Consider the following 56733-nt stretch of genomic DNA (forward strand, 5'->3'; position numbering starts at 1 on the left):
CAGGTCGGCGTACACGCCCGGCTCCCCCACCAGCTCGGCGTGCGGGCCGCGCTGCACCAGGCGGCCCGCGTCGAAGACCAGGACCTCGTCGGCGTTCTCCGCCGTCGACAGGCGGTGCGCGATCGAGACGGCCGTACGGCCCCGCGTCACGCCCTCCAGCGCCCGCGCCAGCCGTACCTCCGTGGCCGGGTCCACCGCCGAGGTGGCCTCGTCGAGCAGGAGCAGGTCGGGGTCGGCCAGGTACGCCCGCGCCAGGGCGACGAGCTGCCGCTCACCCGCGGAGAGGGACTCGCCGCGCTGGCCCACGGGGGTGTCCAGCCCGGCGGGCAGGCCCTCCAGCCAGTCGGCCAGGCCCAGCTCGGTCATCGCGAGCCGGATCTCCTCGGCGGTGGCCGACGGCTTGCCGTAGCGGACGTTCTCCTCCAGCGTCCCGTCGAACAGGAAGCCGTCCTGCGGCACCATGACGATCCGCTCGCGCAGCGAGGAGAAGCGGACGTCGCGCAGGTCGTGGCCGTCCACCGTGACGCGGCCCGCGGCCGGGTCCATGAGGCGGGTCAGGAGCTTGGCGAACGTGGTCTTGCCCGACCCCGTCTCCCCCACCACCGCGACCCGCGAGCGCGGCGGGATGTCCACCGTGACCTCGCGCAGCACGGGCGCGCCGCCGGGATAGGAGAAGTGCACGTTCTCGAAGGCGACCGAGATGGGGCCGCGGGGCAGCGTCACGCCCTGGTCGCCGGGGTCGGCCACGTCGGCCGGCGTGTCGAGCACGCCCAGGATGCGGCGCCAGCCGGCGACGGCGTTCTGGGCCTCGTTCAGCACCTCGGTGGCCGTCTGCAGCGGCGAGACGAACAGCGTGACCAGGAACAGGAACGCCACCAGCTGCCCCTGCGTGATGTCGCCCGACAGGCCGAGCCGCACGCCGAGCAGCACGATCGCGCCGATGGCGACGGCGGCCACGATCTCGGTCAGGGGGAAGACGAAGCCGACGATGGTCTGCGCCCTGACCTGGGCGCGGCGGTTGGCGTTCACGGCGGTGTCGATGCGCTCGGCGGTGCGGCGCTCGGAGGCGTACGCCCTGATGACGGTGGCCCCGACGACGGACTCGCTGACCGCCGCCAGCATGTCGCCGGTGCGCTCGCGCACGATCGTGTACGCCCGCGACAGCAGCCGCTGGAAGCGCGGCAGCGCGATCATCAGCGGGATGAAGCACGCCCAGACGAGCAGGGTGAGCTGCCAGGAGTAGACGAACATGAGCACGGTCGCCACGAACAGCTGCCCGAACGCCACGATGATCATCAGCCCGCCCCACTGCATGAACGCGCTGATCTGGTCGATGTCGTTGGTGACGCGCGAGACCAGGGAGCCGCGCCGCTCGGTGTTCTGGGTGAGCACCGACAGGTCGTGCACGTGGCGGAAGCCGCGCACGCGCAGGGTCGCCAGGGACGACTCGGTGGCCTTGTAGAGGCGGACGTTCATGACGTACGCGGCCAGGGCCGTGAGCAGCACCGCGGCCGCGCAGATAAGAACAGCCTTGGTGATGTACGGAATGTCCGGCGAGCCGCCCTTGAGCCCCGTGTCGATCGTCTGCTGGACCGCGATCGGCACGATGATCTTGCCGATGGTCGCGATGACGGCCAGCGCCAGCGTGCCCGCCAGCCCCTTGCGGAACTCGGGCGTGAGCGAGAGCCCATGCCGGATCGTGGCCAGCGCGGAACGTTCAGAGTTGCCCTGGATGCTCTGCGCCGTCATGCGCTGACCCCTTCTTCCTCTTCTGCCTGCAGGTCGATGGCGGCGCGCTCGGCTTCCTCGCGCTCGTAGGCGGTCACCAGGTTGCGGTAGCCCTCGCAGCGCTCCAGCAGCTCCTCGTGCGAGCCCCGGTCCACGACCCGGCCGTGGTCGAGGAAGACCACCTCGTCGGCCAGGGCGATCGTGGCCATCCGGTAGGCGACGACCACGACGGTCGAGGACTCGGCCGCGTCCCGCAGCCCGTACAGGATCCTGGCCTCGACCTGCGGGTCCACGCTGGAGGTGGCATCATCGAGGATGAGCAGGCGGGGCCGGCGCACGACCGCGCGGGCCAGCGCGAGGCGCTGGCGCTGGCCGCCGGACAGCGTCGCGCCGCGCTCGCCGACCCGCGTGTCGAGCCCGTCGGCGAGCCTGGCCACGAACCCGTCGGCCTGGGCCAGCCGCAGGGCGGCCCACACGTCCTCGTCGCCCGCCTCCAGCCCGAGCGCGATGTTGCCGCGCACGCTGTCGTCGAACAGGAACGTCTGCTGCGGCACCAGCGCCACCGACTCGGCGATGCCGCCGTAGGCCAGCTCGCGCAGGTCCACGCCGTCGAGCAGCACCTGTCCCGTGCCGGGGTCCACGAGCCGCACGAGCAGCTGCACGAGCGTGGACTTGCCCGAGCCGGTGGGCCCGACCAGCGCGACGGTGCGGCCGGCGGGCACGTCGAAGGTGACGTCGTGGAGCACCTGGGCCTCGCCGTAGGCGTACGAGACGCCGGAGATCTCCAGAGCGGCGGGGGTGGAGGCGGTCGTGGCGGCCACGCCGCCGTACTCCATGGAGCCGGTGGCCTCCAGCACGGCCTGCACCCGCTGCCAGCCGACGACGCTGCGCGGCAGCTCGGCCAGCACCCAGCCGAGCGCCCTGATCGGGAAGGACAGCAGCGTGAACAGGTACGCCACCTGCACCAGGTCGCCGGAGTCGATCGCACCGGCGGACAGCCGCGCCGCGCCGACGGCGAGCACGGCGAGCACGCCGATCGTGGGCAGCGCCTCCAGCAGCGGGTCGAACAGCCCGCGCACGCGCCCGACCGCGATGTTGGCATCGCGCAGCTCGTGGGCGCGCCGCCGGAACCGGTCGGTCTCCAGCTCCTCCCGGCCGAGCGTCTTGACGACGAGCGCGCCGTCGAAGCTCTCGTGCGCGATCTCGCTGACCTCGGCGCGCAGCTGCTGCGCGCGGGTGGCCAGCGGGCTGAGCTTGCGCTGATAAATCAGGTTAAGTACGGCGATCGCCGGAAAAATCAAGAAACCCACCAGCGCGAGCACGAGATCCGTGAACAGCATCGCGATCGCCGCGGTGAACAGCATGACGATCACGCCCACGGCCATCGGCAGCGGCGCGAGCGGCGCCCAGGCGGCCTCGGCGTCGGCGCTGGCGTTCGACAGGAGCTGCCCGGTCGGGTGCCGGTGGTGCCAGGACAGTGGCAGCCTCAGGTACTGCTTGGTGACGTCCCTGCGCGACCTGGCCTGCATGCGGTACTGCATGACCCCCGCCAGGATGCGGCGCCCGGCCACGCCGACCGCCTTGAGCAGCGCCGTCCCGACGATGAGGAGCACTCCCGTCCAGAGCGCCCCCGAAGCGATGCGGCCCGACCCGAAGGCCGGCAGCACCACGTTCTGCGTCGCCCAGCCCAGCGCCCAGGCGGACGCGACGGTCATGCCGCCGTAGACCGCGCTGGCCAGCACCGCCAGCGCGAACACCGCTTTCTCCGTCTGAATGGCCACCCCAAGGACACGCAGCCCTTGACGCATCACGGCCGAGGTGACCTTGGTCGCCACGCGGCACGTTCCCCTTCCAATCCGACATATCTGCCTAAGTCACTATCACTCCAGATATGCACGTTATTCCCACCGGTAGGGTTGACCACGTGACGTACGCTCGCGACGAACGCTCCGCGCTCTGCGACCTGTTCGACCGCCTCGGTCCCGACGCCCCCACGCTCTGCACGGGCTGGACCACCTACGACCTGGCCGCCCACCTCGCGCTGCGCGAGCGCAGGCCCGACGCGATGGGCGGCATCGCGCTCAAGCCCCTCGCCGGCTACACCACCTCGGTGCAGAACGGCCTCAAGGCCAAGCACCCCTTCCCCGAGCTGGTCGGCCTGGTGCGCGAGCCGGGCGGCGTCTACGGGCTGCTGCCCTTCCTCGACGACGCCGTCAACACGCTGGAGTTCTTCGTCCACCACGAGGACGTCCGCCGCGCCCAGCCGTCATGGGAGCCCCGCGAGCTGTCCGACGACCTCGAACGGCTCATCTGGAAGCGGGTCGCCGGCGGGGCCCGGCTGATGCTGCGCAAGGCGCCGGTGGGCGTGGTGCTGCACCGGCTCGGCGGCGGCGTGGCGCTCGGCGGCCCCCGCGGAGGCGCGCGCGTCGAGGTCACCGGCCGGGCGGCCGAGCTGCTCATGTTCTGCTTCGGACGGCAGCGGCACACCAGGGTTGAGCTGACCGGCGACCCGGAGGACGTCGAACGACTGCGCGGCGCCTCCCTCGGCGTCTGAGCGATCCGGACGGCCTATCACGGAAATCCCGGTGAACAAGGGGTTCACGCCAGACCTTCTGCGCTTACCATTGGCTCTGTAAGGAAGCCCCCCGGTTAGGATCATGTACATCTTCACAGAAGATGCCGATGATCGCCCAGATCCGGGTATATACGGCTGGGAATGGACTGCAGGAGGCCCCCATGCAGGTCAAGAAGGTGATCACCTACGTGGCTGTCGCGTTCGTGGTGTTCTACCTGTTCACCAAGCCGACCCAGGCTGCGGCGGCGGTCAACGGAGTGTTTGAAGGAATCCTTCACGGAGCAGACCAATTGGCTGTGTTCTTCACAAATGTTCTGACCTGACGCGAGGCTTCTGTCTGCGCCAGATGCTTCCCCGCGCTGCCGGATCGTGTTACGCAGGCAGGATGAGAGATCGCCCGAGCGGCACAAAGATCAATCAGCTCGATCCCAACGCGCGGCGGATCCTCGAGCGAACCGAGCTCGAGGGAATCGAGCTGATCCGTTTTCTGTACGCCGACCACGGTGGCGTGATCCGGGGCAAGGCCGCGTCCCGGTCGAGGTTGGCGGAACGGCTCAGCACGGGCATCGGGCACACGGTGGCCATGATGGCGATGAACATGCTCGACCAGCTCCAGGAGGTCGAGCACATGGGTCCGGTGGGCGAGGTACGCATTGTCCCCGACCCGGCCACCTACGTCCCGTTGCCCCATGCGCCGGGCGCGGCGGCGATGCTGTCCGACCTGCGCCTGCCGGACGGCTCGCCGTGGGGGGCCTGCGCGCGCACCTTCCTCAAGGAGGCCATCGCCGAGCTCGCCACCGAGGGCTACACGCTGGTCGCGGCGTTCGAGCCGGAGTTCACGCTCGGCCGCCGCCTGCCCGACCCGGCCGGCGGCCCCGACCGGCTGGTCCCGCTCGACGACTCGCTGTGCTACGCGAACGCCGGGTTCGACACGGCCCACGACTACACGATCAAGCTCATCCACGCCCTGGAGACGCAGGGGCTGCGGGTCGAGCACTACCATCCCGAGCTGGGGCCCGGCCAGCAGGAGCTGTCCGTGCGCCACGCGCCCGCGCTGCGCGCCGCCGACAACCACGTCCTCTACCGCGAGACCGTGCGCGGCACGGCGATGCGCATGCAAATGTGGGCCACGCTGGCCCCCAAGCCGCTGGCCGACCAGGCGGGCAACGGCGCGCACCTGCACCTGTCCCTGTGGAGCGACAACCGTAACGTCTTCGCCGAGGACGGCGAGGTGCGCGACGGGTTCATCGGCGGCCTGATGGCCCACCTGCCCGGCCTGACGGCGCTCACGTGCGGGAGCGTCAACAGCTTCCGGCGGCTGGCGCCCCGCACCTGGGCGAGCGCGTACGCCGTCCACGGACCCGACAACCGCGAGGCCGCGGTCCGCGTGTGCTCCCCCCTCGGCGAGAGCGGCGAGCCCAACCTGGAGCTCAAGCCTTCCGACTCCTCCGCCAACCCCTACCTGGCGCTCGGGGCCGTCATCCACGCCGGCCTGGACGGCATCCGGCGCAAGCTGGACCCGGGGCCCGCCGTGGACGTGGACCCGGACACCCGGCCCGGCCAGTACACCCGCCTGCCGGCGTCGCTGGACGAGGCGCTGGACGCGCTGGAGGCCGACGAGGTGCTCATGGAGGCGCTGGGGCCGCTGCGGCGCAGCGCGTACCTGGCGGTCAAGCGCTCGGAGGCGGCGGCGTTCGCCGCGAAGGACGTCGCGTACGAGCTGTTCCACCACCTGCGGGTCTTCTGACGGACGCGCGCAGGCGGGCCTCGCGACCCGCCCGCACGCGGTGACACCCGCCCCGGCGGGCTAGCGGACCGGGTGGCCCGCCATCCGGAGCGTGTCCTTGACCTCGGAGATCTTGAGCGTGCCGAAGTGGAACACCGACGCCGCGAGCACGGCGTCGGCGCCCGCCGCCACCGCCGGAGGGAAGTCCTCCAGCCGGCCGGCGCCGCCACTGGCGATCACCGGCACCCGCACCGCGGCGCGGACCGCGCGCAGCATCTCCAGGTCGTAGCCGTCGAGCGTGCCGTCACCGTCCATCGAGTTGAGCAGGATCTCCCCCACTCCGAGCTCCTCGCCGCGGGCCGCCCACTCCACCGCGTCGATCCCGGTGCCGCGGCGACCGCCGTGCGTGGTCACCTCGAACCCGCTGGGGGTGCCGGGCGCGCGGCGGGCGTCCACGGACAGCACGACGCACTGGGCGCCGAACCGCCGGGACGCCTCCGTGAGCAGCTCGGGCCTGGCGATGGCCGCCGTGTTGAGCGACACCTTGTCGGCCCCGGCCCGCAGCAGGCGGTTGACGTCCTCCACCGAACGCACGCCGCCGCCGACGGTGAGCGGGATGAACACCTGCTCGGCGGTCCTGCGCACCACGTCGAGCATGGTCTCCCGCTCGCCGGACGACGCGGTGATGTCGAGGAAGGTCAGCTCGTCGGCGCCCTCCTCGTCATAGCGCCTGGCCAGCTCGACCGGGTCGCCCGCGTCGCGGAGGTTCTCGAAGTTGACGCCCTTGACCACGCGGCCGGCGTCCACGTCGAGACAGGGGATGACTCTTACGGCTACGGTCATGCTCGGTGTGCCTCGATTTCGATCTCGACCAGCATTCTCGGGTCGACCAGCCCGGCCACCCTCACTCCGGTGCAGGCGGGGCGCACCTTGCCGAAGACCTCGCCGATGGCCTGCCCGACGAGGTCGAAGTGACGCTGCTCCACCACATAGTAACGGACCATGACCACGTCCTCGCTGGTCAGACCGCCCATCAGGACGGCCTCCAGCGCGATGTCGATCGCGGTCAGGCTCTGTCTGTAGGCGTCGCCGACATGGCGCACCTCTCCGTCGACCGTGGCGGTGCAGCCGGACACGATCACCCGGTCACCCGCCACGACGGCACGGGCATAGCCGTACCGCTCCTCCCAGATACCGCCGGAAAACACCCTGCGACCGGTGCTTTCCATACCAAAGATGCTGACGCTCATCTCGCCCCCTCCCGGCAAGAGCTACACACGTACTGCGGCTAGCGCGTTTTCCAGTGTGAACGCATGAGCGTAGAGGGCCTTGCCCACGATGGCGCCCTCCAGCCCGTCGGGGACGAGGGACGCGAGCGCGACCAGGTCGTCGATGGAGGAGACGCCGCCGCTGGCCACGACCGGCCGGCCGGTGCGGGCCAGGATCCGGCGGTAGAGGTCGAGGTTGGGGCCCTTCAGCATGCCGTCCTTGGTCACGTCGGTGACGACGTAACGGGGGCAGCCGTCGGCCTCGAGGCGGTCGAGGACCTCCCACAGGTCACCGGCGTCCTCGGTCCAGCCGCGGGCGGCCAGCGTGGTGCCGCGCACGTCGAGCCCGACCGCGATCTTGTCGCCGTGCTCGGCGATGACCTTCCGGCACCACTCGGGATTCTCCAGGGCGGCGGTGCCGATGTTGACCCGGCGGCAGCCGGTGGCCAGCGCGGCGGCCAGGGAGTCGTCGTCGCGGATGCCGCCGGACAGCTCCACGTTCACGTCGAGCCGGCCGATGACGTCGGCGAGCAGCTCCCGGTTGGTGCCCCGGCCGAACGCGGCGTCCAGGTCGACCAGATGGATCCACTCGGCGCCCGCCTCCTGCCAGGCCAGCGCGGCGGCCAGCGGCTCGCCGTAACCGGTCTCGGTCCCGGCCTCGCCCTGCACCAGGCGTACGGCCTGGCCGTCGACGACGTCCACGGCGGGCAGCAATACGAGCGACATTCAGATCCTCCGGTCGAAAGCGAGGGTCACGACAACGGGTACCAGCAGCAGGGAGAAGACCAGGACGGCGAGGCTGAGCGGGAGCGAGCCCCACACCAGCCACACGATGGCCTGGACGAACAGGAAGCCCAGCGCGACCACGATGTTCTGGGCGCGGTGGCGGCGGGCGATCAGGCCGCCCTGGCGGTAGAACCGCACCGGGCGCGGGGTCAGCCGGGCCAGGAGGGCGCGGCGGCGGGCCCGGCGCGCCTGCCGCTCCTCGTTGGCCCGGATCGCGCGCGCCCGCTCCGCCTCCCGCTCGGCCCTGCGGCGCGCGCGTTCCTTGCTCATGAGAGCCTGGATCGGGTGATCGGCGCGCTCACAGCGTGCCGAGCCAGTTCTTCAGCAGCACGGCTCCGGCGTCGCCGGACTTCTCGGGGTGGAACTGGGTGGCCTTGAGCGGGCCGTTCTCGACGGCGGCCACGAACGGGACGCCGTGCTCGGCCCAGGTGACCAGCGGCTCGGCGAACCCCTCGCCGGCGTGCAGCTCCCACTCGCGCACCCCGTACGAGTGCACGAAGTAGAAGCGGGTCGCGGCGTCGAGCCCGGCGAACAGCACGCTGTCGGCGGGCGCCTTGACCGTGTTCCACCCCATGTGGGGCAGCACGGGCGCCTCCAGCCGCTCCACCGTGCCCGGCCACTCGGCGCAGCCCTCGGTCTCCACGCCGTGCTCGACGCCCCGGGCGAACAGGATCTGCATGCCCACGCAGATGCCCAGCACCGGACGCCCGCCGGACAGGCGCCGCCCGATGATCCGCTCGCCGCGCACGCTCTTGAGCCCGGTCATGCACGCCTCGAACGCGCCGACGCCCGGCACCACCAGGCCGTCGGCGTCCATGGCGGCGTCGAAGTCGGACGTGACGGTCACGTCGGCGCCGACCCTGGCCAGCGCCCGCTCGGCCGAGCGCAGGTTGCCCGACCCGTAGTCGAGCACCACGACCTTCTTGCCTACCACCACAGCACCCCCGCCGTGATCGCCATCGCCGCGCCCAGCGCGCAGACGGCCGCACCGATCTTCAGCCCCTGCTTGGCCAGCGAGAACACGCCGCCGATCAGGAACAGCCCGATGAACACCATCGCGATGGCGATGGTGTTCTCGGTCATAGGACGCCCTTGGTGCTCGGCACGCCCGTGGCGCGCGGGTCGAGCTCGGACGCCTCGCGCAGCGCCCTGGCCAGGGCCTTGAACTGGGCCTCCACGATGTGGTGGGCGTTGCGGCCGTAGGGCACGTGGACGTGCAGGCAGATCGCGGCCTGCGCGACGAGCGACTCCAGGATGTGGCGGGTCATCGTCGTGTCGTACTCGGGGCCGATCATCGGCGCCATGCCCTCGGGCTCGGAGTGCACGAGATAGGGGCGTCCGGACAGGTCGACGGTGACCTGGGCGAGCGACTCGTCCAGCGGGCACGACGCGCTGCCGAACCTCCTGATGCCCGACTTGTCGCCCAGCGCCTCGCGGAACGCCGCGCCCAGCGCGAGCGCGGTGTCCTCGATCGTGTGGTGGGAGTCGATGTGCAGGTCGCCCTCGGTCTTGACCGTCAGGTCGAACAGCCCGTGCTTGCCCAGCTGGGCCAGCATGTGGTCGAAGAAGCCGACCCCGGTGGCCACCTCGACCCGGCCGGTGCCGTCGAGGCCGACCTCCACCAGGACCGAGGTCTCCTTCGTAACGCGCTCGACGCGGCCTACGCGACTCACAAGACTCCTTCCAGGGCGGCACGGAAGGCCGCCATCTCCTCACCGGTGCCGATCGACACCCGCAGCCATTGTGGCGGGCCCACCTCGCGGATGAGCACCCCGCGCTCCAGCAGCCCCTCCCACACCTTGCGCCGGTCGGGGAAGCGCCCGAACAGCACGAAGTTGGCGTCGGAGTCGGCCACGGCCAGGCCCTTGGAGCGCAGCCACGCGACCGTGTCGTCGCGCTCGCGCCGCAGCGCGTCGACCGTGCCCAGCAGCTCGGCGCGGTGCCGCAGCGCCACGCGCGCCGCCGTCTGGGTGAGCGTGGACAGGTGGTACGGCAGGCGCACCAGCAGCAGCGCCTCCACCACGGCCGGGTGGGCGGCGAGGTAGCCGAGCCGGGTGCCCGCCATGGCGAACGCCTTGGACATCGTCCTGGTGACGATCAGCCGGGGGTGCTCGGGCAGCAGGGTGAGCGCCGACGGCGTGCCCTCGCGGGCGAACTCGGCGTAGGCCTCGTCGACCACGACCATGCCCCGGGCGCTGGCCAGGACGGCCTCGATGGTCTCGAGCGGCTGGGCGGTGCCTGTCGGGTTGTTGGGCGAGGCCAGGAAGACGATGTCGGGCTGGTGCTCCTCGATCGCCGCCGTCGCCTTGCCGGGGTCGATCGAGAAGTCGTCCTCGCGGCTGGCCGAGATCCACTCGGTGCTGGTGCCGCTGGTGATGATCGGGTGCATCGAGTACGAGGGCTCGAACCCGACGGCCGTGCGGCCGTGGCCGCCGAAGGCCTGCAGGATCTGCTGGAGCACCTCGTTGGAGCCGTTGGCGGCCCACACCTGCTCGGTGGTCAGGCCGTGGCCGAGGTAGCCGGCCAGGTCGGCGCGCAGGGCCGTGGCGTCCCTGTCGGGGTAGCGGTTGAGCTCTCCCGCGCTCTCCCTGACCGCCTCGGCCAGGTCGGCGACCAGCTCGGGCGAGGGTGGGTAGGGGTTTTCGTTGGTGTTGAGCCTGACGGGGACGTCGATCTGGGGCGCGCCGTACGGCGACTTACCCCGGAGGTCGTCTCGGATGGGCAGGTCGTCGAGGTTCACGCGGTCTCCGTGGGAATCTGCCAGTCGAATCGGGCGCGGATCGCGGCGCCGTGGGCCGGAAGGTCCTCAGCGTCCGCCAGGACCGACACGTGGGCCGCCGCGTCGGCGAGAGCGTCGCGGGTGTAGTCGACGACGTGGATGCCGCGCAGGAACGACTGCACCGACAGGCCGCTGGAGTGGCAGGCGCAGCCGCCCGTGGGCAGCACGTGGTTGGACCCGGCGAGGTAGTCGCCGAGCGACACGGGAGCGTACGGACCCACGAAGATGGCCCCGGCGTTCCGGATTCTTCCGGCTATTTCCGCGGCGTTCGCGGTGTGGATCTCCAGGTGCTCGGCGGCGTACGCGTCCACGACCTTGATGCCGTCGTCGATGGAGCCGACCAGCACGATGCCCGACTGCCTGCCGCCCAGCGCCTCGGCGATGCGCTCGGAGTGCCTGGTCGCCGACACCTGGCCCGGCAGCTCCTTCTCGACCGCGTCGGCCAGCTCGACGCTGGTGGTGACCAGCACGGCGGCGGCGATCGGGTCGTGCTCGGCCTGGCTGATCAGGTCGGCGGCCACGTGGACCGGGTCGGCCGTCTCGTCGGCCAGGACGGCGATCTCGGTCGGGCCCGCCTCGGAGTCGATGCCGATGCGTCCCTTGAGCAGCCGCTTGGCCGCCGCCACCCAGATGTTGCCCGGACCGGTCACCATCGTGGCGGGCGGGCACTCCTCCGTGCCGTAGGCGAACATGGCCACCGCCTGCGCCCCGCCCACCGAGTAGACCTCGTCCACGCCGAGCAGCGCGCACGCGGCCAGGATCGTGGGGTGCGGCAGCCCGCCGTACTCCTTCTGCGCCGGGCTGGTCACGGCCAGCGAGCCGACGCCGGCCTCCTGCGCCGGGACGACGTTCATGACCACGCTGGAGGGGTAGACCGCGCGGCCGCCGGGGACGTAGAGGCCCACCCGGTCGACCGGCACCCACCGCTCGGTCACGGTGCCGCCGGGCACGACCTGGGTGGTGACGTCGGTGCGCCGCTGGTCGCGGTGGACCAGCCTGGCCCGCCTGATCGACTCCTCCAGCGCCGCCCTGACCTCGGGGGCGAGCTCGCGCAGGGCCCGGTCGATGGCCTCGGCGGAGACGCGGGTGGAGGCGATCTCGACGCCGTCGAACCTGGCGGTCAGCTCCCGTACGGCTGCCGCCCCGCGATGGCGCACGTCGTCGCAGATCGGCCGCACCTTCTCCAGGGCGGCCTCGACGTCGAGCTCGGCGCGGGGCAGCACGTCGCGCAGGTTCTCCGGAAGAGAACCACGCATGTCAATACGGGAAATCACCATCACAGTCTACGGAGTCCGGCCCCTTAATCAGGTTCTGTCCACCATCCGGGACGGCGTGCCGCCCCTCACCCGGCCGTGCGGAGGGCGGCCGCGGGCGACGCTCGCCGACGTCGCAGCCCGCGGCCGCCACAGCCCCGGACCGGGCCCGCCGGGGCATCGCCGTGGCCGTCGCGGGGGCATGGCCACGGCCGGGAAAGCCGAGAGCCGTCACCCCTGCCCGCCCCGAACCCCCCGATAACGCCGAACGCCCAAAAAGGCGCCAATTTCTCTTTACCCAAAGGTCGAGCACCCATGTCCCGGAAAAGCCATCACCCCGCCCGGCAAGGCCAGGCGCGTACTTTCCCATTACGTGTCCATTCTGTCCGCACCCCTACAGTTACCGGGGTGGGACAGTGGCGAGCCCCCGGCGGCATCCTGGTCGAGGCGATCATCTTGGACGATCGCCCGCTGCTGCGTGTCTCGCACCGGGTCAACGGCACGACGTACCTGCAGGGCTACTGCGCCACCGTCGCCGAGCTCACCGCCCACGGCGTGGACCTGGCCGAGCTCGTCGAGGACACCGCGCTTGACCATCTGTAGACCCCGGCCCGCCACTGTCGATCAGCCCTCCGGGGTACGGCCTGCACCATGGTGCGGCTGCCGGCCTACGCGCCCATGCTGGCGCAGCTCGGCACCCTGACCTCCGTCCAGGGTGCGGACTGGGCCGTGGAGATGAAATGGGACGGCGTGCGCGCCCTCGCCTACCTCCAGGGCGGCGCCGTCCGCCTGATGTCGCGCAACGCCAAGGACATCACCCCCGCCTACCCCGAGCTCCAGCTCATGGCCGGCGCCACCGGCGGGCACCCGGCCGTGATCGACGGGGAGATCGTGGCGTTCGACGAGACCGGGCGGCCCAGCTTCGAGGCGCTGCAGCCCCGGATGCACCAGCGCAACCCGGCGGCGGTGGCCGAACTGGCCAGGTCGGTGCCGGTGACGTTCATGGCGTTCGACATCCTGCACCTCGACGAGGACAGCACCGTCTCCCGCCCCTACAGCGCCCGCAGGGAGCTGCTCGAGACCACGTTCACGCCCGGCTACCGCTGGGAGGTGCCCGTGTGGTTCGCCGACCACGCCGGGCTCGCGTTCGACTCCTCCCGGCAGCTCGGGCTCGAAGGGGTCGTGTGCAAGCGGATGGGCTCGCCGTACCGGCCCGGCCGGCGCAGCAGTGACTGGACGAAGGTCAAGAACGTCCGCACCGCCGAGGTCGTGATCGGCGGCTGGAAGCCGGGGGGCGGGCGGCGTTCGGGGATGATCGGGTCGCTGCTGCTGGGCGCCTACGACCAGCGGGGGCGGCTGCGGTTCGTGGGGCACGTCGGGACCGGGTTCACCGAGGCCATGCTGCGCGACCTGGGCGAACGCCTGGCGTCCCTGGAACGCGCGGACCCGCCGTTCGACGAGCCGGTGCCGCGCGAGCACGCCAGGGACGCGCGCTGGGTGGAGCCGCGCCTGGTCGGGGAGGTGCAGTACGCCGAGGTCACCGGTGACAGCCGCCTGCGCCACCCGTCGTGGCGCGGGCTGCGGCCCGATCGCGAGCCCTCGGAGACCAGTACCGCCGACTTCCTGCCCCCCGGCCGCACCGGCGACGCCGCGGCCGGCTGAGCCCCGGGAAGCTATGGCGACACGGAGCGCCTAACTACGCTTCGTCTGCATTTCGTAACCTAGAGTGATCGAGACGTTGCCGATTTCACTCAAAGGGGACACCGTGCCGAAGGTCCTGGTCACCACGCTCACCACGCTGGCCGGCGTCGCGCTCGCGGTGCCCGCGACCGCCGGGCAGCAGCCCCCCTTGACGCCCGTCCAGGACCGCGCCTGGGGCGCCGCGTCGTCCCCGCTGATGCGCCCCGCCCGCGCCGTGCGCTACTGGACCGCGAGCAAGCAGGCCCAGGCCCACGCCACGGAGCTGCCCAAGAGCCTGAAAGCACGGGCCCAGGGCGTCATGGAGCTGCCGAAGAGCCTGGAGGCGCTGGGTCAGCTGCGCAGCGTGCCGGAGGGCAAACGGATCACCCCGGGCGGGGACGCCAACGGCTACGCCCCCATGCCCCGCCCCTACACCGCCGCCACCCAGAGCCGCGTCACCGGCCGGCTGTTCTACGTCAACTCCAGCGGGCTGGACGACTCCTGCAGCGCGTCCGTCGTGCGCTCGGCGGTCGGGCTGCTCATCGTCACCGCCGCCCACTGCGTGTACAGCGTGCCGCTGGGAGCGTCGGCCGGCCGGTGGCACACGAACTTCGCGTTCGTGCCCGCGTACGACGGGCAGGCCGCCGACGTGCGGGGCCGCGAGCCGTACGGGCGGTGGGGCGCCCGGCGGGCGTGGAAGCCCGACCCCTACACCGGCATGAGCGGCGGCGACTGGAACTCGCACTACGACATCGCCCTCATCGAGGTCGGCAGGAAGAGCCGCACGCTCCAGGACGCCGTCGGCGCCTTCACCCCGATCCGCAACCAGGGCGGCGCGTACACCGTCGCCACGACGGGCTACCCCGGCGTGGCCGGCAGGAAGCCGTACGACGGCCGGGAACAGCTCTGGTGCCTGGCCAAGACCGAGCCGGCCGGCGGTATCGCCGACACCGGCACCCTCTTCGCCTCCCGCATCACCGCCACGTCGGCCGGCGGACGCATGGAGACGCGCAACTGCCACCTGTTCAAGGGCCACAGCGGCGGCCCGTGGCTGCTCAGAGACACCGACGACCTGATGGGCGTGCTGTCGGCGGGCACGGAGGACGGCGGGGCTGACGGCTACTCCGTCGCGAACGCCCTCAACACCGAGAGCTACGGCGCGATCATCAAGCAGGCCGACCCGCAGGGGGTGTACGACGCGCTGTCCATCAGCACCTCCGGCCCGCGCCGCGCGGTCAGGCGCGGCGGCGGCACCGCGAACGTCAGGGCCACCGTGACCATGCGCGGGCTGATGGGCGCCGCCCAGGTGCCCGTCACGTTCAACCTCCCGGCCGGTACGAGCCTGTCCTCGGTGAACGGCGCCTCGTGCAAGCGCTCGGGCAGGCAGGCCACCTGCACCATCGCCGCCATCCACCCCGAGCGCCCGGTCCAGCTCACCGCCCGCGTCCGCGTGACCCGCCGGGCCGCCCGCTACCCGCGCGTCACCGCGCACGTGGACTCGAGCCGCCTCGACACGAACCAGGTCGACAACACCAGCACCGTCGCCCTCTCCACCTACCGCCGCTGACCGGCGCCTCCCGGGCTGCGGGAGGTCAGGCGGCGGGCTCCAGCACCGGCTCCTTCAGCGTCCTGGCCAGCAGCCAGGCCAGGGCCGGGAAGACGATCAGGCACGCCAGCGCCGTCCGCAACGTGGTGGCCTCGGCGAGCGCGCCCACCAGCGGGCTGGCCAGGCCGCCCACGCTCACCGCGAGCCCCAGGGTCACGCCGCCGGCCGTGCCCACCCGGGTGGGCAGGAAGTCCTGGCCCAGCGTCACATGCAGCGAGAACGGCGCATACAGGGCGATCGACGAGGCCGCGACGAAGACGTACGCGACAGGTCCCGGCGCCAGCACCACCCCCGCGACCGCCGGGACCGCCAGCGCGTAGGCCAGGCGCATCGTCCGCATCCGCCCCCACCGGGCCGCCAGCCTGCCACCCAGCACGGTCCCCACCGCCCCGCCCGCGAACAGCACGAACAGCGCCACCGCGCCCGCCGCCCCGCCGCCCATGTAGAGGGCCACGAAGGCGCTCAGCCCGACGTACACGACCGAGCGGAAGACGATCACCAGCGTCAGCCTGACGAACGACGGCCAGTCGTCCCGGCCCGACACCGGGGCCGCGGCCCGCGCCGCCGGCCCTCCCCCGGCCAGCGCCCGGACCGCCGGGAGCGTCGCCACCGCCCCCAGCACCGCCGGCGCGGCCAGGAACGGCGAGGCGCCCAGCCCCCACCCCGCCAGCAACGGCGTCACCAGCACGGGAGCCGACGCGAACCCCAGCGTCCCGCCCAGCGAGAACCAGCTCATCCGCACGTGACTGCCCTCGCTCGCGATCCTGGCCAGCCGCGCGGACTCCGGATGGTAGGCCGCCACGCCGAGGCCGGACAGCGCCACGGCCAGCCAGGTCAGCACGTAGGAGTCCGTCACCCCGCCGAGCGCCACCCCGGTGCCCGCGACGAGCGTGCTCACCGGGATCAGCCACGGCATCCGCCACTTGTCCGTCAGCACCCCGAACACCGGCTGCACGACCGACGACAGCAGCGTCGCGGCCAGCACGATGCCGGACACGGCGACGTACCCGTAGCCACGGCCGGCCACCAGGAAGGGCACGAGCGCGGGGACGGCGCCCTGGTAGAAGTCCACGGCCGCGTGGCCGGCGGCGAGCATGGGGGTCCTGTTCACCCCCCGATCCTTTCCCGATGGCTGCTGGCCCGCTTCCGATAAAATGCCAATTCATGACGGCAATCCGCCATCTGCCCGAAGCGCCGACGGGGCGACGGCCGTTGGCCCCCGGTGCGGGCATCGACGCGCACCGGCACGACACCCACCAGATCGTCTACGCCTGCCGCGGCGTGCTCTCGGTCACCACCGGCGCGGGCACCTGGGTCGCCCCGGCCAACCGCGCCATCTGGATCCCGGCCGGCACCGTCCACGAACACCGCGCCCACGGCGACACCGACCTGCGCCTGGTGGGCCTCGCCGACAACCCCCTCGGCCTCGGCCACCCCACCGTCCTCGTCGTCGGCCCCCTGCTCCGCGAGCTGATCATCACCTACACCTCCGACGAGCGCTCCCCACCGGACGGCGGGGAGCGCGAGAGGTTGTGGGCCGTGCTCGTCGACCAGCTCAAGCGCGCCCCCGAGCAGCGGCTGCACCTGCCCACCGCCCGCGACCCCAGGCTGGCCGCCGTCTGCGCGATCCTGCGCCGCGACCCCGCCGACAGCAGGACCCTGGCGCAGCTGGCCGTCCAGGCCGGCACCAGCGACCGTACGCTGGCCAGGCTGTGCCGGCGCGAGCTGGGCATGAGCTTCCCGCAGTGGCGCACCCAGCTCCGCCTGCACCACGCGCTGCTCCTGCTGGCCGACGGCGTCGCCGTGACCACCGTCGCCCACCGGTGCGGGTGGGCCTCCGCGAGCGCGTTCATCGACGTGTTCGGGCGGGCGTTCGGGTACACCCCGGGCAAGGCCTTTACATTGTAGATTCGCTACAATGTGATCCTGTGAGCAAATCGAAAGGCAAGGGCGGGACCCCGGCCACCATGGCGCTGACCAAGGCCAAGGCCGAGTTCACGCTCCACCCGTACGAGCACGACGCCTCGGCCCAGGCCTACGGCGAGGAGGCCGCGGACGCGCTCGGCGTCCCGTACGAGCGGATTTTCAAGACGCTGGTGGCCGAGGTGGAGAGCGGGCTGGCGGTGGCGGTCGTGCCCGTGTCGGGCAAGCTCGACCTCAAGGCCCTGGCCGGCGCTCTCAACAGCAAGCGGGCCGCCATGGCCGACGCCGCCAAGGTGGAGCGCGTCACCGGCTACGTCGTGGGCGGCATCAGCCCCCTGGGCCAGCGCAAGCAGCTCCCGACGGTGGTCGACTCCTCGGCGCTCGACTTCGAGACGATCTACTTCTCGGCCGGGAAGCGCGGCCTCCAGATCGAGACCGCGCCCGACAACCTCATCACGCTCACCAGGGCCGTCACCGCCCCCATCGGCAAGTCCTCCTGACCGCGCTCATCGCCGCCGCCCGGGCTCCGAGCTGTCCAGGGGCGACTGGCCGACGAGCCATTCGAAGAGCCGCCGGCGTCCCCAGAAGAAGGGGTGGTCGCCGCGTCTCCGGCCGCCCTCCGCCTCGCGCCTCTTCCGCTCCTCCTCGGCGAGCGCCTGCTCCAGCCCCGGCGTGTTGCCGCCGCCGAAGCGGGCCATGTCCGGTCCGGCGAAGCCCTTGGGCTCGACGTCCCGCAGCGCTGACTCCATCGACTCCACCCAGATCGGCCCGGGCAGCGACGCCCCCTGTACCGCTCCGTAGTAGTCGTCCCCGATCTGCACCCCCTGCAGCGGGAAGCGGTACGACCCGCGGATGTCCCCCACGCTGACCGCCGCCGCCAGCGCGGGCGTGTAACCGGCGAACCAGGCCGAGGTGTAGCCGTTGTTGGTGCCCGTCTTGCCGGCGGCCGGCCAGCCGATGCTCTGGCCCTGCATGGTGCCCTTGGAGAAGACTCCCTCCAGCACGTAGTTGACCGCGTCCGCGACCTCCTCCTCGATGGCGCGCTCGCAGGCGGGCGGCACGTGGGTGCGCCGCCCGTCCCTGCCGACGATCTCGACGATCGCCAGCGGCCGGCAGTAGATCCCCCTGGCCCCGAACGCCGCGAACGCCGCCGCCACCGTCACCGGATCCATCTCGTTCACGCCCAGCGTGAACGTGGGCACCTCCTTCAGCGGCTCCCCGTCCGCCCTGGCGATCCCGAGCGCCTTGGCCGTCCGCACCACGTTGCAGAGCCCGACCTTGCGCTCCAGCATCATGTAGAAGATGTTCACCGACTTCCAGGTGCCGGTCTCGATGCTGTGCGGGCCGCCGGAGCCCTCGCCGGTGGCGTTGAGTATGCGGGTGTCCGGGTCGTTCACGGCGTGGCCCGCGCAGTCGCGGTAGCCCTGCCCGGGCACGAGTTCGCCCGGGGTGTTGAAGCCGTCGCCGAACCGCCACCCCTGCTGGAGCGCCGTGGCCAGCGTGAACACCTTGAACGTCGACCCGGCCTGGAACCCCTGACCGCCTCCGTGCGCCACGTCCGCGGCCAGGTTGAAGGTGGTCTTGGGGCCGTTCTTCCGGTTGCCGGGGTTGCGGCCGAAGCGTTTGCTGGCCGCTATCGCCCTGATCCGCCCGGTTCGCGGCTCGACCATGGCCTCGGCGGCCACCTCGGTGTCCTCCGGCCAGACGTGGCGGCGGATGGCCTGCTCGGCGGCGCTCTGCGCGATCGGGTCGAGGCTGGTCCTGATCGTCAGGCCGCCCCTGGCCATCCTGGTCCGCCGCTCGGCCTCGGTGTTGCCGAAGACGGGGTTCGACAGCAGCTCGCGCTGGACGTAGAGGCAGTAGAAGGGATAGGCGCTCTGCTCGCACCCGCCGGGCTCGGGCCTGAGCTTGATGGCCAGCGGCGCGGCCTTGGCGCTCGCCGCCTCCTGCGGGCTGATCAGCTTCAGCCCGGCCATGCGGTCGAGCACGAGGTCCCGCCGCGTCTTCAGGCGCTCGCGATGGTCCCGGCCGAGCGAGGGGTCGGTCGAGTACGGCATGCGCACCGCGCCGGCCAGCGTGGCCGCCTGGCCCAGGGTCAGCCGGGAGGCCGACGTGGAGAAGAAGCGCCTGGCCGCCGCCTCCACGCCGTGGGCTCCGGCGCCGAAGTAGGCGATGTTGAGGTAGCGCTCCAGGATCTCGTCCTTGCGGTACTTCTTCTCCAGCGCCAGCGCGAGCCGCAGCTCGGTGATCTTGCGGGCCAGGTTCGGGGCGCGGGCGCGGTCGCGCTCGGCCTCGGTGCGGGCGGCCTCGATCAGGATGTTCTTGACGAGCTGCTGCGTCAGGGACGAGCCGCCCTGCTTGATGCCGCCGGCCTGCGTGTTGGTGAGCAGCGCCCGGAACGTGCCCCGGATGTCGAGGCCGCCGTGCTCGTAGAAGCGGGCGTCCTCGATCGCCACGATCGCCTTGCGCATCACCGGGGCGACGGCGCTCAGCCGCACGGCCGTCCGGTTGGCCTCGTAGAACTGGGCGAACGTCCTGCCGTCCTTGTCCAGCAGTCTGGTCACCTGGTCCAGGGGCTCTTCACGCGGGGCGGGCGGCAGGTCGACGAAGGTGCTCGCGACGTTCTTGGCGGCGATGCCGCCCCCGCTCACCACGGGCGCGGCCAGTGCCGCGGTCAGCACCCCTCCGAGCGCCCCCGCCAGCCCGAGCGCGCCGACGGATCTGAGTACGGTCACGTCACATGATCTGCGACGTCCGGATCCGCGCCAAACGCCCGCTTGTCACCTGTTTACCGTTGCCTGCGGATGTGCAGACCGAGCGAGGCGAACTGTTCGAACGGCCGGTGGTAACCGCGTTCGATGTGGTGCACGCCGCGCAGCGTGGACGGCCCGTCGGCGACGGCGGCCGCCAGCACGGCCGAGAACCCCGCCCGGATGTCGGGCAGCGTCACGTCGGCGCCCTTGAGCTTGGACACGCCGCGCACGACGGCCGAGTGCCTGGCGTTGGTGTCGTGGTACCGGCAGGCCGGCCCGCCCAGGCACTGGTCGAACACCTCGATCTCGCAGCCCATCTTCTGCAGCGCGGGCACGTACACCAGGCGGTTCTCGAAGACCGTCTCGTGCAGCACCGACATGCCCTGGCTCTGCGTGAACAGCACCATGAGCGGCGTCTGCCAGTCCGTCATGAACCCGGGGTGGGTGTCGGTCTGCACGGCCGCCGAGCGCAGCCCCTCGGGCGGCGCGGTGGCGCACAGGTACTCGTCGTTGATGTCGAACTGGGCGCCCATCCTGGCCAGCGTGGTGATCGCGGTGACCAGGCGGTCCTGCGGGCAGCCGTGCACCCGCACCTCTCCCCCGGTGACCAGGCCGGCCGCCAGGTAGGAGAACGCCTCGATGCGGTCGCCGGTCAGCCAGGTGGAGGCGCCGCGCAGCCGTTCGACGCCCTCGATGACGATCCTGCGGTCGGGGGAGAGCTCGATCCTGGCCCCCATCCGCTGCAGGAACAGCGCCAGCTCCACCACCTCGGGCTCCATCGCGGCGTTCTTCAGCACCGTCTTGCCCTCGGCCAGGACCGCCGACATCAGGACGGTCTCCGTGGCGCCGACGCTCGGGTACGGCAGCTCGATCCGGGTGCCGTGGAGCCGGCCGGCCTTGGCGAAGATCCCGGTGTCGCCCACCTCCACCTCGGCGCCCATCGCGCGCAGGGCCTCCACGTGGAAGTTGACCGGCCGCCGCCCGATCGGGTCGCCGCCCACCAGCGGGACGAACGCCTCCCCCGCCAGGTGCAGGAGCGGGCCGAGCATGAGGATGGGGATGCGGTTCAGGCCGGTGAACGCGTCGGGCACCCTCGGCTCGATGGCCTGTCCCCGCGCGATCCTGATCTCCGTGCGGGAGATCTCGACATGGATGCCCAGCGCCCGCAGCATGGCGGCGGTGATCTCCACCTCGCCCACCTCCGGGGCGTTGTGGATGCTGCTCTCCCCGCCGCCCAGCATGGCGGCGACCATGTGCTTGGAGACTCCGTTCTTGGAGCCGCGTACCTCGACGTCCCCCCGGAGCGGGCCGGAGGGTTCTATCAACCAGACCTCTTCTGCAATCACGAGGCGAGCCTAGCCGGGGGATACCATCGAGCTGATTCGGACACACATGTAAGGGGGAGTGGCGTGACGAGGGAAGTGCGCGCTTTCGCGGTAACTGTCCTCGCACTTGCCACTCTCGGAGCGGCTGCCGGGCTGGTCTGGTCAGGGATCACGCCACGGGCGCCGTACCAGGTCACCGATCAGGGGACGGTGCTGGCCGACCCGTCCACGCAGGCGCTGATCGCGGCCGACGGGTGGTTCGCGGTGATCACCGGCGGGCTGGGGCTGCTGTGCGGCGGGGTCGCGTGGTTCGCGGCGCGGCGGTGGATGCTGCCGGTGCTGCTCGGGCTCTGCGCGGGCGGCGTCCTGGGGGCGATGCTGACGCTGTGGGTCGGGTCCACGTTCACGATCGGGGCGGTCGTCATCGAGGCCGCCGCCACGCCCGGGGTGAAGGTCGTCCCGGGCGCGCTGAAGCTGACGGCCTCCGGCGTGCTGGTGTCCTGGCCGCTGCTGGCGGTGGGGCTGTTCGGGTTCCTGGAGGGCATGCACGGGTACCGCGAGTCGCCGCTGCGCCACCCGTACGGCGACCCGCCCGAACCCCTCTGACCCGCCCGAACCCGTCTGACCCGCCCGAACGGCGACCCGCCCGAGCCCTTCCGACCCACCCGCACGACGACCCGCTTGAGCCCGTCTGACCCGCCCGCACGACGACCCGCCCCGTGCGGCGGCTAGAGCGGTGGGCGGCGCTCGCCGTGCCGGGTGGCCTGCTCGAACGCGCGGGCCACGCGCAGGACCCTGGCGTCCTCGAACGGCCGACCCACGATCTGCACCCCCACCGGAAGCCCGTCCGCCGTGAACCCGGCCGGCACGGACGCGGCCGGCGCGTGCAACACGCTGATCCAGTACGCGGAGCGCATCCAGGCGAGGTAGTCGGGCATCGGCTCCCCGTTGATCTCGCTGACGTGAGGCTGCTCGACCGGGAACGGCGGCACCTGGCTGACGGGCGCGATCAGCACGTCGTAGGTGTCGAAGAAAGCGGCCATCCGCTGGTAGAGGCGGCTGCGGCCCCGCTCGGCCCGAGCCAGGTCGGCGCCGGTGACCTTGCGGCCCTGCTCGACGTTCCACGCGGTGTTGGGGCCGAGCCCGGTCAGGTCGCCGAAGGACAGCGCGTAGTTCCACGCCCGGTAGGTCCGGAACGCGTCCTCGGCCTCCGACAGGTCCAGCTCGACCTGCTCGACCAGGGCTCCCAGCCGCTCGAACACCGCCGGCGCCGTCGCGGTGACGGCCGCCGTCCTCGGGTCCACCGGCAGGCCGCCCAGGTCCGGGCTCCACGCCACGCGCAGCCCCCGCACGCCCTCCTCCGGCTCGGGGGCGAAGACCTCCTTGATCGAGTACGGGGAGCGCCGGTCGAACCCGGCGATCGCCCCGAACATCAGCGTCACGTCCTCGACCGTCCTGGCCATCGGCCCCTGCACGGACAGCGTGTACCAGGCGTTGGTGTCGGACGGGTCGGGGACGCGGCCCGGGGTCGGGCGCAGGCCGACGACGTTGCAGAAGGAGGCCGGGTTGCGCAGCGAGCCCCCCATGTCGGACCCGTCGGCCAGCGGGACCATGCCGGTGGCCAGGGCCGCGGCCGCGCCCCCACTGCTGCCTCCGGCGGACCTGGACAGGTCGTAGGGGTTTCCGGTGGCGCCGAACACCTCGTTGACGGTGTGGGAGCCGGTGCCGAACTCCGGTGTGTTGGTCTTGCCCATGGTGATGGCCCCGGCGGCACGCAGCCGCCGGACGATCAGGTCGTCCTGGGCCGGGACGTTGTCGGCGAAGAGCGGCGATCCGTACGTGGTGCGGATGCCGGCCGTGTCGACGAGGTCCTTGTGCGCGACGGGCAGGCCGTGCAGCGGACCGGCCGGCTCCCGCGCGTCGGCCGCCTTGGCCGCGTCGAGCGCCTGCTCGGCGACCAGGGTCACGATGGCGTTGACGCGCGGGTTGACCTGCTCGATGCGGTCGAGGTGGGCTTGGACGACCTCGACGGCGCTCACCTGCCTGGTCCTGATCAGGTGCGCCAGCTCGGTCGCGGTCGAGTAGTGCAGTTCGCTCACCCTTGGATCCTCCCCCACGGGCCGCGGCCCGACGACGGCGAGGGTTGCCCACCCCGGCCGCGACCGCTCGTCGGATCACCACCGCTCAGGAACTCTCCCGCACCAGCCCCCGTTCCGGTGGCGCGGTGTGGCCGTCCCTCCGTCTGGCCAGGATGAGCAGGCCGGTGACGGCGAGCGCGCAGGCCACGATGACGAGCTGCACGCCGTACTGGATGTCCTGGGTCGGGAGCACGATGTTGCCGGTGTGGAAGCCGGTGTGCACGCCGACCGCCATCCACACCGCTCCGGTGCGCGCCCGCGCCGCCGCGCAGGCGAAGCCGATGCCGATCGCCTGGAGCACGTAGAGCAGGCGCTCGGCGGGCGTGTCCGCCGGGCTCCGGGAGAGGATGTGCAGCGCGCCGAAGCACACGGACACCACGATCAGCACGGCCCTCGGGGACAGCCGGCCCGACAGCGTGTCGAACAGGTGCCCCCGCCACAGCAGCTCCTCGGGGAACGCCTGGCCGAGCAGGACTATGGCGACGTAGAGCGGCAGGTAGGGGAGCTGGTCGCGCATCACGTCCCACGGCAGCCAGGCGGCCACGCCGAGCGCCACCGACAGAGCGTTGGAGGCGATCACCGCGGCCGCGCCGGCCAGCACTCCCGCCAGCAGGTGCGGCACGGCCCGCCAGGACCTCGTGAGCCCCACGCCCCGCCACGACTGGCGGCCGAGGAAGCGGCGGATCAGGTAGACGAGCCCGAGCGAGGCCAGCGTGACTCCGATCACGCCCACCGGCTGATAGAGGGGGTCGCCCCGGTCGAAGAGCAGCATCGCGGGAAGGGAGCCGCCGTACACCTGCGCGAACATCGCGACGACGGCGATCAGCACGGCCCAGACAGGATGGGTGGCTTTCATGGACCGTCACGCTAGGCAGCCCTGCGCCGCCGCACATCGGCCCGCGGTCTGAACCCGCCATGACCTTCGTCATGGGTCCTCAAGGAGGATCACAACGCCCTCGCGGGAAACTATGGTCGAAGCCATGCAGCGTCCTCTGGCCCGGCTGCGCGTCCCCGACCGGCCCGTCCTGTTCACCGTCGTGTTCTGGGTGGTGCTCGTCGCCACCGGGGCCGTCGCGTACGCGGCCGAGCCCTCGACGCCGCCGTGGGCCGTGCCCTTCGGCGTCAACCTGGCGCTCGTGGCCGTGCTCTGGCTGCTGCTGCCCTGGCGGCGCTGCGAAGGGTGGCGGCGGCCTCTTCCGGTGGCGTTCCTGCTGGCGACGTTCGCCCTGGGACTCACGGGCTCGGCCGAGATCCACCAGTTGCTGACGCTCCTGGCGATCGCCAATGTGGCGTTCGTCCACGGCATGCGGACCGCGGCCGTCATCGTCGGCTGCCTGATGGGCGGGCTCTTCGTCACGACCGCGGTGGCCTACGGCATTCCGGAGGCCACCGTGCAGACGGTGGTCACCGTCGTCTTCGCCGCGTTCGTGCTGGGCATGACGTCGGCCGTGCTGGAGGCGCGGCACAGGCGGGAGGAGGCGCGGCGGCTGCTGGCCCGGGTCAGGGAGCTGACGGTCGCCCAGGAGCGGGCGCGGATGGGTGCCGAGATGCACGACTCCATCGGCCACCACCTGACGGTGATCAAGCTGAGCCTGGAGAACGCCGAGCGGTTCCGCTCGCGCCGCCCCGAGGCCGCCTGGGACGAGGTGCGCCAGGCGAAGGGGCTGACCGTGGAGGCGCTGGCCGACGCCCGCCGGTGGGTCCGCGCGCTGCGCCCGCTCGCGCTCGAGGGCCGCGTCGGCAGCGCGGCGCTGGAGCGGCTGGCGGCGTCGTTCGACGGCACGGGGCTGGCGGTGTCCTTCGAGGTGGTGGGCGGCGAGGTGCCCTTGGAGCCCGACGTGGAGCTGGTGCTCTACCGCGTGCTGCAGGAAGGGCTCACCAACGCGGTCCGGCACGCCGGGGCCCGCCACGTCGACGGCACGCTCACCTTCTCCGGCGAGGCCGTCGTCCTGGCGGTCGCCGACGACGGCAAGGGCCGCGACCGCGAGGGACGTAACGGGTTCGGCCTGAGCTCGCTCGCCGAGCGCGCCCGCGCCGTGGGCGGCACCCTGGTCGCGGGCGACCGGCCGGGCGGCGGCTTCGAGGTGCGGGCGGAGCTGCCCGTCCGGGCGAAGGTGGCGACGTGAGGGCGATCAGGGTGCCGCTGGAGGTGCGGGCGGAGCTGCCCGCCCCTGTGAAGGTGGCGACGTGAGGGCGATCAAGGTGCTGCTGGTCGACGACCAGGAGCTGATGCGGCAGGGCCTGCGCAAGATGCTGGAGATCGAGGACGGCATCGAGGTGGCGGGCGAGGCCGCCGACGGCGAGGAGGCACTGCTGGTGGCCGCCGAGTGCCGCCCGGACGTGGCGCTGGTGGACGCCAGGATGCCCAGGATGGACGGCGTCGAGCTCATCTCCCGCCTGTCGGCCCGGCAGCCCGGGGTGGCGTCGATCGTGCTCAGCACGTTCGACGAGGACGACTACATCTTCGGCGCGCTGCGCGGCGGCGCCGTCGGCTACCTGCTCAAGGACTGCACGCCGGAGGAGCTGATCGACTCCGTCCGCCGCGCCGGCCGCGGGGAGACGGTGCTCGCCTCACCGGTGGCCGCCCGCCTGGTCGCCGAGCTCCGGCGCACCCCGCCCGCGCCGGCCCCGCCGGCCGCGCCTCGGGACCGGTTGTCGGCCCGGGAGGCGCAGGTGGCCGCGCTGATCGCCGCGGGGGCCTCCAACCGCGAGATCGCGGCCCGGCTGCGCATCGCCGAGGGCACGGTGAAGAACCACGTCTCCAGCCTTCTCCGCAAATACGCCCTCCGCGACCGCACCCGCCTCGCCCTCCACCTCAAGGACCCCCCACCCTCCTGACCCCCGCCACCCCATCAAGCACGGGCCCGAACCGCGGACGACCACCATCCCACCCCAGGCGGATCCCGGCCCTTTCCGGAGACCGCTACGACCGCCGTCACGCCCCCAAGCGGATCGCGCCCCCGCGGGAGGCCACGACGACCGCCGTCACGCCCCCAGGCGGATCCCGGCCCCTCTCGAGTGGGGTTGTGCGCCCCGACTCCGGTGGTCCGGACCGAGATCCCGATGCCCGCGCCCGGCCCCCGCCCGGACCGGCGCGCCGGGACCCCCGTGGCCGGCAGCACCGATATCGTCGTATTCACTGTACGTAGTTGAGGAGACACTCGGTGCGCACGCAGACGGACGAGGGCTACCGGCACGCGCTCGGCAACCGCCAGGTCCAGATGATCGCGATCGGCGGGGCGATCGGGGTCGGCCTGTTCCTCGGTTCGGGCGGCCGGCTGGCCGCCGCGGGGCCCGCCCTGGTGATCTCGTACGCCACCGCCGGGGCGGCCGCGTTCTTCGTCATGCGGGCGCTCGGCGAGCTCGTGCTCTACCGCCCGGTGGCGGGGTCGTTCGTCGAGTACGCGGGCGAGTTCATCGGCCCGTGGGCGGCGTTCGCCAGCGGCTGGATGTACTGGATCAACTGGGCGTTCACCGGCATCGCCGAGCTGACCGCCATCGCCGCCTACATCCATTACTGGGCTCCGGCGTTCCCGCAGTGGCTGACGGCGCTCATCGCCCTGGGCTTCGTGCTGTCGGTCAACCTGGTGTCGGTCCGGCTGTTCGGCGAGCTGGAGTTCTGGTTCGCCATGCTGAAGGTGCTGGCGATCACGATCTTCCTGGTGGTCGGCCTGGTCCTGGTGGTCTTCGCGGTCGGCCAGGCGACCCCGCACAACCTCGTCTCCCACGGCGGCTTCTTCCCCAAGGGCTTCCCGATGGTGCTGATGAGCCTGCAGTCGGTGGTGTTCGCGTACGCGTCGATCGAGCTGGTCGGCATCACGGCGGGTGAGACGGCCAGGCCGCACCAGGTCATGCCGAAGGCGATCAACGGCGTGGTGTGGCGCATCGCGATCTTCTACGTGGGCTCGGTGGCGCTGCTGGCGATGGTCCTGCCGTGGACCGCGTACCACGCGGACACCTCGCCGTTCGTGACGGTCTTCGCGGGCCTCGGCGTCCCGTGGGCCGCCGACGCGATGAACCTCGTGGTGATCACCGCCGCGCTCTCGTCCTGCAACTCCGGCCTGTACGCCACGGGCCGCATCCTGCGCTCGATGGCCATGAAGCAGGAGGCGCCCGGGTTCACGGGCACGCTCAGCTCCAGGTTCGTCCCGATGGGCGGCATCCTGTTCACGGCGGCCATGTTCCTGGCCGGGGTGGCGCTGTTCTACTTCCTGCCCGAGCGCGCCTTCAACATCGCCACCGCCGTCGCCTCCCTGGGCGTGATCACGACCTGGGGCGTGCTCGTCTGGTGCCAGATGCGGCTGCGCCGGTCGGGCCACCTGTCGGTGTTCCCGATGCCCGGCGCGCCGTACACGAACTGGCTCACGCTGGCGTTCCTGGTGCTCGTCGTCCTGCTGATGCCCTTCGCCGACCCCGACCAGCGGGTGGCGTTCTTCCTCATCCCGGCGCTGGCCGTGGCCATCGCCCTCGGCTGGCGGGTGGTCAGCCGCCGCCGGATCGTCAACGGCGGCCGCCCCTGACTGAGTACTCTCGATGTGCCGGCACAGAGCCGCCGCACACGGGGAGGCCGCACTGGACGAGGCGACACGACAGACGCCGAGGTGGACAAAGCGGGCGATAGTCCAGACCGTGGCGGCCGCCGCCGTCGGCGCCGCGCTTGCCGTGGCATGCGCGCCCTTGGGCGTCTTACCGAGGCTGGCCTGCGCCGTGCTCGGCGCGGGCTGCCCGGCCGATCAGGAGCCGAACGGGAGGCTGCCGCAGGCGACCCGCCTGACGCCCGTGCAGGTGGCGCAGGGCGGCATGTACGTCGCGCTGGGCGACTCCTACTCCTCCGGCGAGGGCGTCTGGGACCTGGACCACGAGCCGATCAACGACGGCGCCGACCGCTGCCACCGGGCGACGGGCTCGTACGTGCCGCTGGTGGCGCAGACCTACCGCTTCGGGGGCGGCACCGCCTTCTACGCCTGCAGCGGCGCCACCACCACCCAGATCCTGTCGGGCCAGTACGGCCAGAAGCCCCAGATCACCCGGGTCGGCCCGAACGCCAGCCTGGTGACGCTGAGCATCGGCGGCAACGACGCCGGGTTCACGAAGGTGCTCACGGGCTGCATCGTCAAGCTGCCGTGGTCGTCGGCGTGCGTGGAGCAGGACGCCGCCGTCGCCCGCCGCATCGACGAGCTGCGCCCCAGCCTGACCAAGGTGCTGCGCGAGGTGCGGACGCGGGCGCCGAACGCCCGCATCATCGTCCTCGGTTACCCCAGGCCCTTCCCCGAGGACCCCGTGGCGACCGTCGACAACATGAGCGCCGAGGACCAGACCTGGCTGAACGGGATGACGCGCCGGCTCAACGACACGGTGGCCTCGGTGGTGTCCGACTTCGACCGCACGATCGCGGCGTTCGGCGTGCCGGGGAGCGTGGAGTACGTGGACGCGTACGAGGCGTTCACGGGGCACGAGGTGGGCCGGCCGCAGCCGTACCTGAACGGGCTGAGCGTGAACATGGACGAGCTCAAGGTCAACGCCCGCAGCTACCACCCGACGGGCGACGGCTACCGCCGCTTCGCCGAGCTCATCACCAAGCAGATCGCCGCCGGGCCGGGCCGCCCCATGAACAACGTCCGCCTCGACGCCCCCTGACGCCCGCTCACTCGGCCGAGCGCTCCTCGGCCAGGTGGAGGCCCGCCTCGATGACGGCGTTCATGATGGGCGCGAGCCGGGCCTCCCCCAGCGACGGGGCACGCAGCGCCATCCGCGACACGAGCGCGCGCTCCCGGGCCATGTCGCGCCCCGCGAACCCGCCGACCGGCTTGATCCGCTGCACGATGCCCGCCAGCGCCGCGCGCCGTTCGAGCAGCGTGGCCAGCGCCGCGTCCACCCGGTCGATCGCCTCGCGGCACTCCGGCAGCGTGGCGGGCGCCTCGGGCCGCACCAGAGCGCCCACGACCGTCACGGCCTCCTCCGCCGCGCGCAACACCGTCGCCGGGGAGAGCTCCTGACGGGCCTCGGCGAGGCTCCCGGGGCCCACGAACTCCAGCACCCCGCTCCTGGAGGGCTCAGCCGTCCGGGCTCCCACGTAGGTCCCGAGCTTGGCCGGCCCACCAACCGGCGGGGTGCCTCGTTCGGCCGAGTCCACGACGAGCCCGTCGGCGCCCGCCGCCACCGCCGCCGCGGACAGCGCCGCGTCCCGCGAGACGTCGGCGAGCACGGGACGCCCCGAGACCGCGCGAGCCGCCCGCATCAGCCCCAGGTCCAGCCGGCCGCCCTCGCACAGGAGCACCCGCCCGTCCCCCTCCCGCGCGCAGTAGTCGGCCAGCTCCAGCCACTCCTCCAGCGAGGCGGCGGGCCGCCGCTCCACGACCACCGGCAGCCCGAGGCCGGCCGCCGAGCGCACCAGCGGAATGTCGCGCGTCCACGACGAACCCACCACGACCGCGTCCGCCCGCTCGGCGATGGCCGGCAGATCGGCCGCCGAGTACGGCTCCACCAGCGTGGCGTGCTCGCCCAGCACCTCGTACGCGTCGGCCTCCCCGCGGTGCGCCCGCAGGTCGACCCGGCCGCCGATCACCACGGCGGGCCCTTCGCCCACGAGCGTTCCGCCCACCGCCACGGCGCGCCGTTCCAAGGTCGATGACATCCTCGACTCCCCCAATTCGGGCCGGCCCCTGCGCAGCCGGCGGGAAAACCAAAAAGGCAGAGACGGGTCGTCTCTGCCTCGTGCCGGCTCCAGGTGGTCGCTAGCTGACGACCGGCTCTCCCGGAGCCGGCTCGATAAAGGCGTAGCGACAAGTCATGTCTGAAACACTACACCCATGGCTTCACCTGCTGGACGGTGCCGCTCACATGACGGACTGTCCTTCAGGCGAGTCGCCGTTGATCCCTCTCTATGGGAGTATTTCTTGGCCTAGAGGAGGGTTTGAGGCCGTTGATGTCGGATCGCAAGCAGGAGGGACGCCGCATCGCCGGCCGCTACCAACTGCAGGAACCCATCGGCAGGGGCGGGATGGGTATCGTCTGGCGCGCGTACGACGAGCTCCTGGACCGCACGGTCGCGGTCAAGGAGGTCAGGTACGCGGCCGCCCTGGGCGAGGAAGTGCAGCTGCTGAACCGGCGCACCATGCGCGAGGCGAGGGCGGCGGCGAGGTTCGAGCATCCCAACGTGATCGTCGTTCACGACGTGATCGAGGAGGATGACCGGCCCTGGATCGTCATGCAGCTCGTCCAGTCGCGCTCGCTGGGCGCCGTGATCAAGCAGGACGGGCCGCTGGCACCCAAGCGGGTGGCCGAGATCGGCCTGGCCGTGCTGGACGCGCTGCACCGTGCCCACGAGGCCGGCGTGCTGCACCGCGACGTCAAACCCGAGAACGTGCTGCTGGCCGACGACGGTCGGGTCGTGCTCACCGACTTCGGCATCGCCACGCTGGAGACCGAGACGCAGCTGACCGTGACCGGGCTGGCCGGGACGCCGGCGTTCATCGCGCCCGAGCGGCTCAAGGGGCTGCCCGCGCGGCGCGAGTCCGACCTGTGGTCGTTAGGGGCTACGCTGTACACGGCCGTGGAGGGCCGCTCCCCGCACGAGCGGGGGATGGCCCTGGCGACCATGCACGCCGTGCTGACCGACGAGCCCGATCCGGCCGCGCACGCGGGCCCGCTCACCGACGTGATCCTGGGCCTGCTGAACAAGGAGCCGGTCCAGCGGCTCACGTACGAGGAAGCGCAGCGGATGCTGCGGCAGGTCATCGCCCAGGCGAGCCCGCCGCCGACCGCGCAGTTCCCCGCGGCGCAGACGATCCGCGTGCCGCGGCCCACCACGCCACCACCGCCGCGCAAAGCCCCCGCCCCGGCCGAGCCGCCGTCGCAGAACGAGGCCTCCGCGCAGGGCAAGGCCGCCGTCCAGAACAGGTTCCGCGCCCTGGGCAAGCTGCGCCAGGCGCCGCCCGTCGAGGACGACACCCCGACCGACCCCAACCTGATCGCCTCCGCCGCTCCGGTCCCGTCGCCCGCCGTCCCCGAGACCGGGTCGCGGATCACGCCGTCGCCGACCGCGGCACCGGCCCCCGCCCCCGCCACCGCCGAGTCCACGATGGACGCGACCAGGACGGACCCGCGCCGGGCCGGGCCGGTCATCGCGGCGGCCGTGGCCGTCGTGCTCGTGGCCGTGATCGGCGGCTACCTCGGGCTGAGCTCGGCCCCCGACGAGCGCGACACGAAGAAGGGCTCGTCCCAGGCCACGGTCCCCACGGGCACCGCCTCGCAGGCGTCGCCCAGCGCGTCCACGTCGGGCTCCGCCGAGCCCAGTGCGTCCCAGCCGCCGTCACCGACGGCCACGACTCCGGCTCCCACTCCCGAGAAGGAGAAGGAGAAGGAGAACGCGCTGCCGGCCGGCTGGAAGATGTACAAGGACAAGAAGCTCGGCTTCTCCGTCGGCCTGCCCAAGGGCTGGGACGTGCTGACCCGCGGCGGCAACCAGGTCAAGTTCCGAGGCCCCGGCGCGGCCTCCAACGCGTACCTCATGATCGAGGACGGCGGGAAGAGCAGCAGGGACCCGTACAAGGACTGGAAGAAGCAGGAGCCGAGTCTCAAGAACAACTTCGGCGGCTACAAGAAGCTCGACATCAAGCGGGTCGAGGGCTTCCAGAAGGCCGCCGCGGACTGGGACTTCACCTGGAACACCAACACCGGCAAGACGCGCGTGCGCAACCGGGGCTTCATCACCGACAACGGGCGGGGATACGCGATCTACTGGCACACGCTGAAGAGCCACTGGAAGGCCGACTACGACTTCTTTGAAGGGTTCTGCGCCACCTTCAAACCGGCCAAGTAGGCTTCACCGCGTGGAAAGGCAGGTCGGCAACCGGTATCGCCTCATCGAGCCGCTCGGCGAGGGTGGCATGGGCGTGGTCTGGCGTGCCTACGACGAGCTGCTCGACCGTACGGTGGCGATCAAGGAGGTCCGCTACACGGGCGTCGGCGACGCCAAGCGGGCCGAGCTCAACAGCCGGACCATCCGGGAGGCCAGGGCGGCGGGCCGCCTCGACCACCCGTCGGTGATCGTCATCCACGACGTCGTCGAGGAGGACGGCCGCCCGTGGATCGTGATGCAGCTCGTGCGCTCGCGTTCGCTGGCCGAGGTGGTGCGCGAGCGCGGGCCGCTCACGGTGGGGCAGGTCGCGGTGATCGGCGGGCGGGTGCTCGACGCGCTGCGCGCCGCGCACGCCACCGGGGTGCTCCACCGTGACGTGAAGCCCGAGAACGTGCTGCTGGCCGACGACGGCCGGGTGGTGCTGACCGACTTCGGCATCGCCTCGCTGGAGGCCGAGGCGGGGCTGACGGCGACCGGCGGGCTGGTGGGCACGCCCGCGTACATGCCGCCCGAGCGCCTCAACGGCGAGCCCGCGCGCCCCGAGTCGGACCTGTGGTCGCTGGGGGCGACGCTGTACGCGGCCGTCGAGGGCGAGCCGCCGTTCAAGCGCGACTCGTGGGCCGCGACGGTCGCGGCGGTGCTGCGCGACGCGCCCGAGCCGCCCGCGCGGGCCGGCGCGCTGCAGCCGGTCATCATGGGGCTGCTGCGCAGGAGCCCGGACGAGCGCCTGCCCGCCGCGGAGGCCGCGAGGCTGCTGTACGAGGCCGCCACGGGCCCCGCACCCCACCCGACGTCCCCCGGGGCATGGCGACCGACGGCCGGTGCCGCGAACACGGCCGAGGGCCCCACGCTCTCGACGCGGCCCAGGCGCGGCAGGGCGCTGTGGATCGGCCTGCCCGCCGCCGTGGCGGTGCTGGGCGCGGGCGGCTTCCTGGTCTCCAACCACTGGACGAGCACCGCCGCGACCCCGAGCCCCACACCGACGGGTCCCGCCCCCACCGCCGAGCCGACCACGTCGAGCACTCCCACGGCCATGCCCACGGCCACGCCCGAGCCCACGCGTACGCCCACCACGACGACGCAGCCGGTGCCCGCGGGGTGGCGCGCGTTCAGGAGCGCGCAGGGCCGCTTCGGGGTCGCCGTCCCGGAGGGGTGGCGGGCCGTGAAGCACTCCACCAGGGACAGCATCACCTTCAAGGGCCCCGACAGCCCCGGCGCGATGATCGTGGAGTGGACCGTCCCCGACCTCGCCTGGACGGACCCGGCGAAGCAGTGGGCCAGCCTGGAGAAGGAGATCCGGGCGAAGGGCGAGTTCGAGGGATACAGCCGGATCGGCATCGTCTCGACCACCTACCTCGGCCGCAAGGCCGCCGACTGGGAGTTCACCAGGATCCGCGGCGGGCAGCGGATCCACGTGATCAACCGAGGCTTCCGCACCGCCGACGGCCGCCCGTACGCCCTCTACTGGGAGACCACCGACGCCCGCTGGGCCTCGGACCGGCGCTACTTCGAGACGTTCGCGAAGACCTTCAGACCTCAATGAAAGAGCAGGCGCACTTCTGGCGGCATCCGGCGGTGCCGGGCACCGACCTGCTCAAGGCCCGTTACGTCACCCACCGCTTCACCCGGCACGTGCACGACGGCTACGCCATCGGCGTGATCGTCAGGGGTGTGGAGGAGTTCGACTACCGCGGCACCCTGCACCGGGCGGGCGCGGGCGAGGTGGTGCTGGTCAACCCCGAGTCGGTGCACACCGGCCAGGCGGGCACGCCGGACGGCTGGTCGTACCGCATGCTCTACCCGTCGATCGACACGCTGGCGGGGATCGCCGCCGAGCTGGGCGTGCCGTACGCGACGCCGCACTTCCCCAGGCAGGTCGTGCGTGACGAGGACATGGCGCTGCTGCTCGGCCGAGCTCACCAGGCGGCCGAGCGCGGCGACGCGCTGGCCGCCTCCACGCTGAGCCGCACGCTGTTCGCGCGGCTGGTGACCCGCCACGCCACGCCCAGGCCGGCGGCGATCCTGCCCGCCGAGGGCCGGCGGGCCGTGCGGGACGCGCTCGACCTGCTGCACGGCAGCCTCGTCGACCCGCCGACACTGGACGACCTGGCCGACGCGGTGGGCGCGCGGCCGTTCGCGCTGCTGCGGGCGTTCAAGGCCGAGACCGGCCTGCCGCCGCACGCCTACCTCACCTCGCTGCGGGTGCGCCAGGCGCGCCGCCTCCTGCAGTCCGGGGTACGCCCGGCGCAGGTGGCCGCCGAGGTGGGCTTCACGGACCAGGCCCACCTCAACCGGCATTTCAAGCGCATCGTGGGCGTGCCGCCCGCGGCGTACCAGCGTGCTGCAGGAACGTACAAGACCGGCGGTTCCCCCACCTCCTAGCCTCTTGCGGCATGGAACAGACAACTCACCGTTCCGCCGCCGTGCGGGACGGCCTCGGCGTGGGCGTGGCCGTGGGGCTGTCGGGGATCGCCTTCGGCGCCGCCGCGATCACCGCGGGCCTGAGCGTGCCGCAAGCGTGCGTGCTGAGCCTGCTGGCCTTCACCGGCGCCTCGCAGTTCGCGCTGACCGGCGCGGTGGGCGCGGGCGGCGACCTGGTGACCGCCACGCTGGGCGCGCTGCTGCTGGGCGGCCGCAACACGCTCTACGGCCTGCGCCTGGCCGACCTGCTCCGGGTACGCGGGCCCCGAAGGCTGCTGGCCGCGCAGGGAGTGATCGACGAGACGACGGCCGTCACGCTGGCCCAGCCGACCCCGGAGGCGGCCCGTACGGGCTTCGTCACCACGTTCGCCAGCCTCTACCTCACCTGGAACCTGACCACCCTGGCGGGCGCCTACGGCGCGTCGTTCCTGGGCGACCCCGGCGTGCTGGGGCTGGACGTGGTGGGCCCGGCCGCGTTCCTGGCCATCCTGTGGCCGCGCCTGACGGCCAGCGCCGAGCTGCGCCGGCTGGCCGGCGCGGCGGCGGCGATCGCCCTGTGCGCCACCCCGTTCCTGCCGCCCGGCGTGCCCGTGCTGCTGTCGGCGGCCGCCGTGCTGGTGGTGATGGCGCGATGACACTGTGGTGGGCCATCGCCGCGGTCTGCGCGGGCTGCTACGTGCTCAAGCTGGCCGGACTGGCGGCGCCGCGCCGGGTGCTGGAGCATCCGGCGATCCGCAGGTTCGCCGAACTGGTGCCGGTGGCGCTGCTGGCGGCCCTGATCGCGGTGCAGGTGTTCACGGAGGAGGGCGGGCTGAGCTTCGACCCGGCGCGCACGGCCGGGCTGGGCGCCGCGGTCGCCGGGCTGCTGCTGCGGGCGCCGTTCCTGGTCATCCTGGCCGCGGCGGCCCTCGTCACCGCGCTTGTCCGGTTCTTTCTTGGGTAGTCGCCGTGCATGTCCGATGCAACAGAGATGGTCGGTGGGCGTTACCGGCTGCTCAGGACGATCGGCCGGGGCGGGATGGGCACGGTGTGGCAGGCTCATGACGAGGTGCTGGGCCGGGACGTGGCGGTCAAGGAGATCCTGCCGCCACCCGACCTGACGGGTCCCGAGCGCGAGGTCTTCGCCGTACGCACGTTCAGGGAGGCCAGGGCCGCCGGCCGGGTGGCGCATCCAGGTGTGGCCACCGTCTACGACGTCCTGGAGGAGAACGGTCACCCGTGGATCGTCATGCAGCTCGTCAACTCCCGCACCTTGGGCGAACTGATCCGCGAGGACGGCCCCATGTCCCCGCCGGCGGCCGCGGACATCGGGCTGCAGCTCCTCGAGGCGCTGCGCGCGGCGCACGCGGCGGGCGTGCTGCACCGGGACGTCAAACCGGACAACGTGCTGCTGGCCGAGGACGGCCGGGCGGTGCTCACCGACTTCGGCATCGCCACGACGGAGGACGAGGCTCCCGTGACGAGCACGGGCGTGCTGCTCGGCACCCCCGCGTTCATGGCGCCGGAACGCGCGGCGGGCAGCCAGGCCAAGGCCTCCTCCGACCTGTGGTCGCTGGGCGTGACGCTCTACATCGCGGTCGAGGGGCACTCGCCCTTCCAGCGGGACAACCCCCTGGCCACGCTGGGCGCGGTCCTGCACGCCGAACCGGAGCCGCTGGCCCGCGCGGGTGTGCTCGGCCCCGTACTGCTCGGGCTGCTGCGCAAGAACCCGGCCGAGCGCATGTCGCTGGAGGAGGCCGAGCAGCGGCTGGCCGCGATCCTGACCGGCGGCGCCCCCGAGCGGACGGGCCCCCTCACCGAGCCGGGCCCGGCCGGGCCCGGCGCGATCAAGCCAGGTGCGACCGGGCCGGGTGCGACCGGGCCTGGCGGGGCTTCCCCGCGGCGGCGGCGCAGGCTTCCGGTGGCCGTGATCGCGGGCGGCGCGCTGGTCGTCGCGGCGGTCACGGGCGGCGCGGCCTGGTGGTCCGGCCGGACGCGGGACCTGCCCCGGAGCCCGGGCCCCACCCCCGCCGTCGTGACCGCCGGGCCCTCCACCGGCGATCCGACCACCGGCGCTCCGCAGCTCGCCCCGACGCCCTCCACACCCGATAGCTCCCCGCCGGACAGCTCCCCACCGGCCGTCGAGGACCGGCACAGGACGCCTACCGGCGAGCGCAAGGACCCCACCCGGGAGCCCACGCCGACCGGTGAGCGGAAGAACCCCGACCGGACGCCGACGCCGAGCGCGAGCGGCAAGAAGGACCGCGACAACACCACCCCTTCCCGGACCCCGGACTCGGTCGAGCCGTCGGAGCCGGAGGGCTGATCGTGCAACCCCGGTGAGGCCCGGCCCTGTCTCCGGGGCATGAGCGAGATCGACCTGTCGGTGGTGATCCCCGCCTACAACGAGGAGGCCAGGCTCGGCGCCACCCTGGCCGCCGTCCGCGCCCACCTGAGCGCGACGCCGCTGAGCTGGGAGTTGATCGTCGTGGACGACGGCTCGGCGGACCGCACGCTGGCCGTGGCCTCCGCCGCGGCCGGCGCCGAGCCGCGGATCCGCGTCATCCGCTGGCCCGCCAACCGGGGCAAGGGCCACGCGGTACGCCGCGGCGTGCTGGTCTCACGCGGTCACCAGGTGCTGTTCACGGACGCGGACCTGGCCACCCCGATCGAGGAGTTCGGCCGGCTGCGGGCGGCGCTGGGCCGGGACGCCGGCGCGGCCATCGGCTCCCGGGCCCGCCCCGGGTCCCGCATCCTGGTGCGCCAGCACCCCGCCAGGCACCTGCTGGGCACCTTGGGCAACCGGCTCATCCGGACGCTGGCCGTGCCGGGGATCGCGGACACGCAGTGCGGGTTCAAGCTGTTCGACGGGGACAAGGCACGGGTGGTGTTCGGCCGGGCGCGGCTGGACGGGTGGGCCTTCGACGTGGAGGTCCTGCGGGCGTTCGTCCGGCGGGGATGGCCGGTCAGGGAGGTCCCGGTGCGCTGGTCCCATCGCCCCGGCTCCAAATTACGCGCCCACCACTACCTGCTGACGCTCGGCGACGTGTGCCTGCTGCGGTGCGAGGGCCGATGACGCGCCGCCGGACCGGCCTGGCCGTCGCGTGCGTCTATCTCGCCCTGGCCGTCTTCGTGTACGCCCACCTGTGGGCCGACCCGTCCCACCGCTACCTGATCGACGGAGGCCAGGACCAGCACCAGTGGGAGTGGTTCTTCGCGGTCACCGCCCGCAACCTGGCCTCCTGGGACTTCCCGCTGTTCACGACCCTGCAGAACCACCCGCTCGGCGTGAACCTCATGGCCAACACCGTCATGCTCGGCGTCTCCGCGCCGCTCGCGCCCGTCACGCTGGCCTTCGGCCCCTCGGTGACGTGGGCGATCGTGCTCACCGGCGGCCTGGCGGGCAGCGCCGGCGCCTGGTATCGGCTCCTGTCCGGGCACCTGGTGGGCTCCCCGGCCGCGGCGGCGATCGGGGGCGCGTTCTGCGCGTTCGCGCCGCCGATCATCTCCCACGCCAACGCCCACCCGAACTTCGTCGTGCTGTTCGCCATCCCGCTGATCATCGGCCGGGTGCTGCTGCTGGTCCGGGACCGCCGCGTCCGGCGTGACGGGGCCGTGCTGGGGCTGCTGGTGGCGTACCAGGTCTTCCTGGGCGAGGAGGCGCTGCTGCTGGCCGCGACCGGGCTCGCCGTGCTCGCCGCCGGGTACGTCGCGGTCCGGCCCGGCGTCGCCCTGGCGGCGCTGCGGCCCCTCCTGGCGGGCACGGCGGTGGCGGCGGCGGTGAGCCTGGCGCTGAGCGGGCCCGCGCTGTGGTTCCAGTTCGACGGGCCGCAGAGCTACTCCTCGCTGATCCACGGGCCCGCGGGCAACGACGTCCAGGCGCTCGTCTCGTACGCCGGAAGGTCGCTGGCCGGGGACGCGAACGTGGCGGCGGCGCTGTCGCTCAACCCCACCGAGCAGAACGCGTTCTTCGGCTGGCCGCTGGCCGTCCTGGTCGCCGGGGTGGCCGTGTGGCTGCGGCGGTTCCCGATGGTGGCGCCGCTGACGCTGGTGGCCGTGGTGTCGGCGGTGCTGTCCCTCGGGCCTGAGATCACCTTTTACGGCGAGAAGACTGGATATTTTGGGCCGTGGTGGTGGATGTCCAAGTTACCGCTGTTCGAGTCGGTGCTGGAGTCCCGTTTCACGCTGGTGTGCGTCCCCGCCGTCGGGGCCCTCCTGGCGATCGCGGCCGACCGGGTGCTGGAGGTGTCGTGGCGGGGCGCGCCGGCGCGGGTGCTGCTGGGGCTGGCGCTGGCCGAGGCGCTGCTGCCGCTCGCGCCCAAACCCCTGGTGGCCGCCGACCGACCGGACACGCCCGCGTTCTTCACGACCGGCATGTGGCGCTCGTACGTGCGCCCCGGGCGTTCTCTCGTGCCCGCGCCGCCGCCCGACGCCGCCGACGCCAGGGCGCTGCGCTGGCAGGTCGACGCGGGACTCGGCTTCCCTCTCCCCGAGGGGTACTTCGTCGGCCCGGCCGGCCCCGGCCGGGAGGGCGCGTACGGCGCACCGCCCCGCCCCACCGCCTCGCTGCTGCGCGACGTACGCGACAAGGGCGAGGTCCCGGCCGTCGGGCCGGCGGAACGGGCCCGGGCGCGGGCCGACCTGGCGTACTGGCGGGCCGACGCGGTCGTGCTCGGCCCGTACGAGCACCAGGACGCGCTCCTGCGCACCCTCACCGCGCTCCTGGGGCCGCCCCTGTTCGCGGGCGGCGTGTGGGTGTGGGATGTGTGATGCAACCTTTGCCGCGTCCGGCGCTGTCACAGGGGAGTGAAGGATGACCGAGGAGGTGTCGGGTGCACGCGGCGGAGGAGCGGGACTACGTGGACTACGTGACCGCGCGGCTCCCGGCGCTGCGGCGGCTGGCGCACTACCTGTGCAAGGACGCCCACCGCGCCGACGACGTCGTGCAGATGGCCATCACCAGGCTCTACGTCCACTGGCGGCGCGCCCGCGCGGCCCGCGACCTGGACAGGTACGTGGACGCGATGCTCGTCCGGTGCTTCCTGAACGACCAGCGCCTCGGCTGGTGGACCCGCGTCAGGCTGGCGGGCTCCTCCCACGAGGTTCCTGAGGAGCGCGCCGGGCCGCCGCCCGACCTCGAGACCCGGTCGGTGGTGCGCGCGGCGCTGGCCAAGGTGCCGCCGCGACAGCGGGCGGTGCTCGTGCTGCGGTTCCTGTTCGATCTGCCGGTGACGGAGGTGGCGGAGATCCTGGGGTGTTCGGCGGGCAATGTGAAGAGCCAGTCGGCCCGCGGCCTGGCCACGTTGCGCGAGGTGCTCGGTGACGATCCGACGCTGGTGGTGGAGGGAGCGATGCGGCATGGACGCCCGTGACCGCGGCCCTGGTCCCGCCGTGGAAGGCGGGCGGCTGCTCGATCCGCTGCGCGGCATGGAGCCCGATCCGACGGGGCGGGTGAGCGTGGCGGCCGCCGTACGGGCCGGGCGGCGGCGGACGCGCGCCCGCGCGGCGCTCGGGGCGGTGGCGGCCGTCAGCGCCGTGGTCGCGGTGATCGCCCTGACGACCGTGCTCGGCCACCAGGCGGCCCGGCCCCGGCCGCAGCCCGCGGTCGCCCCGCAAGCCGGGTTCGACGTGCTGACCAGGGCCTTCACGGTGGGCTCCGCGGGCGGCTTCACCCCCGACACGTACGTGACGGGCCGCCTCGTCCAGCGGGTCACCCTGCGCCCCGCCGACCCGTCACGGCCGGGGGACGCGGTGATCGAGCTGTACGCCCAGGGCATCCAGCCCAGGACCACCGACGGATCCACCGCTCCCCCGGTCAACGGCCGGGACGCAATCTGGCCGCGGGAGCCCGTCCTGAGGCCCGGCACGGCCGAGGTGGCCTGGCAGTGGGGGCCTCAGGCGTGGGGCGTGGTGTCGGTCAAGAGCGGCGACCGCGAGCTCGCCCACCGGGTGGCCCAGAGCGTCCTACCCTCCGCGGGCGAACGGATCGACGTGCCATTCACCGTCCCGGGACAGCTGGGCGCGCCGGTGGGCGCGGTCATCTCGTACGGCTCCCCGGCCAGGGTGGGGCTTCGCTACGGCGACGCGGGCTCGTGGCTGGAGGTCGGGGTCGTGGAACGGACCCCGGCCCTGAAGCCCGCCACCACCGTGCGAGGCCTGCCCGCCGTGCGGGAGGACCGCCGCGTCACGGTGCTCAGGGACGGCTACGCGGCCTACGCCGAGGCCGGGCACGGCGGCTCGGGGGACCGGCTGGCCGAGCTGGCGACGGCGGTCACGCTGGACCCGGACGCCGGATGGCCCGGCGAGCCCACGCCCGCCTGCACCGGCCCGTGCGCGACCCGCTCACCCGGGTAGGCGGGACCCGGTCAGGATTCGGCGCGGACGATGTCCAGCGCCTTCTGCAGGTCCTGCGGATAGTCCGTGCTGAACGACATCCAGTCGCCCGTGGTGGGGTGCTCGAACCCGAGCGCCACCGCGTGCAGCCACTGGCGCGTGACCCCCAGCCGGGCCGCCAGCGTCGGATCCGCCCCGTAGAGCAGGTCCCCGACGCAGGGGTGCCGCAGCGCCGCCATGTGCACCCTGATCTGGTGCGTGCGCCCGGTCTCCAGCTTGATGTCCAGCAGCGAGGCCGCGCGGAACGCCTCGACGGTGTCGTAGTGGGTGACCGACGGCTTCCCCCCGGCCACCACCGCGAAGCGCCCGTCCCCGGACGGATGGCGGTCGATGGGCGCGTCCACCGTGCCCCTGAACGGGTCGGGATGCCCCTGCACCAGCGCGTGGTAGCGCTTGTCGACCGTGCGTTCCTTGAAGGCCCGCTTGAGCCGCGAGTACGCGACCTCGCTCTTGGCCACCACCATCGCCCCCGTGGTGTTGGCGTCGAGGCGGTGCACGATGCCCTGGCGCTCGGCGGCCCCGCTGGTGGCGATCGTGTGACCGGCCCCGAGCAGCCCGCCGATCACGGTCGGCCCCGTCCAGCCGACGGTCGGGTGGGCGGCCACGCCGATCGGTTTGTTGATCACGATGACATCGTCGTCCTCGTACACGACCGTCATGCCCGGCACCGGCTCGGCGACCGGCATCGGCGTGGTGACCGGCGGCGGCATCGTCACGTCGAGCCACGCGCCCGCGTGCACGCGGTCGGACTTGGCCGGCTGCCGGCCGTCCACCAGCACCTCGCCCGCGCCGATCAGCTCGGCCGCGCGGGTGCGGGAGAAGCCGAACAGCCGCGAGAGCGCGGCGTCGAGCCGCTCGCCCTCCAGCCCGTCGGGTACGGGCAGGCTCCGCTGCTCACTCACCCTTCTCGGCCCCCTTGGTCTCCGGGGTCTCCCGGGACCCGTCGATCTGCACGTTGCGCCAGGCCAGCAGCACCGCCAGGATGCCGCCGCAGACGATGGCCGAGTCGGCGATGTTGAACACGGGGAAGTAGTCGATCACGGGGAAATGCCCGGGGAGCACCTCGATGAAGTCGACGACGTGCCCCTGCAGCTGCGTGGAGCGCCCGATCCCCGAGGGATAGCGCAGCAGCCGGTCGGTGAGGTTGCCGAGCGCGCCGCCGAGCAGCAGCCCCAGCGTGACCGCCCAGGCCCGGCTGCCGAGCTTGCGGGCGGTGCGCACGATGGCGACGACCACGCCCGCGGCGATGAGGGTGAAGACGAAGGTCATTCCGGTGCCGAGGCTGAACGCGGCACCGGAATTGAAGATCACCCGGAACTGCAGCACGTCCTGGAGGACGACGAGCGGCGCCTGACCCTCGAGCGTGCGAAGCACCACCGTCTTGGTGATGAGGTCGGCCGCGTAGACCACGGCCGCCAGCACGACGAGGACGGCGACCAGACGCCCGCGGGGGCGGCCTACCGGCGCTCCTCCTTCTGCTTGCAGGCCACGCACAGCGTCGCCCTCGGGAACGCCTGAAGGCGTTCCTTGCCGATCGGCTTGTGGCACGATTCGCACACTCCATAGGTCCCGGCGTCGATCCTGGCGATCGCACGTTCGTTCTGCGCGACCAGATCGCGCGCATTCAGGGTAAGGGCGATCTCGCGTTCGCGCTCGTACGTCTTCGCGCCGGCGTCCGCCTGGTCGTCGCCCGCCCCCTGAGTGACGTCTCCAGAGGCTATCTCCGTCTCGTGGCGGTGAATGTCCGCGTTGAGCTGGTCGATCTCGCTCTGGAGCCTGCCGCGTACCTCGGCCAGCTCCTCTTCCGACCACATCGAAGGTGTAGCGGTCTGCGTGACTGCCGCCATGGCTGCCTCCATTGCTGATCAAGGCCGTAAATGGTGCGGGCAGCTTAGGGATCCACATAACGGAACGGCAAACGACCCGCCGGACGGTTTACCTCCCCCGTACTATCCCGCCTCGCGCATTAAACTCCTCCACAGGGGCGTCCATTCCCGCAACTTTGTCGGTTGCGTACCGACGGCCCCTCGGGCGGCTCACCCTGAGAAACCAGGAAGCCTTCGGCCCCACTCTGCGTTATGGTTTGAGACTGCAAGGCGTTGATGGGGCCCGACTGTGAGGGATATCACCCCGGAGCCGCCGGAAGAACGGCTCGCGAGAGCTCATTAGACCCGGCCGCAGATCAAACGAAGAGGGCCTCGCCCGCGTGCGAGGTCAAGAAGGGTGGTACCGCGGGGCCGCATGGCTTCGTCCCTTCACGCTCGCCCTACCGGCCGATCAAGCGTGGAGGTCACACCCGAAATGTCTTCGCCATCTTTCCGCTCTCTTCCCGCGCAGGTCGACCTGCCCGCGCTCGAGCGCGAGGTCCTCGACCGCTGGCGGGACGGGAAGATCTTCGAGCGCTCCGTGGAGCAGAACTCCGGAAACCCGTCCTGGGTCTTCTACGAGGGCCCGCCCACCGCGAACGGCCTGCCCGGCGTGCACCACGTCGAGGCGCGGGTGTTCAAGGACCTGTTCCCGCGCTACAAGTCCATGCGCGGATTCAGCGTCCCGCGTAAGGCCGGATGGGACTGCCACGGCCTGCCCGTCGAGGTCGGCGTGGAGCGCGAGCTGGGCCTGACCGGCAAGAAGGACATCGAGGAATACGGCATCGCCGAGTTCAACGCCAAGTGCCGCGAGTCGGTGCTGCGCCACGTCGACGCCTTCGAGCAGCTGACCGAGCGCATGGGCTACTGGATCGACCTGTCCCAGGCGTACCGGACCATGGACCCGTCCTACATCGAGTCGGTCTGGTGGTCGCTGAAGGTCATCTGGGACAAGGGGCTGCTGTTCCGCGACTTCCGCATCACGCCGTACTGCCCGCGCTGCGGCACGGGGCTGTCCGACCACGAGCTGGGCCAGCCCGGCGGCTACGAGACCGTCTCCAGCCCGTCGGTCTACGTCCGCATGCCGGTGACCGCCGGGCCGCTGGCCGAGCTGGGCGCCGCGCTCCTGGTGTGGACGACCACGCCGTGGACCCTCGTGTCCAACACGGCCGTCGCCGTGCACCCCGACGTGACGTACGTCGCGGCCCGCACCGCGGACGGCGAGGTCCTGGTGGTCGCCGAGCCGCTGCTGTCGGTCCTCGGCGAGGGCGCGACCGAGGTGGCCCGCTATACCGGTCGCGAGCTGGAGCACACCGCGTACTCCCGCCCGTTCGACCTGGTCGACATCCCCGGCGCCCACTACGTCGTGCTCGGCGAGTACGTCACGGTCGAGGACGGCACCGGCCTGGTCCACCAGGCCCCGGCCTTCGGCGCCGACGACATGGCCGTGATCAGGCAGTACGACATGCCCGTCGTCAACCCGATCGGCCCCGACGGCCGCTTCCTCGACGACGTGCCCATGGTCGGCGGCCGGTTCTTCAAGGACGCCGACGAGGAGCTGACCGAGGACCTGCGCGCCCGCGGGCTGCTCTACCGCGGCGGCCACTTCGAGCACAGCTACCCGCACTGCTGGCGCTGCCACACCCCGCTGCTCTACTACGCGCTCCCGTCCTGGTACATCCGCACCACCGCGGTCAAGGACAAGATGCTGTCCGAGAACGCCGGCACCAACTGGTACCCCGAGACGATCAAGTGGGGCCGGTTCGGCGAGTGGCTGCGCAACAACGTCGACTGGTCGCTGTCGCGCTCGCGCTACTGGGGCACGCCGCTGCCGCTGTGGGTGTGCTCGGCGGACGAGTCCCACGTGACGTGCGTCGGCTCGCTGGAGGAGCTGGGCGGGCTGGCGGGGCAGGACATCTCGGCGCTCGACCCGCACCGCCCGTTCGTGGACGACGTGACCTTCGACTGCCCGTCGTGCGGCGCTCTCGCGCGCCGCGTGCCGGACGTCATCGACGCCTGGTACGACTCCGGCTCCATGCCGTTCGCCCAGTGGGGCGAGCGCGGCAAGCCGGAGGGCGTCTACCCGGCGCAGTTCATCTGCGAGGCCACCGACCAGACGCGCGGCTGGTTCTACTCGCTGATGGCCGTCGGCACGCTGGTCTTCGGCCAGTCCTCCTACGAGAACGTGCTCTGCCTCGGCCTCATCCTGGCCGAGGACGGCCGCAAGATGAGCAAGCACCTGGGCAACATCCTCGAGCCGATCCCGCTGATGGACCAGCACGGGGCCGACGCGCTGCGGTGGTTCATGGCCTGCTCGGGCTCGCCGTGGGCGTCGCGCCGGGTGGGCCACAACACCCTCGAGGAGATCGTCCGCAAGGTCCTGCTGACCCTCTGGAACACCTCGTCGTTCTTCACCCTCTACGCCAACGCCGAGTCCTGGTCGCCGGCCATGCTCGCGCAGGCCACGCCCGCGGCCGAGCGCCCGCTGCTCGACCGCTGGGTGCTGGCCGAGCTGCACAGGACGGTGGCCGACGTCACGGCGTCGCTGGACGAGTACGACACCCAGCGCGCCGGGCGCCGCCTGGCGGACTTCCTCGACGACCTGTCCAACTGGTACGTGCGCCGCTCGCGCCGCCGGTTCTGGCAGGGGTCGCCGGAGGCGTTCGCGACGCTCTACGAGTGCCTGGAGACGGTGACGCGGCTGATGGCCCCCGTCACGCCGTTCATCACCGACTACCTCTGGGACGTCCTGCGCTCCTCCGACGCGCCCTCCTCGGTGCACCTGGCCGACTGGCCGGAGGTGCGCGAGGACCTGCTGGACCCGGTGCTGTCCGACCAGATGGCCCTCGTACGCCGCCTGGTGGAGCTGGGCCGCTCGGCCCGCGCCTCGTCGGGCGTCAAGACCCGCCAGCCGCTCCGCCGCGCCCTGGTGGGGGCACACGGCTGGCCGTCGCTGCCCGGGGAGCTCCGGGGTCTGGTGGCGGACGAGCTGAACGTCCACACCCTCGAAGACATGTCCGGATTTAGCGCCGATCTCGTGACTTACTCGGTCAAGCCCAACTTCCGGGCCCTGGGCAAGCGCTTCGGCTCCCAGACCAAGCTCGTCGCGGCCGCCGTGGCCGCCGCCGACGCCACCCGCGTGGCCCGGGCCCTCCGCTCGGGATCCACGGTCATGGTGGAGGCGGACGAGCTGGGCGAGATCATGCTCGGCCCGGACGACGTGATCGTCAACGAGCAGCCCCGCTCGGGCTGGGCGGTGGAGACGGGCGCCATCGGCACCGGCACGGGCGAGACGGTGGCCCTGGACCTGGAGCTCACCGACGAGCTGCGCCGCGCCGGTCTCCTGCGCGAGGTCATCCGCCTGGTCCAGGACGCCCGCAAGTCGACCGGCCTGTCGATCACGGACCGCATCGACCTGTGGTGGACCACGTCCTCCCCCGAGCTCGCCACGGCCCTGCGCACCGAGGGGCACGTGGTGGCGGAGGAGGTCCTGGCGACGACGGTCACGGAGGGCACGGCGACAGACCTCCCGTCCCACACGGACGAGGACCTGTCCCTGACCTTCCACCTCCGCCGCGCCTGACCCGCACTACGGCGGTGGGGCGCCCGCCCCACCGCCACCCACCCCTGTGCTGGAACGCCCCTCACGCCCCGGCCCCCTGACACCCACCCCCGATGGGCCGCCTCCTCACGGCCCGCCCCCCGACACCCACCCCCGACGGGCCGCCTCCTCACGGCCCACCGCCCTCCCCCGAAGCACGCCCCCGGCGCTGTCCGCGCGGGACCCGCAGCCGGGGCGTCGTCGCGCGGGATTGCACCGTGGCTGCCGGGGATCTTCGCGTGATCTTGATGTTCGGATTGCGCTCGACCACCTGAGTGAGGCTGGTCGACGACGATGTCGCCGCTGGGCGAGTTCACCCGGCAGGTCGCCGGCGGCCTCGCCGATTCGGGGTATCCGCCGGAGTTCATTGATGGCCCCGCAGGCACCGGTGGAGATATCGACGGGCCGCGCCGGTGAGCGGGCCGATTAGGGGCTGGCGTTCAGATCGAAGACGATCGAGGCAGCGCTGGAGGCACCGACCGAGCAGCTCGTGTTCAAGGCCGGGTCGACGGGTGCTACTTCTCGGCCGTGCCGGATTCCCCGCTGATGGACTCCTGATAGATGTCCGCGAAGGTGCGCGAGTCCTTGATCAGGTCGTCGCAGAAGGCGGCGACGTCGTTGCCGATGAGTTCCAGGACTCCCTTGCCGGCCGCGGCACCCTCCTCGAAGAAGTCGACGATCCCTGAGAGCAGGGGCCCGTCAAGCAAGTCGATCGGTCCAACCTTGAAGAAGTACCTCTGAATCTCCTTGTAGACGATCTGGTAGTCCGGCGGGAGCGCCTTGACCCGCGCCATGTGCGCCCGCCACTGCTTCTTGCCCTCGATGATGTCTTGGATGCCCACGTCAGCCTCCTAGCCGGCCCAATTTCCTTGCGACGTTCCTGTTCAACTGCTCGCGCCACCGGTCGCGATAGCTCCGGGCCCCCTTTCCGCCGGCCAGCGCCGCGCAGAAGCCCCCGATGTCGTCCCCCAGCACCTCGTGAATGCTCCGCCCATCGGCCGCCGTCTCTTCGAGCAGCCCCAGAGCACCGTCGAGAATCGGCATCAGGTTTCGACCCGTGAAGTCCCCGTAGGGAAAAAGATGGCCCTTGATCTCTTCCCACGCCGCCCGGTAGTCGGCCGGCAATGCCTCGGCCCGAGCTTCGAACGCCTTCCATTCCCTGGTGAGATCGCTGCCTGTCATGGTCTCCCAGAAGTTCATCTCCCGCCCTCCTTGAGCTTGTCGATCCGCGATGTGATGTACTCCCATTTCGCCCAGAACGTCGCGAGTTCTTCGCGCCCCGCCTCGTTGAGCTCATAGAACTTGCGCGGCGGGCCCAGCCCGGACGGTCGTTTCGTCACCTGGACGAGCCCGTTCTTCTCCAGCCGCAACAGGATGGTGTAAACCGTCCCCTCGACGACGTCGGCGAAGCCCAGTTCGTTCAGCCGACGCGTGATGGCGTACCCGTAGGTCTCCTCGCTGCCGATGATTTCCAGCACGCAGCCCTCAAGCGTGCCCTTCAGCATCTCTGTCAGGCCGTCCATCGTGGGTCCTCTTCCGCCTTCCCTTGGTACTCGGTGCCACCGAGTACCAGTACACGGTACCACGGAGTAGTGGACCATGCCGTACAAGCGGCGAGCACGGACCACGGAAGCGCTTCGAATCATCGGCGCCGCGCTTACACGAGTGCTCGACCCCGCCGATGACCTTCCGGGAGTGCCCTGCAGGAGGAGGCGTCGGCGCAGGTGAGGGCGGTTTGCGCCGAAGGCGGTACGGACCGGCCAAAGTTCGCGAAGGCGTCAGCGCGGCCGCGCCACGCCGAGGAGGAACTCCAACATCCGACACGCCGCCCGGGGGTGATCGGATGGGTTGCCGCCGGCAGCGGCGTCAAGATGACCGCGCCGCCAGTGCCGCCAGTGCCGCCAGTGCCGCCGAGGACGGATACACCGAGGTCGGCCGCGCCCCGGAGGCAGCCCATCGCCTGGCGCGGGTTGTCGATGATGACGCCGTCCGGCCTGGGCCGCAGTGCCAGCACCTGCCGCGCCCCGAGATAGCCGCCCTGCTCGGTGGCCTCGACGTGGATCAGCATCTGCGCGTCGTCCCCGTCGATGCCGCGTTCACCGAGCGCGCGCGTGACCCCGAGCACGCGCTGCTGGATGAAGGAGTATCGCAGCGCACCCCGACACACGAGCGATTCTCCGGCGGCCATGCCCGGCCAGATGGAAGGCGGGCGCCGCGCCTTCCTTGACGGCGAAGGGACGACCCAGCACCAGCACGGGCGCCCCGACGGCTGCGGCCCAGGAGGAATCCTGGAACGGCTCCACGCTGAGCAGGATCACACCGGTGATCCGTTGCCGAGTAGCCGGCGCTACCTGACCAGGAAGGTCGTTCAGCGGGCTTTCAGCTCACCGTCTCGCGGTCGTGCTGGCACACCGAGCAGCTCGTCAGTCCGGCCGCCTCCGCTGCGGCGAGCGTCATCGTCTCCACGCCCGACTCCCCCGCGCCCCTGATCAACGGGCACGCGGTGCTGTGGTAGCGGCGAGTGCCGATGATGACCTTCACCGTGCCGGAACGCTCGTCCTTGCCCTCAGCGCCGCCCGAGGAGCCGGTGGACTTGTCAGCGGCCTTGGCCGAGCCGGAGGCCTCAGGCTTGGTGGCCTTGGCGGTCGCAGCCGGGGTGCCGGGCTTGGGCGTCGAGCCGCTCCCCTCGCCCTTGAAGACATCTGGCTTGGTGGAAGTGGCGTCGTCCTTGGAGCCCGAGCCGGCGGATCCGGGCGTCGAACCCGTCGCCGTGCCGGTCGTGTCGGACTTCGTCCCCGAGCCGGCGGGCCCGCCGGTGCCGGAGGTCCCGGGCTTCGGGCTGGCGCCGCCGGACGTACCCGCCTTGGCCGGGCCACTCGCCGCAGAGGGCCGCCCAGACGCGGACGGGCGGTCGGAGGCAGATGGCCGATCCGAGGCTGACGGGCGGTCGGAGGCAGATGGCCGATCCGAGGCTGACGGGCGGTCGGGGCCGGACTTTTCCGTTGTCGAAGGCTTGGTGGCCGGGCTCGGGCCGGAAGGGCGTCCGGCGCTCGCGCCGGGGCCCGGGGGCAGCGGGCCCTTGGGCTTGGCCTCCGACTCGGCGGAGGACGCGGGCCGCTCCGGCACCGTCGCGCTCTCTCCCGCCGCAGCAGGCGTCTTGGCGGCCCCAGAAGGACGCTGTGACGGCCCGGAGGTCCCACCCGAGGGTCCAGGGCGGACCGGCGTCCCGGAAGAGGTCACGCGCGGCTGCGGTGCCGTGGCGGGCCCCGCGGAATCGTCCTCGTCGGTCGCCTTCGAAGAGGGCCCACCGGCGGGCTCTCCCGGCCGGGCACCGGTCAATCCCGGCTTCGCGCCGGACGACGGACCACCGGTCGATCCCGGCTTCGACGACGGGCCGCCGGTCTGCCCAGGCTTGTCGCCAGGCCGGGCGGGCTTGGTGCCGGACTGCTCGGGCGAGCCGGTGGACTGGCCGGGCTGGCCGGGCTTGGTGCCGGACGGACGGGGTGCGTCCGTGGGACGGCCGGGCTTGGGGCCGGGCTGTTCCGGCGAGCCGGTGCGCTGCGAAGGCTTGGCCGCAGGTGCTCCGGCCTTGCCGGGGGCTCCCGTGGCGGGACCTTCCGGAGTGGCGGAGGGCGAGCCGGGCCTGCGCGCGGAAGGCGGCGGCCGGAAATATGAAGTCTCCGCGTCCGCCTGATCGTCATCCGATTCGGCGGCGGAGGAGGTGGACGGGCGGCCGAACCACGCGGTGGCGCCTTCCTCGCGGGAGGCGGGCTCCGGGTCGGGGGTGGAAGCCTTCGCGGCAGGCTTCGGCGGGGCGACCGGCGGACGTACGTCGCGGGTCTCCGCGGAGTCTTCCGCCCGGCTCGCCGCCGTGACGGCGGTGCCAGGGGCGACGACGGGCTCGGGGTCGGCGGCAGGCGGCAGCTGCCTTCCGCCGAGCGCGGCGTCAGGCAGGCACGCCGTGCAGGGCGTGAAGCCCTCCTCGCGTGCCTCCTCGTACGTGAGCTCCTCGGTGTCCCGGCCGCTCAGCTGTCGGCAGCCGGACACGTGGTAGCGCTTGCGTCCGGGGATCACCAACACGATCGCATCCGGCGAGATGCCGCTCGCCGCGGGGCGGCGGGGTGCGGCGGCGGGAACGGTCGCCGTCCGCTGCGGCGCCTGCGGATGCGGATGGGGTCGCGGTGGGGGCTGATGACCCATGGGGCCGGTCTGGCTGTACGGCGAGCCGGGGCCCGGCGGCATGAGCCCTTTCGGGGGGGTGGCCGGCGCAGCGGCCTGCCCACCACCGGGAAAAAGCTCGTTTCGCCGCAGGAACGCCCCGATCACGAGGAACAGCGCGGACAGCACGCTGACCACGATGGACCACATGATCAGGAACGGCTTAGCCAGTACGAAGCCCGCGATCAGCAACACGACCGCCGCGAGCACCAAACCAGCACTGATAAGGATCACAGGGGGCTCTTTCGAGTGACAGGTCCTAGTGACCCGCTACTTTACCGGCGGTCGTTGTGGGGACCGTCACCGCCGGGGAAGACACCCTGGGGAGCCTCGCCGCCGAACGGGCTGGGACCACCGGGAAGCGGCGGCTGGCCCTGCGACACGGCGTGCGACATCGCGGGAGCCTGACCCGCCGGACCACCGGACATCACCGGGAACCCACCGCTGCCCTCAGCGGAGACGTTGAGCTCGGCGAGCTGGTTTTCCAGGTAGAGCTTGAGCCTGCTGCGGTATTCGCGCTCGAAGCTGCGCAGCTCCTCGACCTTGCGCTCGAGCTCGTCGCGCGTCTGCACCAGCGAGCCCATCGCCTGGCGGTGGCGCTCCTGCGCGTCACGCTCGAGCGTCTCGGCGCGGGCGCGGGCGTCGCCGATGACCTGCTCGGCCTGGCGGCGCGCCTTGGTGAGGATCTCGTCGGCCTCGCGGCGGGCGCGGGTGACCGTCTCGTCCGCCTCCCGGCGGGCGTCGGAGATCGCCTGGTCGGCGGTCTGCTGGGCGAGGGCGAGCACGCGGGCCGCCGTGTCCATGTTGTCCTCGGCGGGAGGCATGTTCATGACGGGGACCGGCTGCTGCACAGGCGGCGGCTCGGGGGCGCGCATGGGCTCCGGCTGGGGCGGCGGAGCCATCATCTCGGGCTTGGGCTGCTCCTGGACCGGGGCGGAGGCCATGGGCATGTTCATGCCGCCCGGCACCTTCCCCCGCAGGCACTCGGCCAGCTTGGCGCGGAGCTCTTCGTTCTCTTGGATCAGACGGTCGAGCTCAGCCTCCACCTCGTCGAGGAAGGCGTCGACCTCTTCCTCGTCGTAGCCCGGCCGCAGCCGGGTGGTACTGAACTGCTTGTTCCGCACATCAGCGGGCGTCAGCGGCATTTTTTGGTCTCCTTGGCGCGCTTTGGAGTCTGTCCGGAGGGACGGTAACCCGAATCACTTCAGCGCGGACACGAGTTGGATCACGACCTGCGCCACACCGCCCCCGTCATCGCAGCATCCCCACGATCTGGATCAGCAGCAGCACGGCGATGAACAGGACAGTGAAGCTTAGGTCAAAGGCCACCGTACCCAACCGGAGCGGGGGAATGAAACGGCGGAGGAACTTGAGAGGTGGGTCTGTTGCGGTGTAAGTGGCTTCGGCCAGCACCAGGACGATGCCGGAGGGGCGCCACTGACGGGCGAAAGCCTGCACCGTCTCGAAGATCATTCTGCCGATGAGCAGCACCAGGTAGAGAGACAGGACTACGACCAAGATCTGGCTTACGATCCCCACGGCCCGGCCGCGCCTCCACTCCCGATGTGCCCTCCCGGTCTCGGCGAGACCCGGTTGGGTGCGATAGACATACAGAGACTCTAACTCTGATTGAAGAACCCGCGTTCCGCGATTCGGGCCTTGTCCTCGGCGGTCACCTCGACATTGGCAGGGGACAACAGGAACACCTTGTTGGTAACACGTTCAATGCTGCCATGTAGGCCAAAGACCAGACCTGCCGCGAAATCGACAAGACGCTTGGCGTCGCTGTCAACCATCTCCGTCAGGTTCATGATGACCGGGGTGCCGTCTCGGAAGTGCTCTCCGATGGTACGCGCCTCGTTGTACGTCCGGGGGTGGAGTGTCGTGATGCGGGCCAGATCGGTCGTGCGGCGCTCCAGGATCGTCGTGGCGGGCCTGGGCGCGGGCACCCCCGCCTCGGGCTCCTCGTCGCGTTCCTGGACCGCTACGGGCCGTTCGTCGCCGGGCCGCTGCACCTCGTCCTCGTAGGCGTAGTCGTCCGGGTAGGTTTCGTACCTCTCGTAGCGGTCGTCCTCCACGAGACCGAGGTAGACCGCCATCTTGCGCATCGCGCCGGCCATCGCTACGTCGTCCTCCTGCTCACGGTCGCACTCGCTCGAGCCCGACACCGGATCCCGAGGCGGTAGCCGTACCCCCTTGGAGCTCACCGCTGATCGACCTCTACTTGGTCATGGGCCTGAAGACCCACTTGAGGGGACATTACCTGACGAAGGGCTTGCGACGACCGAGCAACGCCGTACCGACCCGCACGTGTGTCGCGCCGTACGCGATGGCTTCGGCGAGGTCCTCGCTCATACCGGCCGAAATCATCGTGGCGCGCGGGTGCTGCTCCTCCAGGCGCGTGGCCACGTCACGCAACCTGGCGAACGCCTTGGCAGGCTCCTCCCCCAGCGGCGCCACGGCCATGATGCCGCCCAGCCACAGCCCCTCGGCCAGCGCCACCTCGTCGGCCAGCTCCAGCACGTCCGCGGCGCGGGCGCCGCCCCTTTCGGGGTCGTCGTCGAGCGCGACCTGGATGAGGCAGCCGACCCTGCGGCCCTGGCGGACCGCCTCCTTGCTGATCGCCTCCACCAGCCGGAGCCGGTCGACCGAGTGGATCACGTCGGCGTACGCGACGACCGAGCGGACCTTGTTCGTCTGGAGTTGGCCGACGAAATGCCAGGTCAGCGGCAGGTCCGCAAGCTCGTGCGCCTTGGGCGCGGCCTCCTGGTCCCGGTTCTCGCCGACGTCGCGCACGCCCAGCTCGGCCAGAATGCGCACGTCCTCGGCCGGGCGGGTCTTGGTGACGGCGATCAGCGTGACCTCGCCCCGGTCACGACCCACCGCGCGGCAGGCCGCCGCGATGCGCGTGTCGACCTCGGCGAGCCCGGCCGCGATCTCGTCCCTTCTCACGTGGCCCTCCCTTTCACTACACGCCCGTGCGGTACGCCTCGCGCACGACGGCGCCGCTCCCGGATCCCTGCCGGGGAGCGGCGTCAGGCTACCGGGCTATTTGAGGAAGTCGGGGACGTCGAGCTCCTCTTCCTGTTCCTCGAAGATCACCCGAGGACGTTTGGCGGGCTCCGACATGCGGGAGGTGATGGGCGTGGGCGGGTTGGCGGGCTCGGGCGTGGGCCGGGGGATGGAGACGGGGCCGGACGGCTCGTCGGCCAGCGGCTCGTCGTCGACGGACCCGGGGATCTGCGCCGACTCCACCGGGCGCACCGGCTCCGGGCGCGGCGGCTCGGGACGGGGCTCCGGGCGGGGATCCGCCCTGAACTCCGCGCGCGGCTCCGGCCGGGGGTCGGCCCTGAACTCGGCCCGCGGCTCCGGACGGGGCTCAGGACGGAACTCGGCACGCGGCTCGGGCCGGAAGTCCGTACGCGGCTCCGGACGTGCCTCAGCGCGCGGCTCAGGGCGCAGCCCGGGCTGCTCCGACTTCACGCTGGGGGACGCGACGCTCGGCCGCACAGGGGACGACACGGGCGGCGCGGCCGGCGGGGCGGCGGGACGGCTCGCCGGGCGGGGCAGCGGCTTCTCCACCGGAGGCGGCACGTCGTCGAACCCGGCCGCGATCACCGTCACGCGGACCTCGTCGCCGAGCGCGTCGTCGATGACCGTGCCGAAGATGATGTTGGCGTCCGGCGCGGCCGCCATGGACACGAGCTGCGCGGCCTCGTTGATCTCGAACAGACCGAGGTCGGAGCCGCCCGCGATCGACAGCAGCACGCCGTGGGCGCCGTCGATGCTGGCCTCCAGCAGCGGGCTGGAGACCGCCATCTCGGCCGCGGCCACCGAACGGTCGTCGCCGCGGGCGTGGCCGATGCCCATGAGGGCGGAACCGGCGCCCGACATGACCGACTTGACGTCGGCGAAGTCGAGGTTGATCAGACCAGGGGTGGTGATCAGGTCGGTGATGCCCTGGACACCGGACAGCAGCACCTGGTCCGCCGCCTTGAACGCGTCCAGCACGCTCACCTGCCGGTCGGAGATCGACAGCAGACGGTCGTTGGGGATCACGATCAGCGTGTCGACCTCGTCGCGCAGCGTCTCGATGCCGGCCTCGGCCTGCATGGCCCTGCGCCGTCCCTCGAAGCTGAACGGCCTGGTCACGACACCGATGGTGAGCGCGCCGAGCGACCGGGCGATGTTGGCCACGACGGGCGCGCCGCCCGTGCCGGTGCCACCACCCTCGCCGGCCGTGACGAAGACCATGTCGGCCCCCTTGAGGACCTCCTCGATCTCCTCGCGGTGGTCCTCGGCCGCCTTGCGCCCCACGTCGGGGTTGGCGCCCGCGCCCAGTCCGCGCGTGAGCTCACGGCCCACGTCGAGTTTCACATCGGCGTCACTCATCAGCAGCGCCTGGGCGTCGGTGTTTATCGCGATGAACTCGACGCCCTTGAGTCCCTCCTCGATCATCCGGTTGACGGCGTTGACTCCGCCGCCGCCGATGCCGACGACCTTGATGACCGCGAGGTAGTTCTGCGGTGCTGCCACGACGAGGGGCCTTTCCGCTCGTTGACTTGCCATTTCGGTGCGGATTGTCTCCGCTTTTTGTCACTTCGGGTAACTCTCAACCTCAGGTTGAGATTTAGATTTATGTCAACCTGAGGATTGATACGGACAGTAGGAGTCCCCTACCTGGCGGGTCAACTAACCGCGCCGCAAGCACGTCCGGCGTGTCGCGGGCTGTCCGTTTCGCTCCGAAGTCGCGCCTGGTCGGGGGCTCCTGGCCCGACGTACGACTTAAGGCTCTCACGCCGCGACCCCCACCTCGCACAAGCTGGGCGATGCCGTTGCCGCGCACTTGCCCAGTCTTGATCACTTCAGCGTCACCACATCCGGGGAGCTGACGTCGTACACCGTGGCTTTTTCTCGTTTGAGCAGTGATGTAAGAATGCGCGCCTTCTCCTTGGGACGGTCGGCGCCGCCCCAGATGACGGTGCGCCCGTCGGACAGCAGCAGGGTCACGCCCTCGGCCGTGCCCGCGCGGACCTCCCGGACCTTGGGCGCCAGCACGCCCGGGACCGCCTGGATGACCTGCAGCGCCGCCATCATGGCCGGGTCGCCGACGGCGGGGTTGTCGACCTTGAGCACCGGCAGCATGGGCGGCGCCGCGGACTTGACCTCGATCACCACGCCCTGCTTGTCGACGATCGCCACCTTGCCGCCCGCGGGGATCGCGGCGACGGGCTCGCGCTCGACCACTTCGATCTTGAGCGTGCCCGGCCAGATCCGGTCCACCTTCGCCTTGGCGAGCTGTCTGATGCCCAGCACGCGGGTCTCGACGTCGGCGAGGTTGACGGTGGCGAGGGGATGGAGGTCCGGCACGCCGGCCTGCTGTTTGATGCGCTCGCTCGGCACTGTGAGATTTCCCACGATCTCGATCGAGCGCACGCCCAGCACGGGTGAGAAGAACACCAGCCAGGCGGCCGTGCCCACCACTCCCGCCGTCAGCAGCCCCAGGAACGCGGTCCTCGCCTTCATCGCCCTCCCCATGTCGGCCCCCGGGGTTCCGGCCCCCGAGCGTCGGCACAGAACCTACGCCGACGCGCGCCCGGCACCCGCGCGCCACGCCCAAACGCCCCCCAACGGGACGCACCGCGCTCCCGTCGGTGCTCGCGCGCCGTCAGTCCGCGGGGGGTGTCAGGAGAGGCGGGCCACGATCTGGGGACCGAGCTCCGTGACGTCGCCCGCGCCCATGGTGAGCACGATGTCGCCGGGCCGCGCCCGCTCCGCCACCATCGCGGGCACCAGGGCCCGGTCGGGCGCGTACGCGACCCGCTCCGGAGGCAGTGGCACCTTCCCGGCCACCAT

General features: G+C 72.0%; 56 protein-coding genes (1 of these 56 only partly in view). 24 read left to right on the forward strand and 32 right to left on the reverse strand.

Translation table 11 applies throughout. From position 1 onward, the window contains the following. Together ACWEPL_RS44670 and ACWEPL_RS44675 are read right to left on the reverse strand one after the other, a co-directional pair. Window positions 1-1749 (reverse strand): ABC transporter ATP-binding protein (locus tag ACWEPL_RS44670; RefSeq protein WP_452439792.1); only part of this gene is annotated, 1749 nt, incomplete at its 3' end. Continuing rightward, window positions 1746-3536 carry an ABC transporter ATP-binding protein gene (locus ACWEPL_RS44675; RefSeq protein WP_363965030.1) on the reverse strand — a complete coding sequence of 597 codons (1791 nt, stop codon included), beginning with the start codon at window positions 3534-3536 and terminating at the stop codon, window positions 1746-1748. The genes ACWEPL_RS44675 and ACWEPL_RS44670, both read right to left, overlap by 4 nt. Before the next feature lie 116 nt (window positions 3537-3652). Here ACWEPL_RS44675 and ACWEPL_RS44680 point away from each other — a divergent pair, with 116 nt between their 5' ends. From ACWEPL_RS44680 to ACWEPL_RS44690, 3 genes are all read left to right on the forward strand, one after another. Next, window positions 3653-4282, forward strand: coding sequence for a TIGR03085 family metal-binding protein (locus ACWEPL_RS44680; protein ID WP_452439794.1), 630 nt, complete (start codon window positions 3653-3655; stop codon window positions 4280-4282). 128 nt (window positions 4283-4410) lie between these two features. Then, window positions 4411-4626 carry a hypothetical protein gene (locus ACWEPL_RS44685; protein WP_185079467.1) on the forward strand — a complete coding sequence of 72 codons (216 nt, stop codon included), beginning with the start codon at window positions 4411-4413 and terminating at the stop codon, window positions 4624-4626. 62 nt (window positions 4627-4688) lie between these two features. Then, window positions 4689-6050 (forward strand): glutamine synthetase family protein, encoded by a 1362-nt coding sequence (locus tag ACWEPL_RS44690; RefSeq protein ID WP_363963756.1) that lies wholly within the window; start codon window positions 4689-4691, stop codon window positions 6048-6050. 60 nt (window positions 6051-6110) lie between these two features. Here the strand turns inward: ACWEPL_RS44690 and hisF are convergent, their stop codons facing one another. Genes hisF through hisD form a run of 9 tightly spaced genes read right to left on the reverse strand, consistent with a single transcriptional unit; the run spans window position 6111 to window position 12136 of the window. Continuing rightward, window positions 6111-6872: an imidazole glycerol phosphate synthase subunit HisF gene (hisF, locus tag ACWEPL_RS44695; RefSeq protein ID WP_363963754.1), complete on the reverse strand. Its 762-nt coding sequence runs from the start codon at window positions 6870-6872 to the stop codon at window positions 6111-6113. Next, window positions 6869-7279, reverse strand: coding sequence for a Rid family hydrolase (locus tag ACWEPL_RS44700; protein ID WP_355191788.1), 411 nt, complete (start codon window positions 7277-7279; stop codon window positions 6869-6871). The genes hisF and ACWEPL_RS44700 overlap by 4 nt, the downstream gene beginning before the upstream one ends. A 21-nt stretch (window positions 7280-7300) precedes the next feature. Then, window positions 7301-8023, reverse strand: coding sequence for a bifunctional 1-(5-phosphoribosyl)-5-((5-phosphoribosylamino)methylideneamino)imidazole-4-carboxamide isomerase/phosphoribosylanthranilate isomerase PriA (gene priA / locus ACWEPL_RS44705; protein ID WP_363963752.1), 723 nt, complete (start codon window positions 8021-8023; stop codon window positions 7301-7303). Beyond that, window positions 8024-8353, reverse strand: coding sequence for a hypothetical protein (locus ACWEPL_RS44710; RefSeq protein WP_192792284.1), 330 nt, complete (start codon window positions 8351-8353; stop codon window positions 8024-8026). A gap of 28 nt (window positions 8354-8381) precedes the next feature. Beyond that, on the reverse strand, window positions 8382-9020 hold the full coding sequence (gene hisH, locus ACWEPL_RS44715; protein ID WP_350726239.1) for an imidazole glycerol phosphate synthase subunit HisH: 639 nt from the start codon (window positions 9018-9020) through the stop codon (window positions 8382-8384). Continuing rightward, a complete protein-coding gene (locus ACWEPL_RS44720) occupies window positions 9011-9166 on the reverse strand; it encodes a hypothetical protein (RefSeq protein WP_350726237.1) in 156 nt (51 codons plus the stop codon). Before ACWEPL_RS44720 ends, hisH begins: the two co-directional genes overlap by 10 nt. Continuing rightward, a complete protein-coding gene (hisB, locus tag ACWEPL_RS44725; protein WP_350726235.1) occupies window positions 9163-9756 on the reverse strand; it encodes an imidazoleglycerol-phosphate dehydratase HisB in 594 nt (197 codons plus the stop codon). The genes ACWEPL_RS44720 and hisB overlap by 4 nt, the downstream gene beginning before the upstream one ends. Further along, on the reverse strand, window positions 9753-10823 hold the full coding sequence (locus ACWEPL_RS44730; protein ID WP_363963748.1) for a histidinol-phosphate transaminase: 1071 nt from the start codon (window positions 10821-10823) through the stop codon (window positions 9753-9755). Before ACWEPL_RS44730 ends, hisB begins: the two co-directional genes overlap by 4 nt. After that, entirely contained in the window at window positions 10820-12136 is a 1317-nt protein-coding gene (gene hisD / locus ACWEPL_RS44735; RefSeq protein ID WP_363963746.1) for a histidinol dehydrogenase, read from the reverse strand. The genes ACWEPL_RS44730 and hisD overlap by 4 nt, the downstream gene beginning before the upstream one ends. Before the next feature lie 387 nt (window positions 12137-12523). Between hisD and ACWEPL_RS44740 the strand changes: the two genes are divergently transcribed. The 3 genes from ACWEPL_RS44740 to ACWEPL_RS44750 all read left to right on the forward strand — a co-directional run bounded on the left by ACWEPL_RS44740 (window position 12524) and on the right by ACWEPL_RS44750 (window position 15362). Continuing rightward, the gene (locus tag ACWEPL_RS44740) at window positions 12524-12718 is read left to right on the forward strand and encodes a hypothetical protein (protein ID WP_350726229.1); all 195 of its coding nucleotides are present in this window, start codon (window positions 12524-12526) and stop codon (window positions 12716-12718) included. Window positions 12719-12766: 48 nt separating this feature from the next. Beyond that, window positions 12767-13777, forward strand: a complete 1011-nt coding sequence (gene ligD, locus ACWEPL_RS44745) for a non-homologous end-joining DNA ligase (protein ID WP_452439795.1) — start codon at window positions 12767-12769, stop codon at window positions 13775-13777. A 103-nt stretch (window positions 13778-13880) separates the two neighbouring features. Further along, window positions 13881-15362 (forward strand): trypsin-like serine peptidase, encoded by a 1482-nt coding sequence (locus ACWEPL_RS44750; RefSeq protein WP_452439797.1) that lies wholly within the window; start codon window positions 13881-13883, stop codon window positions 15360-15362. Between the two features lie 25 nt (window positions 15363-15387). On the opposite strand, the gene ACWEPL_RS44755 is transcribed toward ACWEPL_RS44750, so the two are convergent. Further along, on the reverse strand, window positions 15388-16512 hold the full coding sequence (locus ACWEPL_RS44755; RefSeq protein ID WP_452439798.1) for an MFS transporter: 1125 nt from the start codon (window positions 16510-16512) through the stop codon (window positions 15388-15390). Between the two features lie 53 nt (window positions 16513-16565). On the opposite strand from ACWEPL_RS44755, the gene ACWEPL_RS44760 reads away from it, so the two are divergent. Continuing rightward, complete coding sequence (locus tag ACWEPL_RS44760) at window positions 16566-17309, forward strand: helix-turn-helix domain-containing protein (protein ID WP_452439799.1); 744 nt, start codon at window positions 16566-16568, stop codon at window positions 17307-17309. Window positions 17310-17368: 59 nt separating this feature from the next. Beyond that, window positions 17369-17824 carry a Cys-tRNA(Pro) deacylase gene (gene ybaK, locus ACWEPL_RS44765; RefSeq protein WP_350729233.1) on the forward strand — a complete coding sequence of 152 codons (456 nt, stop codon included), beginning with the start codon at window positions 17369-17371 and terminating at the stop codon, window positions 17822-17824. Window positions 17825-17830: 6 nt separating this feature from the next. Here ybaK and ACWEPL_RS44770 read toward each other — a convergent pair whose 3' ends face one another. Together ACWEPL_RS44770 and murA are read right to left on the reverse strand one after the other, a co-directional pair. Continuing rightward, the gene (locus ACWEPL_RS44770) at window positions 17831-20059 is read right to left on the reverse strand and encodes a transglycosylase domain-containing protein (RefSeq protein WP_452439800.1); all 2229 of its coding nucleotides are present in this window, start codon (window positions 20057-20059) and stop codon (window positions 17831-17833) included. A 53-nt stretch (window positions 20060-20112) separates the two neighbouring features. Further along, window positions 20113-21423, reverse strand: a complete 1311-nt coding sequence (gene murA / locus ACWEPL_RS44775) for a UDP-N-acetylglucosamine 1-carboxyvinyltransferase (protein ID WP_363963734.1) — start codon at window positions 21421-21423, stop codon at window positions 20113-20115. A 63-nt stretch (window positions 21424-21486) separates the two neighbouring features. Between murA and ACWEPL_RS44780 the strand changes: the two genes are divergently transcribed. Beyond that, the gene (locus tag ACWEPL_RS44780; RefSeq protein ID WP_355191768.1) at window positions 21487-22008 is read left to right on the forward strand and encodes a hypothetical protein; all 522 of its coding nucleotides are present in this window, start codon (window positions 21487-21489) and stop codon (window positions 22006-22008) included. A gap of 122 nt (window positions 22009-22130) precedes the next feature. On the opposite strand, the gene ACWEPL_RS44785 is transcribed toward ACWEPL_RS44780, so the two are convergent. Together ACWEPL_RS44785 and ACWEPL_RS44790 are read right to left on the reverse strand one after the other, a co-directional pair. Next, on the reverse strand, window positions 22131-23501 hold the full coding sequence (locus tag ACWEPL_RS44785; RefSeq protein ID WP_363963732.1) for an amidase: 1371 nt from the start codon (window positions 23499-23501) through the stop codon (window positions 22131-22133). Window positions 23502-23586: 85 nt separating this feature from the next. Beyond that, complete coding sequence (locus tag ACWEPL_RS44790; protein ID WP_452439801.1) at window positions 23587-24396, reverse strand: CPBP family intramembrane glutamic endopeptidase; 810 nt, start codon at window positions 24394-24396, stop codon at window positions 23587-23589. Window positions 24397-24520: 124 nt separating this feature from the next. Here ACWEPL_RS44790 and ACWEPL_RS44795 point away from each other — a divergent pair, with 124 nt between their 5' ends. From ACWEPL_RS44795 to ACWEPL_RS44810, 4 genes are all read left to right on the forward strand, one after another. Beyond that, entirely contained in the window at window positions 24521-25666 is a 1146-nt protein-coding gene (locus ACWEPL_RS44795) for a sensor histidine kinase (protein ID WP_452439802.1), read from the forward strand. Between the two features lie 61 nt (window positions 25667-25727). Continuing rightward, window positions 25728-26378, forward strand: coding sequence for a response regulator (locus ACWEPL_RS44800; protein WP_452439803.1), 651 nt, complete (start codon window positions 25728-25730; stop codon window positions 26376-26378). Between the two features lie 326 nt (window positions 26379-26704). Continuing rightward, the gene (locus ACWEPL_RS44805; RefSeq protein ID WP_350729210.1) at window positions 26705-28060 is read left to right on the forward strand and encodes an amino acid permease; all 1356 of its coding nucleotides are present in this window, start codon (window positions 26705-26707) and stop codon (window positions 28058-28060) included. A gap of 109 nt (window positions 28061-28169) precedes the next feature. Continuing rightward, window positions 28170-29177 carry an SGNH/GDSL hydrolase family protein gene (locus tag ACWEPL_RS44810; protein WP_363963724.1) on the forward strand — a complete coding sequence of 336 codons (1008 nt, stop codon included), beginning with the start codon at window positions 28170-28172 and terminating at the stop codon, window positions 29175-29177. A 7-nt stretch (window positions 29178-29184) separates the two neighbouring features. On the opposite strand, the gene ACWEPL_RS44815 is transcribed toward ACWEPL_RS44810, so the two are convergent. Then, a complete protein-coding gene (locus ACWEPL_RS44815) occupies window positions 29185-30174 on the reverse strand; it encodes a chorismate mutase (protein ID WP_363963722.1) in 990 nt (329 codons plus the stop codon). 291 nt (window positions 30175-30465) lie between these two features. On the opposite strand from ACWEPL_RS44815, the gene ACWEPL_RS44820 reads away from it, so the two are divergent. From ACWEPL_RS44820 to ACWEPL_RS44865, 10 genes are all read left to right on the forward strand, one after another. Then, the gene (locus ACWEPL_RS44820) at window positions 30466-32361 is read left to right on the forward strand and encodes a serine/threonine-protein kinase (RefSeq protein ID WP_452439804.1); all 1896 of its coding nucleotides are present in this window, start codon (window positions 30466-30468) and stop codon (window positions 32359-32361) included. A gap of 10 nt (window positions 32362-32371) precedes the next feature. Beyond that, entirely contained in the window at window positions 32372-33943 is a 1572-nt protein-coding gene (locus tag ACWEPL_RS44825) for a protein kinase domain-containing protein (protein ID WP_452439805.1), read from the forward strand. Further along, window positions 33940-34782: an AraC family ligand binding domain-containing protein gene (locus ACWEPL_RS44830; protein ID WP_452439806.1), complete on the forward strand. Its 843-nt coding sequence runs from the start codon at window positions 33940-33942 to the stop codon at window positions 34780-34782. Before ACWEPL_RS44825 ends, ACWEPL_RS44830 begins: the two co-directional genes overlap by 4 nt. A gap of 11 nt (window positions 34783-34793) precedes the next feature. Beyond that, complete coding sequence (locus ACWEPL_RS44835) at window positions 34794-35456, forward strand: AzlC family ABC transporter permease (protein ID WP_350729199.1); 663 nt, start codon at window positions 34794-34796, stop codon at window positions 35454-35456. Next, window positions 35453-35764: an AzlD domain-containing protein gene (locus tag ACWEPL_RS44840; protein ID WP_363963714.1), complete on the forward strand. Its 312-nt coding sequence runs from the start codon at window positions 35453-35455 to the stop codon at window positions 35762-35764. The genes ACWEPL_RS44835 and ACWEPL_RS44840 overlap by 4 nt, the downstream gene beginning before the upstream one ends. A 9-nt stretch (window positions 35765-35773) precedes the next feature. Further along, entirely contained in the window at window positions 35774-37126 is a 1353-nt protein-coding gene (locus ACWEPL_RS44845; protein ID WP_452439807.1) for a serine/threonine-protein kinase, read from the forward strand. 39 nt (window positions 37127-37165) lie between these two features. Continuing rightward, complete coding sequence (locus tag ACWEPL_RS44850; RefSeq protein WP_452439808.1) at window positions 37166-37876, forward strand: dolichyl-phosphate beta-glucosyltransferase; 711 nt, start codon at window positions 37166-37168, stop codon at window positions 37874-37876. Then, window positions 37873-39570 (forward strand): glycosyl transferase, encoded by a 1698-nt coding sequence (locus tag ACWEPL_RS44855; protein WP_363963708.1) that lies wholly within the window; start codon window positions 37873-37875, stop codon window positions 39568-39570. The genes ACWEPL_RS44850 and ACWEPL_RS44855 overlap by 4 nt, the downstream gene beginning before the upstream one ends. Window positions 39571-39632: 62 nt before the next feature. Continuing rightward, complete coding sequence (locus ACWEPL_RS44860) at window positions 39633-40172, forward strand: SigE family RNA polymerase sigma factor (RefSeq protein WP_363963706.1); 540 nt, start codon at window positions 39633-39635, stop codon at window positions 40170-40172. After that, window positions 40159-41154, forward strand: coding sequence for a hypothetical protein (locus ACWEPL_RS44865; RefSeq protein WP_363963704.1), 996 nt, complete (start codon window positions 40159-40161; stop codon window positions 41152-41154). The genes ACWEPL_RS44860 and ACWEPL_RS44865 overlap by 14 nt, the downstream gene beginning before the upstream one ends. An 11-nt stretch (window positions 41155-41165) precedes the next feature. Here ACWEPL_RS44865 and ACWEPL_RS44870 read toward each other — a convergent pair whose 3' ends face one another. The 3 genes from ACWEPL_RS44870 to ACWEPL_RS44880 are packed head-to-tail and all read right to left on the reverse strand — an operon-like array spanning window position 41166 to window position 43040. Continuing rightward, the gene (locus tag ACWEPL_RS44870) at window positions 41166-42095 is read right to left on the reverse strand and encodes an RluA family pseudouridine synthase (protein WP_185073022.1); all 930 of its coding nucleotides are present in this window, start codon (window positions 42093-42095) and stop codon (window positions 41166-41168) included. Then, window positions 42088-42615 carry a signal peptidase II gene (lspA, locus tag ACWEPL_RS44875; RefSeq protein WP_363965028.1) on the reverse strand — a complete coding sequence of 176 codons (528 nt, stop codon included), beginning with the start codon at window positions 42613-42615 and terminating at the stop codon, window positions 42088-42090. Before lspA ends, ACWEPL_RS44870 begins: the two co-directional genes overlap by 8 nt. A gap of 35 nt (window positions 42616-42650) precedes the next feature. Next, a complete protein-coding gene (locus ACWEPL_RS44880; RefSeq protein ID WP_350729195.1) occupies window positions 42651-43040 on the reverse strand; it encodes a TraR/DksA family transcriptional regulator in 390 nt (129 codons plus the stop codon). A 454-nt stretch (window positions 43041-43494) separates the two neighbouring features. On the opposite strand from ACWEPL_RS44880, the gene ileS reads away from it, so the two are divergent. After that, window positions 43495-46641: an isoleucine--tRNA ligase gene (gene ileS / locus ACWEPL_RS44885; RefSeq protein ID WP_355192694.1), complete on the forward strand. Its 3147-nt coding sequence runs from the start codon at window positions 43495-43497 to the stop codon at window positions 46639-46641. A gap of 533 nt (window positions 46642-47174) precedes the next feature. On the opposite strand, the gene ACWEPL_RS44890 is transcribed toward ileS, so the two are convergent. The 12 genes from ACWEPL_RS44890 to murC all read right to left on the reverse strand — a co-directional run. After that, on the reverse strand, window positions 47175-47501 hold the full coding sequence (locus tag ACWEPL_RS44890) for a DUF1048 domain-containing protein (RefSeq protein ID WP_363963701.1): 327 nt from the start codon (window positions 47499-47501) through the stop codon (window positions 47175-47177). 1 nt (window position 47502) lies between these two features. Beyond that, window positions 47503-47859: a DUF1048 domain-containing protein gene (locus ACWEPL_RS44895; RefSeq protein ID WP_363963699.1), complete on the reverse strand. Its 357-nt coding sequence runs from the start codon at window positions 47857-47859 to the stop codon at window positions 47503-47505. After that, window positions 47856-48182, reverse strand: coding sequence for a PadR family transcriptional regulator (locus ACWEPL_RS44900; RefSeq protein WP_363963697.1), 327 nt, complete (start codon window positions 48180-48182; stop codon window positions 47856-47858). The genes ACWEPL_RS44895 and ACWEPL_RS44900 overlap by 4 nt, the downstream gene beginning before the upstream one ends. A gap of 134 nt (window positions 48183-48316) precedes the next feature. Further along, the gene (locus ACWEPL_RS44905; RefSeq protein ID WP_452439809.1) at window positions 48317-48847 is read right to left on the reverse strand and encodes a hypothetical protein; all 531 of its coding nucleotides are present in this window, start codon (window positions 48845-48847) and stop codon (window positions 48317-48319) included. Window positions 48848-49038: 191 nt separating this feature from the next. After that, window positions 49039-51111 (reverse strand): hypothetical protein, encoded by a 2073-nt coding sequence (locus ACWEPL_RS44910; protein ID WP_452439810.1) that lies wholly within the window; start codon window positions 51109-51111, stop codon window positions 49039-49041. 41 nt (window positions 51112-51152) lie between these two features. Further along, window positions 51153-52022 carry a DivIVA domain-containing protein gene (locus tag ACWEPL_RS44915; RefSeq protein WP_350729183.1) on the reverse strand — a complete coding sequence of 290 codons (870 nt, stop codon included), beginning with the start codon at window positions 52020-52022 and terminating at the stop codon, window positions 51153-51155. A 106-nt stretch (window positions 52023-52128) separates the two neighbouring features. After that, complete coding sequence (locus ACWEPL_RS44920; protein ID WP_350729181.1) at window positions 52129-52416, reverse strand: YggT family protein; 288 nt, start codon at window positions 52414-52416, stop codon at window positions 52129-52131. A gap of 80 nt (window positions 52417-52496) precedes the next feature. Next, on the reverse strand, window positions 52497-52997 hold the full coding sequence (locus tag ACWEPL_RS44925) for a cell division protein SepF (RefSeq protein WP_350729179.1): 501 nt from the start codon (window positions 52995-52997) through the stop codon (window positions 52497-52499). 139 nt (window positions 52998-53136) lie between these two features. Further along, the gene (locus ACWEPL_RS44930; protein ID WP_363963690.1) at window positions 53137-53829 is read right to left on the reverse strand and encodes a YggS family pyridoxal phosphate-dependent enzyme; all 693 of its coding nucleotides are present in this window, start codon (window positions 53827-53829) and stop codon (window positions 53137-53139) included. Between the two features lie 96 nt (window positions 53830-53925). Continuing rightward, a complete protein-coding gene (gene ftsZ / locus ACWEPL_RS44935; RefSeq protein WP_350729175.1) occupies window positions 53926-55413 on the reverse strand; it encodes a cell division protein FtsZ in 1488 nt (495 codons plus the stop codon). Window positions 55414-55737: 324 nt separating this feature from the next. Continuing rightward, entirely contained in the window at window positions 55738-56403 is a 666-nt protein-coding gene (locus ACWEPL_RS44940) for a cell division protein FtsQ/DivIB (RefSeq protein ID WP_350729174.1), read from the reverse strand. A 159-nt stretch (window positions 56404-56562) separates the two neighbouring features. After that, on the reverse strand, window positions 56563-56733 hold the final stretch of the coding sequence (gene murC, locus ACWEPL_RS44945; protein WP_452439811.1) for a UDP-N-acetylmuramate--L-alanine ligase. The gene runs 1227 nt beyond the window's last position; 171 of the gene's 1398 nt are visible here — the last part of the coding sequence; the start codon falls outside the window, past its right edge; it ends in the stop codon at window positions 56563-56565.

The sequence above is a fragment of the Nonomuraea sp. NPDC004186 genome, from assembly GCF_053603495.1.

What these genes read in the sequence shown, in the direction of transcription:
- ACWEPL_RS44675 (WP_363965030.1), bottom strand. Translation starts at nt 3,536, where the DNA reads ATGCGTCAAGGGCTGCGTGTCCTTGGGGTGGCCATTCAGACGGAGAAA.
- ACWEPL_RS44685 (WP_185079467.1), top strand. Translation starts at nt 4,411, where the DNA reads ATGATCGCCCAGATCCGGGTATATACGGCTGGGAATGGACTGCAGGAG.
- ACWEPL_RS44690 (WP_363963756.1), top strand. Translation starts at nt 4,689, where the DNA reads ATGAGAGATCGCCCGAGCGGCACAAAGATCAATCAGCTCGATCCCAAC.
- hisF (WP_363963754.1), bottom strand. Translation starts at nt 6,872, where the DNA reads ATGACCGTAGCCGTAAGAGTCATCCCCTGTCTCGACGTGGACGCCGGC.
- ACWEPL_RS44700 (WP_355191788.1), bottom strand. Translation starts at nt 7,279, where the DNA reads ATGAGCGTCAGCATCTTTGGTATGGAAAGCACCGGTCGCAGGGTGTTT.
- priA (WP_363963752.1), bottom strand. Translation starts at nt 8,023, where the DNA reads ATGTCGCTCGTATTGCTGCCCGCCGTGGACGTCGTCGACGGCCAGGCC.
- ACWEPL_RS44710 (WP_192792284.1), bottom strand. Translation starts at nt 8,353, where the DNA reads ATGAGCAAGGAACGCGCGCGCCGCAGGGCCGAGCGGGAGGCGGAGCGG.
- ACWEPL_RS44720 (WP_350726237.1), bottom strand. Translation starts at nt 9,166, where the DNA reads ATGACCGAGAACACCATCGCCATCGCGATGGTGTTCATCGGGCTGTTC.
- ligD (WP_452439795.1), top strand. Translation starts at nt 12,767, where the DNA reads ATGGTGCGGCTGCCGGCCTACGCGCCCATGCTGGCGCAGCTCGGCACC.
- ACWEPL_RS44760 (WP_452439799.1), top strand. Translation starts at nt 16,566, where the DNA reads ATGACGGCAATCCGCCATCTGCCCGAAGCGCCGACGGGGCGACGGCCG.
- ybaK (WP_350729233.1), top strand. Translation starts at nt 17,369, where the DNA reads ATGGCGCTGACCAAGGCCAAGGCCGAGTTCACGCTCCACCCGTACGAG.
- ACWEPL_RS44790 (WP_452439801.1), bottom strand. Translation starts at nt 24,396, where the DNA reads ATGAAAGCCACCCATCCTGTCTGGGCCGTGCTGATCGCCGTCGTCGCG.
- ACWEPL_RS44795 (WP_452439802.1), top strand. Translation starts at nt 24,521, where the DNA reads ATGCAGCGTCCTCTGGCCCGGCTGCGCGTCCCCGACCGGCCCGTCCTG.
- ACWEPL_RS44815 (WP_363963722.1), bottom strand. Translation starts at nt 30,174, where the DNA reads ATGTCATCGACCTTGGAACGGCGCGCCGTGGCGGTGGGCGGAACGCTC.
- ACWEPL_RS44820 (WP_452439804.1), top strand. Translation starts at nt 30,466, where the DNA reads ATGTCGGATCGCAAGCAGGAGGGACGCCGCATCGCCGGCCGCTACCAA.
- ACWEPL_RS44830 (WP_452439806.1), top strand. Translation starts at nt 33,940, where the DNA reads ATGAAAGAGCAGGCGCACTTCTGGCGGCATCCGGCGGTGCCGGGCACC.
- ACWEPL_RS44835 (WP_350729199.1), top strand. Translation starts at nt 34,794, where the DNA reads ATGGAACAGACAACTCACCGTTCCGCCGCCGTGCGGGACGGCCTCGGC.
- ACWEPL_RS44840 (WP_363963714.1), top strand. Translation starts at nt 35,453, where the DNA reads ATGACACTGTGGTGGGCCATCGCCGCGGTCTGCGCGGGCTGCTACGTG.
- ACWEPL_RS44845 (WP_452439807.1), top strand. Translation starts at nt 35,774, where the DNA reads ATGTCCGATGCAACAGAGATGGTCGGTGGGCGTTACCGGCTGCTCAGG.
- ACWEPL_RS44850 (WP_452439808.1), top strand. Translation starts at nt 37,166, where the DNA reads ATGAGCGAGATCGACCTGTCGGTGGTGATCCCCGCCTACAACGAGGAG.
- ACWEPL_RS44855 (WP_363963708.1), top strand. Translation starts at nt 37,873, where the DNA reads ATGACGCGCCGCCGGACCGGCCTGGCCGTCGCGTGCGTCTATCTCGCC.
- ACWEPL_RS44865 (WP_363963704.1), top strand. Translation starts at nt 40,159, where the DNA reads ATGGACGCCCGTGACCGCGGCCCTGGTCCCGCCGTGGAAGGCGGGCGG.
- ACWEPL_RS44880 (WP_350729195.1), bottom strand. Translation starts at nt 43,040, where the DNA reads ATGGCGGCAGTCACGCAGACCGCTACACCTTCGATGTGGTCGGAAGAG.
- ileS (WP_355192694.1), top strand. Translation starts at nt 43,495, where the DNA reads ATGTCTTCGCCATCTTTCCGCTCTCTTCCCGCGCAGGTCGACCTGCCC.
- ACWEPL_RS44895 (WP_363963699.1), bottom strand. Translation starts at nt 47,859, where the DNA reads ATGAACTTCTGGGAGACCATGACAGGCAGCGATCTCACCAGGGAATGG.
- ACWEPL_RS44900 (WP_363963697.1), bottom strand. Translation starts at nt 48,182, where the DNA reads ATGGACGGCCTGACAGAGATGCTGAAGGGCACGCTTGAGGGCTGCGTG.
- ACWEPL_RS44905 (WP_452439809.1), bottom strand. Translation starts at nt 48,847, where the DNA reads ATGGCCGCCGGAGAATCGCTCGTGTGTCGGGGTGCGCTGCGATACTCC.
- ACWEPL_RS44915 (WP_350729183.1), bottom strand. Translation starts at nt 52,022, where the DNA reads ATGCCGCTGACGCCCGCTGATGTGCGGAACAAGCAGTTCAGTACCACC.
- ACWEPL_RS44925 (WP_350729179.1), bottom strand. Translation starts at nt 52,997, where the DNA reads ATGGCCGGCGCGATGCGCAAGATGGCGGTCTACCTCGGTCTCGTGGAG.
- ACWEPL_RS44940 (WP_350729174.1), bottom strand. Translation starts at nt 56,403, where the DNA reads ATGAAGGCGAGGACCGCGTTCCTGGGGCTGCTGACGGCGGGAGTGGTG.